This is a genomic window from Pseudomonas sp. fls2-241-R2A-110 (assembly GCF_030209165.1).
Lineage (GTDB): Bacteria > Pseudomonadota > Gammaproteobacteria > Pseudomonadales > Pseudomonadaceae > Aquipseudomonas.
Map to the genome: position 1 here is coordinate 282655 of NZ_JARVSN010000010.1, position 56635 is coordinate 339289.

At 60.4% G+C, this 56635-nt stretch carries 53 protein-coding genes and 1 pseudogene (2 of these 54 running past the window's edge); 20 read left to right on the plus strand and 34 right to left on the minus strand.

Features of this window, described 5'->3' with window-relative positions; genetic code table 11:
* The 6 genes from QRN31_RS09510 to exbB all read right to left on the minus strand — a co-directional run.
* Positions 1-1302: the 5' portion of an aminoacyl-tRNA deacylase and HDOD domain-containing protein gene (locus QRN31_RS09510; RefSeq protein ID WP_285431659.1), read on the minus strand. The gene continues 99 nt to the left of window position 1, outside the view; 1302 of the gene's 1401 nt are visible here — the first part of the coding sequence; its start codon is at positions 1300-1302; the stop codon falls past the left edge of the window.
* A 78-nt stretch (positions 1303-1380) separates the two neighbouring features.
* Entirely contained in the window at positions 1381-3456 is a 2076-nt protein-coding gene (gene recG / locus QRN31_RS09515; protein ID WP_285431660.1) for an ATP-dependent DNA helicase RecG, read from the minus strand.
* A 6-nt stretch (positions 3457-3462) separates the two neighbouring features.
* The gene (locus QRN31_RS09520) at positions 3463-4392 is read right to left on the minus strand and encodes a hydrogen peroxide-inducible genes activator (RefSeq protein WP_090177974.1); all 930 of its coding nucleotides are present in this window, start codon (positions 4390-4392) and stop codon (positions 3463-3465) included.
* 269 nt (positions 4393-4661) lie between these two features.
* Positions 4662-5411, minus strand: a complete 750-nt coding sequence (locus QRN31_RS09525) for an energy transducer TonB family protein (protein WP_285431661.1) — start codon at positions 5409-5411, stop codon at positions 4662-4664.
* A complete protein-coding gene (gene exbD / locus QRN31_RS09530) occupies positions 5408-5836 on the minus strand; it encodes a TonB system transport protein ExbD (RefSeq protein ID WP_285431662.1) in 429 nt (142 codons plus the stop codon). Before exbD ends, QRN31_RS09525 begins: the two co-directional genes overlap by 4 nt.
* A 6-nt stretch (positions 5837-5842) precedes the next feature.
* Positions 5843-6814, minus strand: a complete 972-nt coding sequence (exbB, locus tag QRN31_RS09535) for a tonB-system energizer ExbB (protein ID WP_285431663.1) — start codon at positions 6812-6814, stop codon at positions 5843-5845.
* Positions 6815-7003: 189 nt separating this feature from the next.
* On the opposite strand from exbB, the gene QRN31_RS09540 reads away from it, so the two are divergent.
* A complete protein-coding gene (locus tag QRN31_RS09540) occupies positions 7004-7864 on the plus strand; it encodes an SDR family oxidoreductase (RefSeq protein WP_285431664.1) in 861 nt (286 codons plus the stop codon).
* Positions 7865-8003: 139 nt separating this feature from the next.
* Here QRN31_RS09540 and QRN31_RS09545 read toward each other — a convergent pair whose 3' ends face one another.
* From QRN31_RS09545 to QRN31_RS09570, 6 genes are all read right to left on the minus strand, one after another.
* Positions 8004-8744, minus strand: coding sequence for a hypothetical protein (locus QRN31_RS09545; protein WP_285431665.1), 741 nt, complete (start codon positions 8742-8744; stop codon positions 8004-8006).
* Between the two features lie 72 nt (positions 8745-8816).
* Positions 8817-9197, minus strand: a complete 381-nt coding sequence (ridA, locus tag QRN31_RS09550) for a deaminase RidA (RefSeq protein ID WP_003229509.1) — start codon at positions 9195-9197, stop codon at positions 8817-8819.
* A 25-nt stretch (positions 9198-9222) separates the two neighbouring features.
* Positions 9223-11328: a bifunctional GTP diphosphokinase/guanosine-3',5'-bis pyrophosphate 3'-pyrophosphohydrolase gene (gene spoT, locus QRN31_RS09555; RefSeq protein ID WP_090177991.1), complete on the minus strand. Its 2106-nt coding sequence runs from the start codon at positions 11326-11328 to the stop codon at positions 9223-9225.
* A 56-nt stretch (positions 11329-11384) separates the two neighbouring features.
* A complete protein-coding gene (gene rpoZ / locus QRN31_RS09560; RefSeq protein ID WP_007894670.1) occupies positions 11385-11648 on the minus strand; it encodes a DNA-directed RNA polymerase subunit omega in 264 nt (87 codons plus the stop codon).
* 168 nt (positions 11649-11816) lie between these two features.
* Complete coding sequence (gene gmk, locus QRN31_RS09565; protein ID WP_208670868.1) at positions 11817-12437, minus strand: guanylate kinase; 621 nt, start codon at positions 12435-12437, stop codon at positions 11817-11819.
* Positions 12438-12448: 11 nt separating this feature from the next.
* Positions 12449-13312, minus strand: a complete 864-nt coding sequence (locus QRN31_RS09570) for a YicC/YloC family endoribonuclease (RefSeq protein WP_285431666.1) — start codon at positions 13310-13312, stop codon at positions 12449-12451.
* Positions 13313-13593: 281 nt separating this feature from the next.
* On the opposite strand from QRN31_RS09570, the gene rph reads away from it, so the two are divergent.
* Both rph and QRN31_RS09580 read left to right on the plus strand, forming a co-directional pair.
* Positions 13594-14316, plus strand: a complete 723-nt coding sequence (gene rph, locus QRN31_RS09575; protein ID WP_285431668.1) for a ribonuclease PH — start codon at positions 13594-13596, stop codon at positions 14314-14316.
* A gap of 27 nt (positions 14317-14343) precedes the next feature.
* The gene (locus QRN31_RS09580; RefSeq protein ID WP_090178001.1) at positions 14344-14712 is read left to right on the plus strand and encodes a DUF4870 domain-containing protein; all 369 of its coding nucleotides are present in this window, start codon (positions 14344-14346) and stop codon (positions 14710-14712) included.
* Positions 14713-14888: 176 nt separating this feature from the next.
* Here the strand turns inward: QRN31_RS09580 and crc are convergent, their stop codons facing one another.
* Entirely contained in the window at positions 14889-15668 is a 780-nt protein-coding gene (crc, locus tag QRN31_RS09585) for a catabolite repression control protein Crc (protein ID WP_007934608.1), read from the minus strand.
* A gap of 82 nt (positions 15669-15750) precedes the next feature.
* Between crc and pyrE the strand changes: the two genes are divergently transcribed.
* Complete coding sequence (gene pyrE, locus QRN31_RS09590; RefSeq protein WP_222589024.1) at positions 15751-16395, plus strand: orotate phosphoribosyltransferase; 645 nt, start codon at positions 15751-15753, stop codon at positions 16393-16395.
* A 55-nt stretch (positions 16396-16450) separates the two neighbouring features.
* Here the strand turns inward: pyrE and QRN31_RS31435 are convergent, their stop codons facing one another.
* The 5 genes and pseudogenes from QRN31_RS31435 to coaBC all read right to left on the minus strand — a co-directional run bounded on the left by QRN31_RS31435 (position 16451) and on the right by coaBC (position 21107).
* The gene (locus tag QRN31_RS31435) at positions 16451-16654 is read right to left on the minus strand and encodes a zinc ribbon-containing protein (protein WP_259154033.1); all 204 of its coding nucleotides are present in this window, start codon (positions 16652-16654) and stop codon (positions 16451-16453) included.
* A 191-nt stretch (positions 16655-16845) separates the two neighbouring features.
* Positions 16846-17751 carry an acetylglutamate kinase gene (gene argB / locus QRN31_RS09595; protein ID WP_045059191.1) on the minus strand — a complete coding sequence of 302 codons (906 nt, stop codon included), beginning with the start codon at positions 17749-17751 and terminating at the stop codon, positions 16846-16848.
* A 25-nt stretch (positions 17752-17776) separates the two neighbouring features.
* Positions 17777-19150, minus strand: a pseudogene (locus tag QRN31_RS09600) (phosphomannomutase/phosphoglucomutase); the annotation flags it as partial.
* A 287-nt stretch (positions 19151-19437) separates the two neighbouring features.
* A complete protein-coding gene (gene dut / locus QRN31_RS09605) occupies positions 19438-19893 on the minus strand; it encodes a dUTP diphosphatase (RefSeq protein ID WP_059403885.1) in 456 nt (151 codons plus the stop codon).
* A gap of 5 nt (positions 19894-19898) precedes the next feature.
* On the minus strand, positions 19899-21107 hold the full coding sequence (coaBC, locus tag QRN31_RS09610; RefSeq protein WP_090178016.1) for a bifunctional phosphopantothenoylcysteine decarboxylase/phosphopantothenate--cysteine ligase CoaBC: 1209 nt from the start codon (positions 21105-21107) through the stop codon (positions 19899-19901).
* 136 nt (positions 21108-21243) lie between these two features.
* On the opposite strand from coaBC, the gene radC reads away from it, so the two are divergent.
* Complete coding sequence (gene radC / locus QRN31_RS09615; protein WP_285431672.1) at positions 21244-21918, plus strand: RadC family protein; 675 nt, start codon at positions 21244-21246, stop codon at positions 21916-21918.
* A gap of 136 nt (positions 21919-22054) precedes the next feature.
* On the opposite strand, the gene QRN31_RS09620 is transcribed toward radC, so the two are convergent.
* Complete coding sequence (locus QRN31_RS09620; protein WP_285431673.1) at positions 22055-23641, minus strand: ABC transporter substrate-binding protein; 1587 nt, start codon at positions 23639-23641, stop codon at positions 22055-22057.
* 447 nt (positions 23642-24088) lie between these two features.
* Here QRN31_RS09620 and rpmB point away from each other — a divergent pair, with 447 nt between their 5' ends.
* Positions 24089-24322: a 50S ribosomal protein L28 gene (gene rpmB / locus QRN31_RS09625; RefSeq protein WP_003176907.1), complete on the plus strand. Its 234-nt coding sequence runs from the start codon at positions 24089-24091 to the stop codon at positions 24320-24322.
* A gap of 11 nt (positions 24323-24333) precedes the next feature.
* Positions 24334-24489, plus strand: a complete 156-nt coding sequence (gene rpmG / locus QRN31_RS09630) for a 50S ribosomal protein L33 (protein ID WP_007894709.1) — start codon at positions 24334-24336, stop codon at positions 24487-24489.
* Positions 24490-24676: 187 nt separating this feature from the next.
* On the opposite strand, the gene QRN31_RS09635 is transcribed toward rpmG, so the two are convergent.
* Complete coding sequence (locus tag QRN31_RS09635; protein ID WP_259154030.1) at positions 24677-25039, minus strand: cupin domain-containing protein; 363 nt, start codon at positions 25037-25039, stop codon at positions 24677-24679.
* A 237-nt stretch (positions 25040-25276) separates the two neighbouring features.
* Here QRN31_RS09635 and QRN31_RS09640 point away from each other — a divergent pair, with 237 nt between their 5' ends.
* Together QRN31_RS09640 and QRN31_RS09645 are read left to right on the plus strand one after the other, a co-directional pair.
* Positions 25277-26770 carry an aldehyde dehydrogenase gene (locus QRN31_RS09640; protein WP_285431676.1) on the plus strand — a complete coding sequence of 498 codons (1494 nt, stop codon included), beginning with the start codon at positions 25277-25279 and terminating at the stop codon, positions 26768-26770.
* A 179-nt stretch (positions 26771-26949) separates the two neighbouring features.
* Positions 26950-28095 (plus strand): MFS transporter, encoded by a 1146-nt coding sequence (locus QRN31_RS09645; RefSeq protein WP_285431677.1) that lies wholly within the window; start codon positions 26950-26952, stop codon positions 28093-28095.
* Between the two features lie 31 nt (positions 28096-28126).
* On the opposite strand, the gene QRN31_RS09650 is transcribed toward QRN31_RS09645, so the two are convergent.
* Together QRN31_RS09650 and QRN31_RS09655 are read right to left on the minus strand one after the other, a co-directional pair.
* Positions 28127-29695, minus strand: coding sequence for a phospholipase D family protein (locus QRN31_RS09650; protein ID WP_285431678.1), 1569 nt, complete (start codon positions 29693-29695; stop codon positions 28127-28129).
* Between the two features lie 72 nt (positions 29696-29767).
* A complete protein-coding gene (locus QRN31_RS09655) occupies positions 29768-31189 on the minus strand; it encodes an aminotransferase-like domain-containing protein (protein WP_285431680.1) in 1422 nt (473 codons plus the stop codon).
* A gap of 179 nt (positions 31190-31368) precedes the next feature.
* On the opposite strand from QRN31_RS09655, the gene QRN31_RS09660 reads away from it, so the two are divergent.
* Positions 31369-31614 carry a DUF1127 domain-containing protein gene (locus QRN31_RS09660; RefSeq protein WP_285431682.1) on the plus strand — a complete coding sequence of 82 codons (246 nt, stop codon included), beginning with the start codon at positions 31369-31371 and terminating at the stop codon, positions 31612-31614.
* Positions 31615-31757: 143 nt separating this feature from the next.
* Here QRN31_RS09660 and QRN31_RS09665 read toward each other — a convergent pair whose 3' ends face one another.
* Positions 31758-33071, minus strand: coding sequence for an NAD(P)/FAD-dependent oxidoreductase (locus QRN31_RS09665; protein ID WP_285431683.1), 1314 nt, complete (start codon positions 33069-33071; stop codon positions 31758-31760).
* 147 nt (positions 33072-33218) lie between these two features.
* Between QRN31_RS09665 and QRN31_RS09670 the strand changes: the two genes are divergently transcribed.
* Entirely contained in the window at positions 33219-33572 is a 354-nt protein-coding gene (locus QRN31_RS09670) for a YkgJ family cysteine cluster protein (RefSeq protein WP_064680422.1), read from the plus strand.
* A gap of 116 nt (positions 33573-33688) precedes the next feature.
* Here QRN31_RS09670 and QRN31_RS09675 read toward each other — a convergent pair whose 3' ends face one another.
* Entirely contained in the window at positions 33689-34177 is a 489-nt protein-coding gene (locus tag QRN31_RS09675) for an Lrp/AsnC ligand binding domain-containing protein (protein WP_003177284.1), read from the minus strand.
* A 157-nt stretch (positions 34178-34334) separates the two neighbouring features.
* On the opposite strand from QRN31_RS09675, the gene dadA reads away from it, so the two are divergent.
* From dadA to QRN31_RS09705, 6 genes are all read left to right on the plus strand, one after another.
* Entirely contained in the window at positions 34335-35639 is a 1305-nt protein-coding gene (gene dadA / locus QRN31_RS09680; protein ID WP_285431685.1) for a D-amino acid dehydrogenase, read from the plus strand.
* Positions 35611-35964, plus strand: a complete 354-nt coding sequence (locus QRN31_RS09685; RefSeq protein WP_285431687.1) for a RidA family protein — start codon at positions 35611-35613, stop codon at positions 35962-35964. The genes dadA and QRN31_RS09685 overlap by 29 nt, the downstream gene beginning before the upstream one ends.
* A gap of 96 nt (positions 35965-36060) precedes the next feature.
* Positions 36061-37134, plus strand: coding sequence for an alanine racemase (gene alr / locus QRN31_RS09690; RefSeq protein WP_285431689.1), 1074 nt, complete (start codon positions 36061-36063; stop codon positions 37132-37134).
* A gap of 128 nt (positions 37135-37262) precedes the next feature.
* Complete coding sequence (locus QRN31_RS09695) at positions 37263-37811, plus strand: cupin domain-containing protein (protein ID WP_007947433.1); 549 nt, start codon at positions 37263-37265, stop codon at positions 37809-37811.
* A gap of 182 nt (positions 37812-37993) precedes the next feature.
* Positions 37994-38407, plus strand: coding sequence for a c-type cytochrome (locus QRN31_RS09700; protein WP_315903125.1), 414 nt, complete (start codon positions 37994-37996; stop codon positions 38405-38407).
* A 135-nt stretch (positions 38408-38542) separates the two neighbouring features.
* Complete coding sequence (locus QRN31_RS09705; protein ID WP_285431690.1) at positions 38543-40465, plus strand: acetyl-CoA hydrolase/transferase C-terminal domain-containing protein; 1923 nt, start codon at positions 38543-38545, stop codon at positions 40463-40465.
* Between the two features lie 68 nt (positions 40466-40533).
* Here QRN31_RS09705 and QRN31_RS09710 read toward each other — a convergent pair whose 3' ends face one another.
* Both QRN31_RS09710 and rep read right to left on the minus strand, forming a co-directional pair.
* Positions 40534-41106, minus strand: a complete 573-nt coding sequence (locus QRN31_RS09710) for a xanthine phosphoribosyltransferase (RefSeq protein WP_020799401.1) — start codon at positions 41104-41106, stop codon at positions 40534-40536.
* Positions 41107-41162: 56 nt separating this feature from the next.
* The gene (gene rep, locus QRN31_RS09715) at positions 41163-43172 is read right to left on the minus strand and encodes a DNA helicase Rep (protein ID WP_090178058.1); all 2010 of its coding nucleotides are present in this window, start codon (positions 43170-43172) and stop codon (positions 41163-41165) included.
* A 262-nt stretch (positions 43173-43434) separates the two neighbouring features.
* Between rep and QRN31_RS09720 the strand changes: the two genes are divergently transcribed.
* Positions 43435-45108 carry a putative bifunctional diguanylate cyclase/phosphodiesterase gene (locus QRN31_RS09720; RefSeq protein ID WP_285431694.1) on the plus strand — a complete coding sequence of 558 codons (1674 nt, stop codon included), beginning with the start codon at positions 43435-43437 and terminating at the stop codon, positions 45106-45108.
* Between the two features lie 123 nt (positions 45109-45231).
* Here QRN31_RS09720 and QRN31_RS09725 read toward each other — a convergent pair whose 3' ends face one another.
* The gene (locus tag QRN31_RS09725; protein WP_285431695.1) at positions 45232-46626 is read right to left on the minus strand and encodes a NorM family multidrug efflux MATE transporter; all 1395 of its coding nucleotides are present in this window, start codon (positions 46624-46626) and stop codon (positions 45232-45234) included.
* Between the two features lie 178 nt (positions 46627-46804).
* Between QRN31_RS09725 and QRN31_RS09730 the strand changes: the two genes are divergently transcribed.
* Positions 46805-47725: a LysR substrate-binding domain-containing protein gene (locus QRN31_RS09730; protein WP_285431696.1), complete on the plus strand. Its 921-nt coding sequence runs from the start codon at positions 46805-46807 to the stop codon at positions 47723-47725.
* 179 nt (positions 47726-47904) lie between these two features.
* Positions 47905-49881: a methyl-accepting chemotaxis protein gene (locus QRN31_RS09735; RefSeq protein WP_285431697.1), complete on the plus strand. Its 1977-nt coding sequence runs from the start codon at positions 47905-47907 to the stop codon at positions 49879-49881.
* A 138-nt stretch (positions 49882-50019) separates the two neighbouring features.
* On the opposite strand, the gene QRN31_RS09740 is transcribed toward QRN31_RS09735, so the two are convergent.
* The 7 genes in view from QRN31_RS09740 to QRN31_RS09770 are tightly spaced (at most 56 nt apart) and all read right to left on the minus strand, a layout consistent with a single transcriptional unit that may run on beyond the window.
* Positions 50020-51435 (minus strand): vWA domain-containing protein, encoded by a 1416-nt coding sequence (locus QRN31_RS09740; RefSeq protein WP_285431698.1) that lies wholly within the window; start codon positions 51433-51435, stop codon positions 50020-50022.
* 56 nt (positions 51436-51491) lie between these two features.
* Positions 51492-51998 carry a hypothetical protein gene (locus QRN31_RS09745; protein WP_285431700.1) on the minus strand — a complete coding sequence of 169 codons (507 nt, stop codon included), beginning with the start codon at positions 51996-51998 and terminating at the stop codon, positions 51492-51494.
* Between the two features lie 4 nt (positions 51999-52002).
* The gene (locus QRN31_RS09750) at positions 52003-52737 is read right to left on the minus strand and encodes a hypothetical protein (protein ID WP_285431702.1); all 735 of its coding nucleotides are present in this window, start codon (positions 52735-52737) and stop codon (positions 52003-52005) included.
* A gap of 46 nt (positions 52738-52783) precedes the next feature.
* The gene (locus QRN31_RS09755; RefSeq protein ID WP_285431704.1) at positions 52784-54328 is read right to left on the minus strand and encodes an SUMF1/EgtB/PvdO family nonheme iron enzyme; all 1545 of its coding nucleotides are present in this window, start codon (positions 54326-54328) and stop codon (positions 52784-52786) included.
* Positions 54318-55541 (minus strand): ABC transporter permease, encoded by a 1224-nt coding sequence (locus QRN31_RS09760; RefSeq protein ID WP_285431705.1) that lies wholly within the window; start codon positions 55539-55541, stop codon positions 54318-54320. The genes QRN31_RS09755 and QRN31_RS09760 overlap by 11 nt, the downstream gene beginning before the upstream one ends.
* Positions 55525-56247: an ABC transporter ATP-binding protein gene (locus QRN31_RS09765; RefSeq protein WP_285431707.1), complete on the minus strand. Its 723-nt coding sequence runs from the start codon at positions 56245-56247 to the stop codon at positions 55525-55527. The genes QRN31_RS09760 and QRN31_RS09765 overlap by 17 nt, the downstream gene beginning before the upstream one ends.
* A gap of 10 nt (positions 56248-56257) precedes the next feature.
* A protein-coding gene (locus tag QRN31_RS09770; RefSeq protein WP_285431760.1) for a vWA domain-containing protein crosses the window boundary here: on the minus strand, positions 56258-56635 show its final stretch. The gene runs 1614 nt beyond the window's last position; only the last 378 of its 1992 coding nucleotides appear in the window; its start codon lies beyond the right edge, outside the window; it ends in the stop codon at positions 56258-56260.

The window sequence follows — 56635 nt, forward strand, 5'->3', positions numbered from 1 at the left end:
GCGCTCCAGCAATGCGTCAGGGATGTCCTCGTCGGGCCCCGAGCCAATCCCGCGACTACGCAACAAGCGCACGGCCAGGCACACGAGGTTTGGGTATTCGGCGTAGTCACCGTCGTAGCCCGGGTCATGCTGGAAGCGCAGCGCGGCAGCCAGCTCTTCGGGCATGTCCCAGTAGCGCATCAGCCAGGAGCCGATCTGTTCGCGGCTGATGCCGAGCAGGTGTTGCTCGACATAGCTGTGGCACAGATGCGGGTTGACTTCCAGGTGGCGGCAGATCAGCGAGAAGTGCGGCGGGAAGACGTGCGCCAGCAGCAAGTAGCCGAAGTTGTGCAACAGGCCGGCGAGGTAGGTCAGGCCGGCTTCCGGGCGCTGGGCGCGGGGCATGGCGCGGGTCAGGCCTTCGATGACGGCGGCGGTGTAGATCGATTGCTGCCAGTACGGCGTGGTTTGTTGCGGGTGGTCTTTGGGCAGACTCAGGGTTTTTCCCAAGGCCAGGCCCAGCGCGAGGTTGATCACCAGGTCGAAACCCAGCACGCGCACGATGGCGTCTTCCACTGAACGAATCTTGCCCGGCGAGGCGTAGTACGGCGATGCGGCCCAGCTGACGACTTGGGCGGCCAGCGCTGGGTCGGTTTCAACGACGCCGGTGATGTCGTCGATGGTGGCGTTGGGGTCGACGCGCAGTTTGATGATTTTCTGCGCGGTCTCGGCCAGCGGCGGAATTTCGATGGTGGCTTCCAGGCGTTGCTGGATACGTCGCGCGGTGAACGCCTGGACGGCCTGGGTGATTTCCTCGCGGTCATCGTCGGGGCGGTCGAGGTTGGGGCGGATGCGGGTCAGGTTCTCGCCGAAGTTGGCGGCGCTGGCCTTGGTCAGCATGCTCTTGAAGTCTTCGCTGGTGATTTCCAGCAGTACGCCTGGTTCGCCCGAGTTGATCAGCAGCTTCGGTTCGCGCAGCAGGCTTTCTTCGTACAGGCATGGCGAGCTGGTCAGCGCCGGCAGGCCGGGCAGCAGGCTCAGGTTGTGTTTGCCGAGCATTTTGACCAGGCGTTCGGTGGGCACGGCAGTGAGGCGTCGGCCCGTCAGTTCGGCGAGGCGATTAAGGTCCAGCAATTGGCTTTGTGGGAACAGCACCATCAAGGCGCCGACCGCGTCGTCCACCAGCACCGCCTGCACTTTACGCGCGGGGTTCAGACCGTGGTGGTCGAGAACTTCTTCGTAGGCAATGCCCATTTTGCCCAGCAGCAGCCGAATAACAGACGGAGCGTGCAGGGGTTCCGGGGCGAGGGCAGCTTCAGTCATGGTCTGTATCCGTATTCAAACAATTGCAGGAGTATAACCAGCTTGTTTAAAAGCATCGTCCACAAACTGCGACGGTGCTCACACTTGGCCGTATTGCTGCCCATGACGCAGCCAGCGGTCGAGCAACGGGCTGACGTGATCCGGCCAGCGCTCCAGCAATGCTTGGGCGGCGTCGCGTACGGCGGGTAGCAAATCAGCGTCGCGCATCAGGTCAGCGACCTTGAATTGCAGCAGGCCGGTCTGGCGCGTGCCGAGCATTTCGCCGGGGCCGCGCAGTTCGAGGTCTTTTTCGGCGATGACAAAACCATCGTTGGTTTCACGCATGATGCCCAGGCGTTGACGACCGATCTGCGACAGCGGCGGATGGTAGAGCAGCACGCAATGGCTGGCGGCGCTGCCTCGACCGACACGGCCGCGTAACTGGTGCAACTGCGCAAGACCCAGGCGTTCGGGGTTTTCAATGATCATCAGGCTGGCGTTCGGTACGTCGACGCCGACTTCGATCACCGTGGTGGCGACCAGCAGTTGCAAGTTGCCGGCCTTGAATTCAGCCATGACAGCGGCTTTTTCGGCGGGCTTCATACGCCCGTGGATCAAGCCGACCTTCAGCTCGCCGAGAGCGGCGGTGAGGTCTTCGTAAGTGGTTTCCGCCGCTTGGCAGGTCAGCTCTTCCGACTCTTCGATCAGCGTGCACACCCAATAGGCCTGGCGCCCTTCGGCACACGCACCGCGCACGCGTTCGATGACTTCCACGCGCCGTGTATCGGTGACCAACACGGTGTTGACCGGGGTTCGGCCGGGCGGCAGTTCGTCGAGGATCGAGGTGTCTAGGTCGGCGTAGGCGCTCATGGCCAGCGTCCGTGGGATCGGCGTGGCGGTCATGATCAGCTGGTGCGGACACATCCGCCCGCCAACGCCTTTCTGTCGCAACGCCAGACGCTGCTGCACGCCGAAGCGGTGTTGTTCGTCGATGATCGCCAGTGCGAGGTTCTTGAACTGCACTTCTTCCTGGAACAGCGCGTGCGTGCCGACCACCATCGGTGCGCCGTTGGCGATCTGTTCCAGCGCGGCCACGCGATTCTTGCCCTTGAGCTTGCCGGCCAGCCACGCGACTTCGATGCCCAGCGGTTCGAGCCAGCGCTTGAAGGTGATGAAGTGCTGTTCGGCGAGAATTTCGGTGGGCGCCATCAGCGCCACTTGGTAACCCGCCTCGAGCGCCTGAAGCGCGGCGAGGGCGGCGACCACGGTTTTGCCCGCGCCGACGTCGCCCTGAATCAGGCGCAGCATTGGTTCGTGCTGGCTGAGGTCGTAGGCGATTTCGTTACCGACCCGTTGCTGGGCGCCGGTTGGCGTAAAGCCCAGGTTGGCGAGGTATTGCGCCGGCAGCCTGGTGGCTTTCGGCATCGCTGGCGCGCGCAGAGAGCGCATGCTTTCGCGCAGGCGTTGTTGGGACAGTTGATGGGTCAGCAGTTCTTCGAACGCCAAACGGTGCTGCGCCCAGTGATGACCGAGGGCGAGTTCATCGACGTCGGCATCGGCGGGCGGGTGATGCAGGTAGCGGATCGCATCGGCCAGTGGCGCGAGTTGATAGTCGCGGGCCAGTTCTGTAGGCAACCAGTCGGGCAGGCTGGTGGGGCCGAGCAGCGTCAGGGTTTGCATGCACAGTTGGCGCAAGCGTTGTTGGGTCAGGCCTTCGGTGAGCGGGTAGACCGGGGTCAGGGTCTCATCCACTGGAGGCGGTTCGTCGCCGCTGATGGCACGGTATTCCGGGTGGTAGATTTCCAGCCCTGACGCGCCGGGCCGTGCTTCGCCGTAGCAGCGAATCCGCGTGCCACGCTTGAGGCCTTCTTTCTGGGCGTTGCTGAAATGGTAGAAGCGCAGGCTGAGCCCGCCGGTGCCGTCCTGCAAGCGAACGACGAGACTGCGGCGCCGGCCCATGACCACGTCGGCGCCGCTGACGGTGCCTTCGATCACGGCGTCTTGCCCCGGTCGCAAATGGCCGATCGGGACCACGCGAGTGCGGTCCTGATAGCGCAGGGGCAGGTGAAACAGCACGTCCTGGAGATTCTCCAGGCCGACCTTGGCCAGTTTCTCGGCCATGGCCTCGCCGACACCCTTGAGTGCCGTCACCGACACTTGCGACAACTCGGTCATCGCGACTTAAGCCGCAACCACCGGCGCGGACGGCTTGGCCACCGAGCACAGGCGAATGGAGTCAGCGAGGATTTCAATCGCTTTCGGTCGCGGGAAGCTCGCGCGCCAGGCGATGGCCACGGTGCGGAACGGCACCGGCGGCGACAGTGGGCGCACTTCAATCACGCCCGGGGCGTAGTGGTGGCTGTCCACGGCCGACAGCGGCAGGATCGAAATGCCGAGGCCGGACGCAACCATGTGGCGGATGGTTTCCAGCGAGCTGGATTCCACTGTGGTGTGCTTGGCGCCGTCGTTGCCTTTGGCCAGGGTCGGGCAGGCTTCGAGCACTTGATCGCGGAAGCAGTGGCCTTCGCCGAGCAGTAGCAGGCTCTTGTCGTTGAGCAGGGCGGCGTCAATGGATTCTTTTTGCGTCCACGGGTGCTGGGCCGGCATCAGGACGTAGAACGGCTCGTCGTAGAGTTGCAGGGTCAGGACGTCGGCTTCGTTGAACGGCAAGGCGATGATGATCGCGTCGAGCTCGCCGTTGCGCAGTTTGTCGCGCAGCACGTGGGTGAAGTTTTCTTCGATGTACAACGGCATCTGCGGGGCGACCCGGTGCAGCTGCGGAATCAGGTGCGGGAACAGGTACGGACCAACGGTGTAGATCGCGCCAACTTTCAGCGGAGCGGTCAGTTGATTCTTGCCGGCCTGGGCCAGTTCGCGGATGCCTTGGGCTTGTTCCAGGACTTTCTGTGCCTGCGCCACGATACCTTCGCCGACCGGGGTCAGGCGCACGGCACTCTTGCTGCGCTCGAAAATCAGCACACCGAGTTCGTCTTCAAGCTTTTTCACGCCCACCGACAGGGTCGGTTGACTGACGTGGCAACGCTCGGCCGCATGGCCAAAGTGCTGCTCTTGGGCGAGGGTAACGATGTAGCGTAATTCTGTGAGGGTCATAGCAAGCGTCCATGAAGTTGCGGGCCAAGCATACCGGCTGCAATCGATAGACGCACGTTATCAGACTGGGTGTGGTGAGTGACACTGGGTAATGCCGGTTTGCCGCTGGCAGGTATGAATAAGGCACCTTTCGGTGCCTTTATTGGCTTTGCACACAACCCCTGTGGGAGCGAGCCTGCTCGCGATGAAGTCATCACATTCAACATCATCGTTGACTGTTAGACCGCTATCGCGAGCAGGCTCACTCCCACATTGGGTTCGTGTTGCGTTTAGCGGCGGCGTTTTTCCAGCGAATAAACAAACGGTGCAACGATTTCGATCGGGCCGTTTTTCAGCATGTCGGCCGGGGGCTTGGGCAGCGGCTGTGCGCGTCGGATCATTTCCAGGGTGGCCCGGTCCAGATCGGCATTGCCAGAGAGGCCCACCAGTTCGAATGACACCACATTACCTTCACCATCCACCACGAAGCGCAGACGGTTCACACCTTCCTTGCCCCGCGACTGTGCGCTGGCTGGATACTTTTTGTACTTGCCCAAGTGCGCAAGCAAAGTGCCTTCCCAACTGGCTTTGGCGGCCTGTTGCGCTGGCGATGGACCGGGTGCCGGTTGGGCGGATTTCTCTGTCGGCGCCTGGGTCGGTTGCGCGTCGCTAGGCTTTTCCTCGGACGGTTTCTCCTTCGGCGGCTCCGGCTTTTTCTCTACAGGCTTGGGCGGTTGCGGCTTGGGCTTGGGTTTGACCGGTTTTGGCACAGCGATCTCGGCCTTCGGCACTTCAGCCAGTTTCGGGATCGGCAGTTCTTCCACTGGAGCCGGTGGCTGTGGCGGCGTGATGACCTTCGGCGGTGCCGGCGGTGGCGGCGCGGGAACCGGTGCCAGCTCGACCATCATCGCCTGCGGAGGCAGCTCGACGGGTGGTCGCGCAGTCCAGTTCATCGCCAGCGCAATGGCCAGCGCATGGACGCCCAGCACCACGGCCAGGCTCGCGCTATAACGCGTCAGCTTATGGCGCGTCGTGATCATTTCTTGGCTGCCGTCTCGAGTCCGACCAGGCCCACCTTCAGGTAGCCGGCAGAGCGCAGGTTGTCCATCACGCTCATGAGGTCGCCATAATCCACGCCTTTATCGGCCTGGAAGAAGATCGTCGTGTCTTTCTTGCCCTGGGTCCTGGCGTCGAGGGTGGCGCCGAGTGCTTCGGCCTTCACTTCTTCTTCGCCGAGGTACAGGCGCTGGTCCGCCTTGACGCTGAGGAACACCGGTTTCTCTGGCCGCGGCGCCGGTTTGGCGCTCGACGCTGGCAGGTCGACCTTGATGTCCACGGTGGCCAATGGCGCCGCCACCATGAAGATGATCAGCAGCACCAGCATCACGTCGATAAACGGGGTGACGTTGATTTCGTGGTTCTCGGCCAGATCGTCGTCTGCGCCTTCTTTCAAATGCAAGCCCATGGCGGATTACCCTACTTTGACCATGTGGGGTTGCGTGGTGCGCTCGGCGGTCGGCAGGTGATCGAGGTCACGGCTGACCAGCAGCAGGACTTCAGCCGAGGCATCGGACACTTGCGCCTTGTAACCGGCAATCGAGCGGGCGAAGACGTTGTAGATCACTACCGCAGGAATCGCCGCGACCAGGCCCAACGCAGTGGCCAGCAGGGCTTCGGCGATGCCGGGGGCGACGACGGCGAGGTTGGTGGTCTGGGTTTTGGCAATGCCGATGAAGCTGTTCATGATGCCCCACACGGTACCGAACAGACCCACGAATGGCGCGGTAGAACCGATGGTGGCGAGGACGCCGGTGCCGCTGCTCATGTTGCGACCGCAGGCTGCAACCAGACGCTCGAGACGGAAGGCAACACGTTCCTTGATACCCTCTTTCTCGCGGCTGTTGACCGACAGGCGCATCTCTTCGAGGGCGTCATGTACCAGCAGGTTGGCGAGGGTGCCAGGCTTGGTGGCGGTCGCACTGGCTTCTCTAAGGGTGGTGGCTTTTTTCAGGTGGACGATTTCGCTGCGCAGACGACGCTTGGCGCCTACCAGCTCGAAACCCTTGGCGATCCAGATGGTCCAGGTGATGATCGACGCGATGGCCAGGCCGATCATCACGATTTTCACGATGATGTCGGCGTTCTGGTACATGCCCCATGGCGACAGGTCGTGGGCCATGCCCAGGCTGTTGTCGGCTTCAAGGACTTCAGGAGCGTCCTGGGCGACTACTGCCTGCGCCGGGTCGGTCGCGGCAGGCGTTACAGTCGGGGCGGCGTGATCGGCGGGCGCTGGAGCTGCGGCACTGGTGGCCGGGGTCGCAGGCGCTTGTACGTCAGCGAATGCGGCGACGGGCGCCAGCATCAGGCTGAGCAGCAGGGCGGCCGCAACGCTCCAGGCGCGAGGTCGTTTGGTTGGCGAAGCGGAGAATTGATTGCGTGTCATGCTGGCCGGACCTGAGAGAGAAAATAGGGTAAATGTTCTTCCAGGCCTCGTGAGGCCGAGAACAAAAGTGGCGGGTATTATTGCAATTAATTCTTGTTAACAAAAGTGAAAGCGTCTCTTTTTTCTTTCATCGCTAGCCGCTCGTCCATTGCTGGCGCTAGTCTGTGGCTTTCCAAGAGGAGTTTCTTGATGTCCGCGCCTTCTGTTTTGATTGCCGGCTGTGGTGATGTCGGCAGTCGTCTGGCCACGCAATTGCTGGCCTCCGGGTGGGAGGTTCATGGCTTGAGGCGTGACATCTCACGTCTGCCCGAGGGGGTCATTGGCGTTGCCGGCGACTTGTTCAATAAGGACTGTCCCGAGACTTGGCCCATTGGTGCGGTGGATTACCTCGTGTATTGCGCGGCCGCTACGGATCACGATGAAGCCGGTTACCGCGCCGCTTATGTCGAAGGTTTGCAACATGTGCTGGAGTGGCTGGACGACTATGGTCAGGTGCCCAATCGTCTGCTGTTTGTTTCCAGCAGCAGTGTGTATGGCCAGCAGGATGGCGAGTGGGTGGACGAGACTTCGCCGGCTGAGGCGGGGACCGGCTATTCCGGTCGCTTGATGCTGGAGGCCGAGCAAATTGCGCTCAACAGCGGCATCCCGGCCAGCATCGTGCGCTTGACCGGCATTTACGGCCCTGGCCGCGAATGGCTGCTGACCCAGGTTCGGCGCGGTTATCGCGTGGCCGTTGATCCGCCGCTGTACGGCAATCGCATTCACGCCGATGACGCGGCGGGACTCATGGCGTTTCTGCTTGAGGCGGATCGACGCGGCGTGGCGCTGGATGATGTCTATATCGGTGTCGACGATGCGCCTGCGCCACTGGCGGAAGTGGTGGGCTGGTTGCGCGAATATCTGGGTGTCACCGAATGGGCTGAAGATGCAAGCGTGCGCCGTACTGGCAGCAAGCAGTGCAGTAACGCACGGGCGAAGGCCTTGGGGTGGGCTCCGAAGTATCCGAGTTATCGCGAAGGCTACGCTGCGATTCTCGAAGGGCGCTGCTGACTTCCATACACCCTAAAACAACTGTGGGAGCGGGCTTGCCCGCGATGGCGTCAGACCAGTCACTATCAACGGTGGCTGATGCATCGCTATCGCGGGCAAGCCCGCTCCCACAGGGTTATCTATTGGCTTCAGGGCCGGGTTACTGCTTTTCCAGCAACCACTTGCGCTCGCCGGGTGTGAACTGAGGCATTTCATCTGCCTGTGCGGTATTCACAGCCTGCAGAATTTCCAGCTCCTTGCCCTTGCGCGCAAAGATCCAGGTATTGCCCTGGCCACTGAGTTGCAGCCACATGTTGTCGTTGCCGCCGCTCATCGAGGCGCAGTCGCCCGCCAGGCACAAGGCGTAACGATCGGCCCCCGGAAGACCGGCAACCTGGCCATCGGCCTGGAATTGCACGGAGCTGCCTTCGCCCGGACCGCTGACGATTTTCCAGCTGCCGCCCATGTAGGCGGTGTACAGCGCACGTTCGAAGCTGGCGCCAATCGGTGCGCCGTCCGGCACCTGAATCAGCGCACGTTCAAAGACCTGCTCCGGTTCGTTGTCGTTGGCGGCCTGGTTCAGTCGCTTGCCGTCTCGCTTGAGCTCGCTCGCGGAGCTGCCATAAAAGTCGACTTTCCATCCGCCGGACTCTTCACCCAGCAGCTTGCCTTCGACATTTTCAAAACCGTTGGTGTAGCGAGCCTGAGCGGCCTTGGTGTTGACGTTCCACTCAAGGTTCGGACCATAGGCCTGGAGCGCTTCACGCAGGGGACCGCCTTTGGCCGCAGCGTCGATTGCGGCCTGATTGATCCAGGTGCCGCTGATATCACGATCGGCCGGATTGCTGGCACAGCCGCCCAAGAACAGGGCAACCAGCGAGAGAGCTAGCGCTTTGCGCATTTTGGAATCCTTTCAGAACCCTTTTTTTACAAGATCGGTAGGCGCAACCTCAAAAGGCTGCGCCGTACGCATTTACTCGATGACCAGAATGGCATCCATCTCGACCTGCGAACCCTTTGGCAGGGCTGCTACGCCGATGGCGGCGCGGGCAGGGTAAGGTTGGTCGAAGTATTTGCCCATGATCTCGTTGACCTTGGCGAAGTGGCTCAGGTCGGTGAGGAAGATGTTCAGTTTGACGATGTCCTTGAACGAACCGCCAGCCGCTTCGGCGACCGCTTTGAGGTTCTCGAACACCTGGACGGTCTGGGCTTCGAAGCCTTCAACCAGTTCCATGGTTTTTGGGTCCAGAGGAATCTGGCCCGACATGTAAACGGTGTTGCCAGCCTTGATCGCCTGGGAGTAAGTACCGATAGCGGCCGGGGCCTTGTCGCTGGTGATAACAGTCTTGGTCATGAATGACTCCTTGTAATAGGTTGGCTTACGCGCGCATGCGGGTGATGCGAATCACCCCGGTCAGTGCGCGCAGTTTCTTGATCACGCGGGCCAGGTGCACGCGGTCGTGCACGCTGACTACCAGTTGGACCACGCTGATACGACCATCGCGTTCGTCCATGCTGATTTTTTCGATATTGCCGTCGGCCGCGTTGACGCTGCTGGCCAACAGGGCGATCAGGCCACGCTGGTGCTCCAGCTCGACGCGCAGCTCGACGTTGAATTCGCCGGTGACATCCTTGGCCCACGAGAGCTGGATGCATTTTTCCGGGTTGTGGCGGATTTCGCTGATGTTGCGGCAGTTGTCTAGGTGCACAACCATGCCTTTGCCTGCCGACAGGTGACCGACAATCGGGTCGCCCGGGATCGGCGTGCAGCACTTGGCGTAGCTGAGCACCAAACCTTCGGTGCCGCGAATCGCCAGCGGGCCCTCCGGGCTTGGCAACTGTTCGCCTTCGCCGAGCAGGCGGCGGGCGACCACATAAGCCATGCGATTGCCCAGGCCGATGTCTTCGAGCAGGTCTTCGATCAGTTCCAGGCGGTATTCGGTGAGCATCGCCTTGACGCGCTCGGCCGGGACTTTCTCCAGCGAGCTGTCGAAGCCATTCAGCACCTTGTTCAACAGGCGTTCGCCCAGGCTGATGGATTCGGAACGGCGTTGCAGTTTCAGCGCGTGGCGGATGTGCGTGCGCGCCTTGCCGGTGACCACAAAGTTGAGCCACGCCGGGTTCGGCCGTGCGCCAGGTGCGCTGACGATCTCGACCGTGGAGCCGCTTTGCAGCGGTTCGGACAGCGGTGCGAGACGACGGTTGATCCGACAGGCGATGCAGCTGTTGCCCACGTCGGTGTGCACCGCGTAAGCGAAGTCGACCGCCGTGGAGCCTTTTGGCAGCTCCATGATCCGGCCTTTGGGGGTGAACACGTAGACCTCGTCCGGGAACAGGTCGATCTTCACGCTCTCGATGAATTCCAGCGAGTTGCCGGCGCGTTGCTGCATTTCCAGCACGCCCTTGACCCACTGCCGGGCGCGAGCGTGAGTGCCTTTGGGCTGCTCGTCACCACTGGATTTATACAGCCAATGGGCAGCGATGCCGTTGTTGGCCATCTCTTCCATTTCACGGGTGCGGATCTGGATCTCGATCGGAACACCGTGCATGCCGAACAGCGTGGTGTGCAGCGACTGGTAGCCGTTGGCCTTGGGGATGGCGATGTAATCCTTGAAACGCCCCGGCAACGGTTTGTACAAATTATGCACAGCACCCAGCACGCGATAGCAGGTATCGACCTTGTCGACGATGATCCGGAACGCATAAACGTCCATGATCTCGTTGAAGGCCCGACGCTTGCCGCGCATTTTCTTGTAGATGCCGTAGAGGTGTTTCTGACGACCGCTGACCTCGCCCTGAATGCCATCGATGGCCAAGCAGTGGCTGAGGGATTCCTCGATCTTGTTGACGATTTCCTTGCGGTTGCCCCGGGCGCGTTTGACCGCCTGGTTGATCCGCGCGGAACGCATCGGGTGCATGGCCTTGAAGCCGAGGTCTTCGAATTCTATGCGGATGGCGTGCATGCCCAGCCGGTTGGCGATGGGCGCATAGATTTCCAGGGTTTCCTTGGCGATCCGTCGGCGTTTTTCGCCAGACAGGACTTCCAGCGTGCGCATGTTGTGCAGGCGGTCAGCCAGCTTGACCAGGATCACGCGAATGTCGCGGGCCATGGCCATGGCCATTTTCTGGAAGTTTTCGGCTTGAGCTTCGGCTTTGGTCTCGAAGTTCATCTGGGTCAGTTTGCTGACCCCATCGACCAGTTCGGCCACGGTTTCACCGAACTGCGCTTGCAGCGCTTCTTTGGCAATACCGGTGTCTTCGATCACGTCATGCAGCATTGCAGCCATCAAACTCTGATGGTCCATGTGCATGTCGGCAAGAATGTTCGCCACCGCAAGAGGATGCGTGACGTACGCCTCACCGCTGCGGCGGCGTTGGCCGTCGTGGGCTTGTTCGGCGTAGAAGTACGCTCGGCGGACCAGATTGACCTGGTCCTTGCCGAGGTAGGTCGATAAGCGATCGGCGAGGGCGTCTATGCTCGGCATGATGAATCCTGCCGTTCGCTGTGACCCCGCGCCGTGCTACGTCGACCAGGCATGGCTTAGACGGCCTCGTTGGACTCGTCCTCGAACGCTGCGAACAGCGGTTCGTCTTCGACGATTTCAGCATTGGCGATGAACTCGTAGCTCATCAGGCCTTCAGCGATTTCACGCAGCGCTACAACGGTAGGCTTGTCGTTTTCCCACTGAACCAGGGGCTCTTTGCCGCCGGTGGCCAATTGACGGGCACGCTTGGTAGACAGCATGACCAGCTCAAAGCGGTTTTCCACGTGGTTTAGGCAATCTTCAACGGTTACGCGGGCCATGGTATTCCTCGGAGCGAATGCAATATGCGCGCTGCCCGGTTGGGCGAGCGGACTCAACAGTTTAAAAAATCACCAGCGTTTAGGGAAGCGCTGATTTTTTGACCAAGCCCTTCAACGCGCTGCAAGTGCCAATGTAAAGCCCTTGCAGCGGTTTTGGGAAGTGCTGTTTCAGCCCAGCAATTCAGCCAGCAACATGCCGAAACGCACCTGTTGGCGCTTCTGTTGCAATTGATTGGCGCGGAAAATCGCCTTCAGGTCATCCAGTGCGTGGGAGAAATCGTCATTGATGATCAGGTAGTCGTACTCGACATAGTGGCTCATTTCGTTGACGGCTTCACGCATCCGGCCAGCAATGATCTCGTCGCTGTCCTGGCCGCGGTTGGTCAGGCGCTGGTGCAAGGCTTGCAGCGATGGCGGCAGAATGAAGATCGAACGCGCCTGAGGCATCAGCTTGCGCACTTGCTCGGCGCCTTGCCAGTCGATTTCCAGAATCAGGTCGTGGCCTTCGTCCAGCGTCTGCTGCAGATGGCTTTGCGAGGTGCCGTAGAAGTTGCCAAATACTTCGGCGCGCTCCAGGAAATCGCCGTGCTCGCCCATCTTCACAAACGCTTCGCGGCTCACGAAGTGGTAGTTCACACCGTCCACTTCACCCGGACGCATGGCGCGGGTGGTGTGGGAAATCGATACGCGGATCTCCGGATTGGTGTCGGTCAGGGCCTTGACCAGGCTGCTCTTGCCCGCGCCCGAAGGGGCGGAAATGATGTACAGGGTGCCGGTGCTGTGGGTCATGTCTGTTTGCCTTACTCAATATTCTGCACTTGTTCGCGCATCTGCTCGATCAACACTTTGAGGTTGACCGCCGCTTGGGTGCTGCGCGGGTCGAAGGCTTTGGAGCCCAGTGTGTTGGCTTCGCGGTTGAGTTCCTGCATCAGGAAGTCCAGGCGCCGACCGGCAGCGCCACCGGACTTGAGCACCCGGCGAACTTCGATGATGTGAGTGCTCAGGCGATCCAGTTCTTCGGCGACGTCGCTTTTTTGCGCGAGCATGACCATTTCCTGTTCAAGCCGCTGCGGGTCCATCTCGGCCTTCATGTCGGCAAAGCGGTCGAGGACTTTCTGGCGTTGGGTCGCGAGCATTTGCGGCACCAGTTCACGCAAGGTGACAACGTCTGCTTCGATGGCGGTCAGTCGATCGCTGATCAGCCGTGCCAGCTCCGCGCCTTCGCGCTCGCGGCCGGCCTTGAGTTCTTTCAAACCTTCGTTGAACAGTGCCAGTGCCTCGGCGTTCAAGGCTTGCGGGTCGGTCGCATCGCCTACCAGCACGCCAGGCCAGGCCAGGACTTCCAGTGGATTGAGCGCGGCCGGGTTCTTGATCAGGCCGGCGATAGTCTCGGCGGCGGCGACCAATTGGGCGGCGCGCTCGCGGTCCACTTGCAGTGGCTTGTCAGTGTTTTCTTCAGTGAAGCGCAGGGTGCATTCAAGTTTGCCTCGGGATATACCCTGGCGCAGCGCTTCGCGTACGGCGCCCTCGAGGTCGCGAAACGACTCCGGCAGACGCAAGTGCGGCTCCAGGTAGCGACTGTTGACCGAGCGCAGTTCCCAGCTCAGCGTGCCTTGGGCGCCGGCTTTTTCGACACGGGCGAAGGCGGTCATGCTGTGCACCATGGAGGTACCTCGCAATGCAGGTTCATGCGTTACCAAAGGTTTCGCAGACCTGATCTAAATGAATTTAAGCCCAGAGGCAGCAAAGGCGCAGGATTGTAGCGCAGTGGGGCGGATGCGCCCAAACACACGGCGTGACAAAGGGCTGCAGGCCGTCGGTAAAGCGGTGTCCTAAGCTCTGATCAGGGCCTTCAATCGTCGGGCAGATTTTTTAGACGTGCCCAGTCTTCGCCGGCGGCTCTATAATGCTCGGCAGTTTTCCGTCCCCAGTACAGGTATTCCCTATGAAACGTCCAAGTGGTCGCGCTGCCGATCAGCTCCGCTCGATCCGCATTACCCGCAACTACACCAAACACGCCGAGGGTTCTGTGCTGGTCGAGTTCGGTGATACCAAAGTCATCTGCACCGTCAGTGTTGAAAATGGCGTGCCGCGTTTCCTCAAAGGCCACGGCCAGGGCTGGTTGACCGCCGAATACGGCATGCTGCCGCGCGCCACCGGCGAGCGTAACCAGCGTGAAGCCAGTCGCGGCAAGCAAGGCGGCCGTACCCTGGAAATCCAGCGTCTGATCGGTCGTTCCCTGCGCGCTTCCCTGGACATGTCCAAGCTGGGCGACGTCACCCTTTACGTCGACTGTGACGTGATTCAGGCAGACGGCGGCACCCGCACCGCGTCCATCACCGGCGCCATGGTTGCGCTGGTCGATGCCTTGAAAGTGATCAAGAAGCGTGGCGGCCTGAAAGGCGGCGACCCGCTCAAGCAAATGATCGCTGCCGTTTCGGTTGGCATGTACCAGGGCGAGCCGGTCCTCGACCTCGATTATCTGGAAGACTCGGCTGCCGAGACCGACCTGAACGTGGTGATGACCAGCACCGGCGGCTTCATCGAAGTCCAGGGCACTGCCGAAGGCGCACCGTTCCAGCCGGAAGAGCTGAACGCTATGCTGGAGCTGGCGAAGAAAGGCATGACCGAGATCTTCGAACTGCAAAAGGCCGCACTGGCCGACTGATCGGATGTTCCACGCAAGGAGGACACCATGAGTGACGAGCAGCAGCTGCTTCCCATCCCGAGCAAAGATGTTCGGCAGTGGGCGATGTTTTGTCACCTGTCCGCCTTGCTGGGGATCTGGATTCCATTTGGCACGTTGATCGGCCCGCTGATTCTCTGGCAGATGAAGCGCGAGATGGACCCGTTTGTCGATGCACAGGGCAAGGAGGCGCTGAACTTTCAGATCACCGTCGCCATTGCCTCCGCCATCTGCTTCCTGCTGATGGTGGTGATCATCGGGTTCTTCCTGTTTGGTCTGGTGGCGATTGGCGCGTTGGTGCTGACGATCATCGCAGGCGTGAAAGCCAATGAAGGGGTGCCGTATCGGTATCCGTTCACCTGGCGATTGATCAAATAATAGCCAGCAAAGATTCCCTGTGGGAGCGGGCTTGCCCGCGATAGCGATCTGGCAGGCAGCACATCTGTTGACTGTGACGGCCTCATCGCGGGCAAGCCCGCTCCCACAGGAAGCAAATCATTGCGCACAAAAAAGCCGACAGCGATGTCGGCTTTTTTGTGTCTGCGAAACGACGCTTAGATCGTCAGCGTCCAGTCGTAGTCCACGATCAGCGGCGCGTGCTGCGAGAACCGCGGCTGACGTGGCAGGCGTGCGCTGCGAACAAAACGGCGCAAGCCTGGGGTCAGCAGCTGATAGTCGAAACGCCAGCCGAGATTGAGCATTTCTGCCTGTTCGTTGTCCGGCCACCAGCTGTACTGGTCGCCTTCACGGCTGACTTCGCGCAGGGCATCGACATAACCCATGTTGCCGACAATCTCGTCCATCCAGGCGCGTTCAGGTGCCAGGAAGCCCGGGGATTGCTGGCTGTCGCGCCAGTTCTTGATATCCAGCTTCTGTTGCGCCACGTACAGCGAGCCACAGTAAATGTACTCGCGACGTTTGCGCCGCTGTTTATCCAGATAACGGGCGAAGTCGTCCATTAGCTTGAACTTCTGGTTCAAGTCTTCATCGCCATTCTGCCCCGAAGGGAGCAGCAAGGTCGCGATGCTGACCTTATCGAAATCGGCTTGCAGGTAGCGCCCGTAGCGGTCGGCCGTCTCGAACCCGAGACCGCTGATGACTGCCTTCGGTTGCAACCGCGAATACAAAGCCACGCCACCCTGGGCGGGAACTTCGGCTTCGCAGGCATAAAGGAAGTAGCCATCCAGTTGGAAGGCTGGATCGTCCAGTTCAAAGGCGGAGGCGCGGGTGTCCTGCAGGCAGATGACGTCGGCATTCTGTGCTTGCAGCCAACTGAGCAACCCTCGCTCCACTGCAGCCTGAATACCATTGACGTTCACACTGATGATCCGCATAAATGGCCCCAAAAATCGCGTGCGTGTATGATACACGGCGTCAACCTAATTAGCTAAATCCGTGGTATTTGGGGTTTTTTTCATGCAAGCGTATCAGCGCGATTTCATTCGTTTTGCCATCGATCGCGGCGTTTTGCGCTTCGGTGAGTTCACCCTGAAGTCCGGACGCACCAGTCCTTACTTCTTCAATGCCGGCCTGTTCAACACAGGAAAGGCCCTTGCACAGCTGGGTCGTTTCTACGCGGCGGCCATCGTCGAAAGTGGTATTTCGTTCGATGTTCTGTTTGGCCCGGCGTACAAAGGCATTCCGTTGGCGGCGACCACTGCGGTGGCGTTGGCCGAGCATCATGACCGTGATTTGCCTTGGTGCTTCAACCGCAAAGAGGCCAAGGCCCACGGCGAAGGCGGCAGCCTGGTTGGCGCGCCATTGACCGGCGATGTGCTGATCATCGACGACGTGATTACTGCCGGCACCGCGATCCGTGAAGTGATGCAGATCATCGCTTCCCAGGATGGCGCCAAGGCGGCGGGCGTGCTGATCGCCTTGAACCGTCAAGAGCGTGGCAATGGCGAGCTGTCCGCGATCCAGGAAGTGGAGCGCGACTTTGGCATTCCGGTGATCAGTATTGTGTCGCTGAACCAGGTGCTGGAATTCCTGGCGGATGATCCGCAGCTCAAGCAGCACCTGCCTGCCGTAGAAGCTTACCGAGCACAGTTCGGCGTCTAAAGAAAAGGCCCTGTGAGAACAGGGCCTTTTTTCATTGGAAAAACGAAACTTCGCTTTACCTGTTTGGATATGGGTCTTTCACCGCGTCGCCCTGACCGGTCAGAACTTTCCATCCGTTTCGCGTGTGCGTTGATTTAAGGCGCTGAGGGCAGGGTGGAATCGAGGTCTTTGCCTGATTCGAATACCGATGCCCGCAGTCCACACATTCAAAGGTGCCTGCTGAAACATCACTGCCGTAAGGAACGTAATCTTTTTGCATGGGTAACTCTCCTGTGGATACAGGGAAGATCCTATGCGGATTGATGCTGGCACGATGTCGGAAGTTTCGCTGAGTCTGGTAGGAGGTTTCCGGCCCGCATAAAAAAGACCGCAGACTTCGCCAGCGCCTACAGAATATTCGTACTTCTGTGTAGGTGCCGGCGAAGACTGCGGTCTTTTGTCGTTCTTGAATCAGGGACGCTTGCGATTACTGATCAAAGTACCCACGCCGGTATCGGTGAAGATCTCCAGCAGAATCGCATTTGGCACCCGACCATCGATGATCAGCGAGCTGCCCACGCCGCCCTGTACCGCTTCCAGTGCGCAACGGATCTTCGGCAGCATGCCGCCGTAGATCGTGCCGTCGGCGATCAGTTCGTCGACCTGTTGGGTGGTCAGGCCGGTGAGGACCGTGCCCGACTTGTCCATCAGGCCGGCGATGTTGGTCAGCAGCATCAGCTTCTCGGCCTTCAGCGCTTCGGCGACCTTACCGGCTACCAGATCAGCGTTGATGTTGTACGACTCGCCATTGGCGCCGACGCCGATCGGCGCGATCACCGGGATGAAGTCACCTTTGACCAGCAGGTTCAGCAGGTCGGTGTTGATGCCGACCACTTCGCCGACCTGGCCGATGTCGATGATTTCCGGTTGGGTCATCTCCGGCGTCTGGCGAGTCACGGTGAGCTTTTTCGCACGAATCAGCTCGGCATCTTTACCGGTCAGGCCGATAGCGCTGCCGCCATGACGGTTGATCAGGTTGACGATGTCCTTGTTGACCTGACCGCCAAGGACCATTTCCACCACGTCCATGGTCTGCGCGTCAGTCACACGCATGCCATCGATGAAGTGGCTCTCGATCGACAGACGCTTGAGCAGATCGCCGATTTGCGGGCCGCCGCCATGAACCACCACCGGGTTGATGCCCACGGCTTTCATCAGCACGATGTCGCGGGCGAAGCCGGTTTTCAGCTCCTCGCTTTCCATCGCGTTGCCGCCGTATTTGATCACCAGCGTCTTGCCGACATAGCGGCGAATGTATGGCAGCGCTTCGGACAGGACCTTGGCGGTGTTGGCGGCGGCTTCGCGTTCGAGGGTCATTCAGGGCTCCGGGTGTTTCGTCAAATCAGAACGGTAGTTGGAGATCAGGTGCAACACGCTTCAACTGGACTTTGAATACGTCCTTGATGCGCTGCAGTTCAGCCTCGTCATCGGCCTCGAAACGCAGCACCAGCACCGGCGTGGTGTTGGATGCGCGCACCAGGCCCCAGCCTTTGGCGTAGTCGACTCGCACGCCGTCAATGGTGGTCAGGTCGGCGCCTTCGCCCCACGTCGCATCGTGCAATGCATCAATGATGCTGAATTTGCTCTCTTCGGTCACATGGATATTGATTTCCGGCGTAGAAATATCGTTCGGGAAGGTCGCAAACAGCTCTTCCGCGGTGGATTTTTCCTTGCTGAGGATCTCCAGCAGACGCGCGGCGCTGTAAATGCCGTCGTCAAAACCGAACCAGCGCTCCTTGAAGAAGATGTGCCCGCTCATTTCGCCGGCCAACAGGGCGCCGGTTTGCTTCATTTTCTTTTTGATCAACGAGTGCCCAGTCTTCCACATAAGCGGACGACCACCGTATTCCTTGATCAGTGGTGTCAGGCGGCGGGTGCATTTGACGTCGAAGATGATTTCCGCGTTGGCGTTGCGCGCCAGTACGTCGCGAGCAAACAGCATCAGCAAGCGGTCCGGGTAGACGATGCTGCCAGTGTTGGTCACAACACCCACGCGGTCGCCGTCGCCATCGAAAGCCAGGCCCAGGTCGGCGTTGGTTTCCTTGACCTTGGCGATCAGGTCGACGAGGTTTTCAGGCTTGCCCGGGTCCGGGTGGTGATTGGGGAAGTTGCCGTCGACGTCGCAGAACAGCGGGATGACTTCGCAGTTCAGCGCTTCGATCAGCTGCGGGGCGATCACGCCGGCCGCGCCGTTGCCACAGTCGACCACCACTTTGAGGCGGCGAGCGAGTTTGATGTCCTGGACGATTTCAGTGTTGTAGCGATCGAGAATCTCGACCTGGGTGATGCTGCCCTTGCCGCTGCTCAAGTTGTTGGTCTTGAGGCGGTCATGCAGGGCCTGGATCTGTTCGTTGGCCAGGGTATCGCCAGCGATCACGATCTTGAAGCCGTTGTAGTTCGACGGGTTGTGGCTGCCGGTGAGCATCACGCCCGATTTGCCGGCCAACACGTTGGCGGCGTAATACAGCGCAGGCGTTGGCACCAGGCCGACGTCGCTGACATGGCAACCACTTTCCGCCAGGCCCTTGATCAGCTGCTCGACCAGCTCAGGGCCGGACAGGCGTCCGTCGCGGCCGACTGAAACGTTCGGTTCGTCTTGGGCCAGGCTCTGGGCGCCGATGGCGCGACCGAGCCAATAAGCGGTTTCAGCGTTCAAGAACTCCGGGACGGTGCCGCGAATGTCGTAGGCGCGGAAAATGCTGTCCGGAAACTTGGGTGGGACTTGGGCTGGGTTGCTCATCTGTAGGAATGCTCCATCTCGAAAGTGACTGGACAGGCCTGCGAAAAATGCGTCGGCCGGCTCAAACTGAAGGGTATGACGGCGTTTTCCACTGAGAGTTCGTGGTGTGTAAAGGCCATGCCACCTGCATTTACGAGGTAGTGACCGATCAATGCCTTGATTTTGGGCGGTAAACCTTCCAGATGAACTTTGTGAGAATGTTGTCCTGGTAGACCGAAGACAAGGTTCAGGCCGGGCAGGGCGCCCAGCCTGAGCACTTGGGATCAATGGCTGCCGGAATGCCCGAAACCGCCCGCGCCACGTTCGGTTTCAACGAACTCTTCGACCATTTCGAAGTGCGCTTGAACCACGGGCACAAGTACCAGTTGGGCCAGGCGCTCGCCCACCACCATGTTGAAGTCGGTCTGGCCACGGTTCCAGCACGACACCATCAGCGGGCCCTGGTAGTCGGAGTCGATCAAGCCGACCAGGTTGCCCAGCACGATGCCGTGCTTATGGCCCAGGCCGGAGCGCGGCAGAATCAGCGCCGCCAAACCGGGATCGCCAATGTAAACGGACAGGCCTGTCGGGATCAGCACGGTTTCGCCCGGCTTGATCACGGTGTCTTTTTCCAGCATGGCGCGCAGGTCCAGGCCGGCGGAGCCTGGAGTGGCGTATTGCGGCAACGGAAATTCGGTACCGATGCGAGGGTCGAGGATCTTGGCTTGCAAAGCGTGCATGTAAATTAAACCTGGTTCAGACGTTCGGCGATAAAAGTGATCAGCTGGCGAGCAATCTTGCTCTTGCTGGTCTGGGCGAAGAGTGTGGCGTGAAGCTCACGGTCGATCACGCTGCAGGCGTTTTCTTCACTGTTGAAGCCAATGCTCGGGTTGGCGACGTCGTTGGCGACGATCAAATCGAGGTTCTTGTCTTTCAACTTGCGGGCAGCGTAGTCGAGCAGGTGTTCGGTTTCGGCGGCGAAACCGACACTGAACGGGCGGTCGGGGCGCGTGGCGATGGTGGCCAGGATGTCCGGGTTACGCACCATCTGTAGCAACAAGCCGTCGCCGTTCGTAGGGTCTTTCTTGAGTTTCTGTGGGGCGACGACTTCCGGGCGGTAGTCCGCGACCGCTGCCGAGGCGATGAACAGGTCGCAAGGGATCGCGGCTTCACAGGCAGCGAGCATGTCACGAGCGCTGACCACGTCGATGCGGGTGACGCGGTCCGGGGTCGGCAGGTGCACGGGGCCGGTGATCAATGTCACACGGGCGCCAGCTTCCACAGCGGCTTCGGCCAGGGCAAAACCCATTTTCCCGGAGCTGTGGTTGGTGATGTAGCGCACCGGGTCAATGTTTTCCTGGGTCGGGCCGGCGGTGATCAGCACGTGTTTGCCGGTCAATGCCTGACGCTTGAAGCAGTCCGCCGCGCATTGGGCAAGTTCGACGGCTTCGAGCATGCGGCCCAGGCCTACATCGCCACAGGCCTGGCTACCAGAGGCCGGGCCGAAAGCCTTGATGTCGCGGCTCTCGAGGGTTTTCAGGTTGGCCTGGGTCGCCGGGTCGCGCCACATGGCCTGGTTCATCGCCGGGGCAATGGCGACCACGGCGTCGGTGGCCAGCACCAGCGTGGTCAGCAGGTCGTCGGCGATGCCTTGGGCCAGGCGGGCAATCAGGTCCGCGGTGGCAGGGGCGATCAGCACCATGTCGGCCCATTTGGCCAGCTCGATGTGGCCCATTGCGGCTTCAGCTGCCGGGTCCAGCAGGTCGAGGTGAACCGGGTGGCCGGACAGCGCCTGCATGGTCAACGGAGTGATGAACTCGCTGCCGCCACGGGTCATGACCACGCGCACTTCAGCGCCCTGGTCGATCAGGCGGCGAACCAGGTCGGCGCTCTTGTAGGCAGCGATGCCGCCGCCGACGCCCAGAACGATGCGTTTCCGATACAGCCGCTGCATAGGTCTGCCTTTCATTTCGATGGTGGCTGCATGGCGATACCCCCTCCCCAGGGATGAAATCGCCCGCAAAAAAGATGGGCTACGATATCACAGCGACCGCTATGGAACAGCGGCGCCCACATTCCAGGGAGGTGCTATGAGTATTCGTGATTGGCCGGCGGCCGAGCGGCCGCGGGAGAGGTTGCTTGAGTTGGGCTCCGGGAGCCTTTCGGACGCCGAGCTGCTGGCGATTTTTTTACGAACCGGCGTATCGGGTAAAAGCGCGGTGGATCTGGCGCGACATCTGTTGAATCAGTTTGGCAGCCTGCGCTCATTACTTGAGGCCGATCAAGCTGCATTCAGCAGTCAGTTGGGACTGGGGCCTGCGAAATTTGCGCAGTTGCAAGCGGCCCAGGAAATGGGCCGGCGGCATCTGGCCGAGCGCGCACGGCAAAAATCGGCGCTGGAAAACCCACAGGCCGTTCGTGATTACCTGAAATCAATGCTGCGCCACGAGCCCCACGAGGTGTTTGGCTGTCTGTTTCTGGATTCCAGGCATCAAGTCCTGACCTTTGAAGTGTTGTTTCGCGGCTCCATCGACAACACCAGCGTGTATCCCAGGCAAGTGGTCAAGCGCGCCCTGGCCCACAACGCCGCCGCGCTGATCCTCTGCCACAACCATCCGTCAGGTAATACCAACCCCAGTCAAGCCGACCGAACACTGACCAAGCGCCTGCAAGAGGCGTTGGAGTTGATTGATGTGCGGGTGCTTGACCATTTCATCATCGGGGACGGGGAGCCGCTGTCGATGGCTGAGTACGGGTGGATGTGACTGGGTGCCGGAATTAATTGAGTCCATGTGGGAGCGAGCTTGCTCGCGATAGCGTCCCTTCAGTCACTGAATAGGATGACTGACACGATGCCATCGCGAGCAAGCTCGCTCCCACAGGGATTGGTGGTGGCGCGGATTACTTGAGGTTGACCTTGGAGTAGTCCTGGCGACCAAACGGGCTCACCGCATAACCCTCGACATCCTTGCGCGTTAGCGCGAAGGCTGTCGGGTGAGCCAGCGGCAGCCACAGCGCCTGCTGTTGGATCTGCGCCTGCGCCTGTTCGTAGAGTTTGGTGCGCACACCTTGCTCGCCGGTGGTCTTGCCAGCGCTGATCAGCTTGTCCAGGTCCTGGTTGCAGTAGCGCGCGAAATTGGTGCCTGACTTGACCGCGGCGCAGGAAAACTGCGGCGTCAGGAAGTTGTCCGGGTCGCCGTTATCGCCGGCCCAGCCCATGAACAGCAAGTCGTGCTCGCCGGCCTTGGCGCGGCGAATCAGCTCGCCCCACTCGATCACGCGGATCTCCGCCTGAATGCCGATTTCCGCGAGGTCGGACTGCAGCAATTGGGCGCCCAGGCTCGGGTTCGGATTCAGCAAGCTGCCCGACGGGCGGGTCCAGATGGTGGTCTGGAAGCCGTCCTTGAGTCCGGCCTTGGCCATCAATGCCTTGGCTTTCTCGACGTCATGGGGATAGCCCGGCAAACCTTTGGCGTAGCTCCAGGTGTTGGGCGGGTACGGGCCGTTGGCGGGCTCGGCGGTGTCTTCGAAAACGGCTTTGACGTAGTTGGCCTTGTCGAACGCGAGGTTGATGGCCTGGCGCACTTCAGGTTTATCGAGCGGCGGATGTTGGCTGTTGATGCCGACGAACGCGGTCATGAAGGCGTCGGTCTTTTCGACTTTCAACGTCGGCTCTTTCAGCGCGGCCTGTACGTCCAGAGGCTTGGGTGACAAGGCGATCTGGCATTCGTTGCGGCGCAGCTTCTGCAGCCGCACGTTGGCATCCGGGGTAATGGCGAAGATCAGCGGATCCACCGAAGGCTTGCCACGGAAGTAGTCCGGGTTGGCCTTGTAGCGAATCGAAGCGTCTTTCTGGAACCGCGTGAACACGAATGGACCGCTGCCGATCGGCTGGCTGTTAAATTTCTCCGGGGTGCCGGCCTTGAGCAGCTTGTCAGCGTATTCAGCTGAATAGATCGAAGCAAAGCCCATGCTCAGGGTTGCGAGGAAGGTCGAGTCCGGGTGGTCGAGGGTGAAGCGTATGGTCAGTGGGTCCAGTGCATCGATCTTCTTGATCAACGCTGGCAACTGCATCGACTGGGCGTGTGGAAAGCCACTTTGAGCCACTTGGTGCCAAGGGTGTGCCGGGTCGAGCATGCGGTCGAAACTGAACTTCACGTCTTCGGCGGTCAACTCACGCGTCGGGCTGAAATATTCAGTGCGGTGGAATTTCACCTGCGGGTGCAGTTTGAATACGTAGGTCAGGCCGTCTGGCGTGACTTCCCAGCTGTCTGCGAGGCTGGCGACCACTTTGCCGCTGGCGGTGTCGAAGTCCACCAGGCGATTCATCAGCACATCGGCCGAGGCATTGGTGGTGGTCAGCGAGTTGTACTGCACCACGTCAAACCCTTCAGGGCTGGCCTCGGTGCAGACGGTCAGGGCAGCGGCATGGGCCAGCGGGCTCAATAGAAGCGGGGCAAGCAGCAGCGGTAGGGCAGCGAGGCGCATGGTCGGATTCCTTTACAGATCGAAGGCCCATCTGCAAGTGCAGTCTGGAAAAGGCTTACCCTAGAGGGCTCTTTTGCAAATGACTATCCCCTTTTTCATTTTAAGGGGAGTATGTGCGATTGTTTTCGGTGCGTGCGGACCGAGGAAAACCCTGGATTGGCCTGTTGGCCGATTCTCTGCGACGAGCGGTCTTTGTCGACGATAGCCTTTATCCAAGGCGCTTGAAGCCAGAAAAACCGGGTTTTTATAAAGTCCGTGCACACGGAAAGTTGTTGCTCTCTAGTCTTTCTGGTATAAAGCAGCGCTCTTTTCTAGGGGCCCGGTTCCTTCACTTGTAGGTGTAGCCGGTAAGACCTCTAAAGAAACGCGGCGCCTGGCGCCAAATGACTGAGAGATTAAGCGGCCAACCCATGCCGGGTTGGGCATGTGGTTTTAGAGGGCTGAGGCATGTCGAGAGTATGTCAAGTTACCGGTAAGGGTCCGGTGACTGGGAATAACATTTCCCACGCAAACAACAAAACCCGTCGTCGTTTCCTGCCGAACCTGCAGCATCACCGCTTCTGGGTTGAAGAAGAGAAACGTTTCGTGCGTCTGCGCGTATCTGCCAAAGGCATGCGTATCATCGACAAGCGCGGCATCACTGTCGTGCTGGCCGAAATCCGCGCCGCTGGCAAGATCTAAGGGAGCTAATCATGCGTGAATTGATTCGTTTGATTTCGAGCGCCGGTACTGGTCATTTCTACACTACCGACAAGAACAAGCGCACTACTCCGGACAAAATCGAGATCAAGAAATTTGATCCGGTTGTTCGTAAGCACGTGATCTACAAAGAAGGCAAAATCAAGTAATTGATTTTTCCTCCTTACGAAAAAGGCCCGTATCGCGAGATACGGGCCTTTTTTGTTGCCTGAATTTTGTCGTGCTTGTCAGGGCCTCATCGCGAGCAAGCTCGCTCCCACAAGTTTTATGATCGACACCGATCCCCTGTGGGAGCGAGCTTGCTCGCGATGGGGCCGGCCAGGGCAACGCAAATCCTCAGGCCTTCTGTTCAAACGCCACATAGATCTTGCGGCACGTTTCCAGCACTTCCCAGGTGCCCCGGAACCCGGCCGGAATCACGAAGCGATCACCCGCGCGCACGGTTTTGCTGTTGCCGTCATTGTCGCGCAGCACTGAGACGCCCTGAACGATCTCGCAGTATTCGTGCTCGGTGAAATTCACCAGCCACTGGCCAACAGCGCCTTCCCAAACGCCTGCGTTCAACTGTCCGCAAGGGCTGTTGTAGTGGTTGTAAACCACTTGTTCCGGGTCGCCTTTGAGGATTTTTGCCTGGTCCGGTTTATAGCGTTCGGGCTCGGTTTTGGCTTGGCTGAAGTCGACGACATCCTGGATATTCATTGTTCTAATCCCCCGTGATTGCGGCGCTGTGGCTGGAAAGCCCAAAGTCTATGTTTATTAAAATGAACATCGCAAGGCCGTTTGCCGGCCTTATGTCAAATATATTGAAACATGAGGGGCGGCTGGTTTAGGGTGGCAGTTGCCTTGGGCCGAAAATGCAGGCTGGCCGGGCAGAATTCCTGAGGACGCCCGCGAAGAACGCGGGGCGCTCGTATTCAACAAGAGGAGGACACTCGAATGACCACCCTGACTCGTGCCGATTGGGAACAACGGGCTCGCGATCTGAAGATCGAAGGCCGCGCCTACATCAATGGCGAATACACCGATGCCGTCTCCAGCGAGACCTTCGAGTGCATCAGCCCGGTCGATGGCCGTCTGCTGGGCAAGATTGCCAGCTGTGACGCCGCCGACGCCCAGCGCGCTGTTGAAAACGCCCGCGCCACCTTCAATTCCGGCGTCTGGTCGCGCCTGGCGCCGACCAAACGCAAAGCCACCATGATCCGTTTCGCCGGCCTGCTGAAACAGCACGCCGAAGAGCTGGCCCTGCTTGAAACCCTGGACATGGGTAAGCCGATCAGCGACTCCCTGTACATCGACGTTCCCGGCGCGGCGCAAGCCCTGAGCTGGAGCGGTGAAGCCATCGACAAGATTTACGACGAAGTCGCCGCCACCCCGCACGATCAGTTGGGTCTGGTGACTCGCGAACCGGTCGGCGTGGTTGGCGCCATCGTGCCTTGGAACTTCCCGCTGATGATGGCTTGCTGGAAACTCGGCCCGGCGCTGTCCACCGGCAACTCGGTAATCCTCAAACCATCCGAAAAATCGCCGCTGACGGCTATTCGCATCGCGGCCCTGGCCGTTGAAGCCGGCATCCCGAAAGGCGTGCTGAACGTACTGCCGGGTTACGGTCACACCGTCGGCAAGGCCCTGGCTCTGCACAATGATGTCGACACTCTGGTGTTCACCGGTTCGACCAAGATCGCCAAGCAACTGCTGATCTACTCGGGCGAATCGAACATGAAGCGCGTCTGGCTTGAAGCCGGCGGCAAGAGCCCGAACATCGTGTTCGCCGATGCCCCGGACCTGCAAGCCGCAGCCGAAGCCGCCGCAGGCGCCATTGCCTTCAACCAGGGCGAAGTCTGCACCGCCGGTTCGCGCCTGCTGGTCGAGCGTTCGATCAAGGACACTTTCCTGCCGCTGGTGATCGAAGCGCTGAAAACCTGGAAGCCGGGTAATCCGCTGGATCCTGCGACCAACGTCGGCGCTCTGGTCGATACCCAGCAGATGAACACCGTGCTGTCCTACATCGAGTCTGGCCATGCCGACGGTGCCAAACTGGTGGCGGGCGGCAAGCGCACGCTTCAGGAAACCGGTGGCACTTACGTTGAGCCGACGATTTTCGACGGTGTGAACAACGCGATGAAAATCGCCCAGGAAGAGATTTTTGGTCCGGTACTGTCGGTGATCGCATTCGACACAGCCGAAGAAGCCATCGCGATTGCCAACGACACGCCGTATGGCCTGGCTGCAGCGGTGTGGACCAAGGACATCTCCAAGGCCCACCTGACTGCCCGTGCGCTGCGTGCCGGTAGCGTTTGGGTCAACCAGTACGACGGTGGCGACATGACTGCACCGTTCGGTGGCTTCAAACAGTCGGGCAACGGCCGTGACAAGTCGCTGCATGCGTTCGACAAGTACACCGAGCTGAAGGCGACCTGGATCAAGTTGTAATCTGTAGCGGGCCCCGAGACCGGGGCCCGGCTCAACGAAGATCCCCTGTGGGAGCGAGCTTGCTCGCGATAGCGGTCTGACAGTCGACGTCATTGTTGAATGTGAAACCGTTATCGCGAGCAAGCTCGCTCCCACAGTGTTTTGTGTTGTACATAAAAATATCCACAGGAGCGTGGAACATGCGTTGGGCGACTTATTTCGCCGTGTTGGCGTCTGTCTTGAGTGTCGGCCTGGCCCTGGGCGTCAGCATGCCACTGGTGTCGTTTCGCCTGGAAAGCTGGGGTTACGGGTCATTTGCCATTGGTGTGATGGCGGCGATGCCGGCCATTGGCGTGTTGCTGGGCGCGAAAATTTCCAGCCATCTGGCGGCGCGTCTGGGCACGGCCAATCTGATGCGCATGTGCCTGTGGGGCGGGGCGTTGTCCATTGGTTTACTGGCGCTTTTGCCAAGCTATCCGATCTGGTTGCTGTTGCGGTTGATGATCGGGGTGATCCTGACGCTGGTCTTTATCCTCGGTGAGAGCTGGATCAATCAACTGGTGGTCGAGCAATGGCGCGGGCGACTGGTGGCGTTGTACGGCAGCAGTTATGCGTTGAGCCAGCTGGCCGGGCCACTGCTGCTTGGTGTGTTGGGCACGGACCACGATTACGGATTCTGGGTCGGCGTCGGCTTGCTCACGGCCGCGCCGCTCCTGTTGCTGGGTCGCAGCGGCGCGCCCACCAGCGAAGCCTGCAGCGTGACCTTCAGCGACTTGCTGGGCTTTTGCCGTGGCTTGCCGGCGATTGCCTGGGCGGTGTCGTTGTTCGCGGCGTTTGAAGCGATGATCCTGACTTTGTTGCCGGTTTATTGCCTGCGCCAGGGCTTCACCACGGACATCGCGTTGGCGATGGTCAGCACCGTGGTGATCGGCGATGCCTTGTTGCAACTGCCGATTGGCGCGCTGGCGGATCGCTTGTCCCGTCGCGCGCTGTTCACCGGGTGCGCAGTCGTGTTGCTGGTATCGAGCCTGGCGATTCCGTTGCTCATCGATACGTTGCTGATCTGGCCGCTGTGGGTGTTGTTCGGTGCCAGTGCCGGCGGGCTGTTCACCTTGTCACTGATCCTGATCGGCGAGCGCTATCGCGACGATGCGCTGGTGCGGGCCAATGCGCATATCGCGCAGTTGTGGGGGATTGGCTGCCTGGTCGGACCGCTGGCGGCCGGGGCTGGCAGCCAATGGATCAGCGGGCATGCGTTGCCGTTGCTGATGGCGGCGGGTGCCTTGGGCCTGGTGATTCTATTGTCGCGACAAGGCGCGTTTGGCGCGGTGACTGAAGCGGCTTGAAGCTGAACGTCCAGTCAGCCAATCGTCCCTGTCAAAGCATCCGCTCCAGGCCTACGGTCGTGCTCATCCACGCCCCGAACCGCCGCCACCAGCTTCCCGGCTCGGTGGTCAGGGTGTGCAGCTTGCCGTTGTCTTCGGTGACCCAGACCACCTTGCCGTTTTCCAGTTTCGCCTGATAACTCAGGGGTGGCGCCATGCCTTGCATCGCCAGTTCGCGAACACGGGCTGCCAGCTCGGGGCTGTCCACCAGCACCCCGACTTCGGTGTTCCACAGTACCGAGCGCGGGTCGAAATTGAACGAGCCGACAAAGGATTTCTGCTGGTCGAAAATCATTGCCTTGCTGTGCAGGCTGGAATCGGAGCCACGGTAGGCCTTGCTGTGAAACACATGCGGACCGCTGCCTCCACCCGCACCCGGCTGGCGCCGCAGTTCGAACAACTGCACGCCGTGTTCCAGCAACGCCTTGCGATACGGCGCATAACCGCCATGCACAGCCGGCACGTCAGTGGCTTCCAGCGAGTTGGTCAGCAACTTCACCGACACCCCGGCGTCGGCGCGGCCTGTCAGGTACACCAGCCCCGGCTGTCCGGGGACGAAGTACGCCGAGATCATGATCAGCTCTTTACTGACACCTTTGAGCTCGGGGGCCAACTGCGTGGTCAGCAGCAAATGCGGATCGGGTTCGTCCTTGGCCAATACCTTGCTCGGCGCGTCCCATAGCGCCTGGTTCCATGCCCAGATCAGTTCCCGGCGCCAAATGTCCAGGCGCGGATGGGTGGTGAACCTCATGAGTTGCTTATAGAGCGCGTGATTCTGTTTGCGGGTTTCTTGCAGTGACTCTTCCAGCCGCGTGCGGGTGTTCTCCAGGTCCTTGGCGGTCGGTTTGCTGGAGAGAAATTCGTCGATCGGCTTGCTCAGCGCGCTGTTCCAGTATTGGTCAAAACTGTGCCCGAGCTGTTCGGCGACCGGCCCGACGCTGAGCATGTCGATGTCGGTGAAATTCAGATTTGGTTCAGCGTCGAAATACTCGTCCCCCAGATTGCGTCCGCCCACAATGGCCACGCTGTTGTCTGCCAGCCACAGCTTGTTGTGCATGCGTCGGTGTTGCTGCGAGAGGTTGAGTATTCGTCCGGCGGTGCGTGTTACGCCGGTGCTGCGGCCAAGGTGCAGCGGATTGAACAGACGTATCTGGATGTACGGATGCGCTGCCAGCGTGGCGATGACCTGGTCAAGGCCATCGCTGGTGGTGTCATCGAGCAGGATCCGTACTCGTACGCCACGGTCGGCAGCCTTCAGCAACTCCTCAACCAGCATCCGCGTGCTGATGCCGTCATGAACGATGTAGTACTGCAAATCGAGGCTGCTTTGAGCATTGCGGATCAACTCGGCGCGGGCCGTGAAGGCTTCGGTGCTGTTGGACAACAGGCGAAAGCCAGACTGCCCTTGGTGAAGCGCGGCCTGGGCCTGGATCGAGCGGCCGAATGCCGAGTCGCTGGCGGGCAACGCCTGGCTCGGTTCGCGAGGAACGTCGAGGGTCGCGCAGCCACCAAGAAACGAGGTGAGTAGCAGAAGAGCGGGCAGTGGCTGTCTGAATCTCACGTGAGATCGTTCCGAGTGGCGGCAATTATCGGCATATGGACGCTGGTTTTGCGAGAAAGGTCAGTCTGGCGTTCAGTCGTTTTGCGCCAGTAGCTGGATGGCGGCCGCGCCGACCTTGCGCACTGCGTCTTCGATCTGCGGTGTGGGCTTGGCGGCGTAGTTCATGCGCAGGCAATTGCGGTATTTGCCCGAGGCGGAAAAAATACTGCCGACGGCAATCTGTACGCCTTGATCGTGCAGGGCACGATTCAGTTTCAGGGTGTCGAAACCTTCCGGCAATTCAACCCACAGCATGAAGCTGCCTTGCGGACGGCTGGCGCGGGTGCCAGCGGGGAAGTAGCGGGTAACCCAGTCGATCATCAGGTCGCGATTGCGCTGGTATTGCGTGCGCATCCGCCGCAAATGCGGTTCGAAATGCCCGGCCTTGAGAAATTCGGCAATGGCAATCTGCGGCTGCGGCGCGGTAGAGCCGGTGCTGATGTATTTCATGTGCAGCACCCGTTCCAGATACCGGCCCGGTGCAACCCAGCCAATGCGCAAGCCCGGCGCCAGTGTCTTGGAAAAAGAGCTGCAAAGCAGGACGCGACCGTCCTCGTCGAAGGATTTGATCGTGCGCGGGCGTGGATAGCTGTAGGAGAGTTCGCCATACACATCGTCTTCGATGATCGCCACGTCGAAACGCTGTGCGAGCGTCAACAGCGCGCGTTTTCGCGACTCCGGCATGATGTAGCCCAGAGGGTTGTTGCAGTTTGGGGTCAACTGTATGGCCTTGATCGGCCATTGCTCGAGGGCCAGTTCGAGCGCATCTAGGCTGATCCCGGTGATCGGGTCGGTCGGGATTTCCAGAGCCTTCATGCCCAGGCCCTTGAGGGTCTGCATGGCGCCGTGAAAGCTCGGCGAGTCCACGGCCACGATGTCGCCGGGCTCACAAATGGAGCGAATGCTGGTGGACAGCGCTTCGTGGCAACCCGTGGTAATCACCAGATCGCTGGCAGTCAATTGGCAGCCGGAATCGAGCATCAGGCGGGCGATCTGTTCGCGCAGTTCGAGGGTGCCGTAGATGTTGTCGTAATACAGACCGGGCATGTCCTGGCGTCGACTGATTCGCGCAAGGTTGCGCAGCAGCGGTTTCATGGTCGGCGTGGTGATGTCCGGCATGCCGCGGCCCAGTTGCACAACATCCTTGCGCGGCACGGCGCGGATCAGCTCCAGCACCTGATCCCATTGCGAAATATCCACCGGGCGCTGGGCCGGGCGGCCAATCGCCGGCAACTCCGGCAGTTCGCGACCCACCGGCACGAAATAGCCGGACTTGGGTTTGGGCGTCGCCAGCCCGCTGTCTTCCAGCATGCGGTACGCCTGCTGGACCGTGCTCAGGCTGACGCCATGTTCAACACTCAATGCCCGCACCGAGGGCAGCCGGTCACCGGGGCGATAGAAGCCCTGTTCGATACGTGTGCCGAGCAATTCGGCGAGGTTGACGTAAAGGGTCATGGCGCAGTCTCGGTTTGGGTGATTCGGTTAACCAGTACAGATGGGGCAAAAATACAGGATTCAGTGGCAGAAGCACCTAATCTGTATGGAGTTAATACAGTTACGTTGAATCTGTAATGCTTTTTGCCGTCCGCGCATCATGAAAGCTCTGGCTACCCAAGTAAACAGGAGCAATCAAAATGAACGGCTTGAGCGATGTGCGGCTGACGTTACACAGTCAGGAACTGGCGGCAGGGCAATACAACGGCGCGCGCGGGGCGGTCATGCGCAACGCACCGTCCGGCCTGAGTCGCTGGGGTCTGTTCTGGCATCGCCTGCACACGCGCAAGGCGTTGCTTGAGCTGACGCCGGAGCAACTCAGGGATGTGGGATTGAGTCGCGAGCAGGCGCGGGAGGAGGGGCTCAAGCCTTTCTGGCGGATCTGAGTTTTGTGGCGCTCTTAAGGGCCTCTTCGCGGGCAAGCCCGCTCCCACAGTGGTTTTTGGTATCCGCAAATTTTGTGTTCACCACCCAACCCTGTGGGAGCGGGCTTGCCCGCGATGGCGTCCGCAAGGGCGCAACAAAACTCTCAGACCAACTCTTTAAGCCGATGCCACAACATCCCTAACGCCAACAACGGCGAACGCAAATGCTTGCCGCCGGGGAAGGTGACATGGGGAACCCGGGCGAACAGATCAAACCCTCCACTCTGCTGCCCACTGATCGCTTCACCCAACAACTTGCCCGCCAAGTGCGTGGCATTTACTCCATGGCCGGAATACGCCTGGGCGTAATACACATTCGGCTGATCCTTGAGCCGACCGATCTGCGGCAATCGATTCGCACCAATGCCGATCATCCCGCCCCATTGATAGTCGATCTTTACCTCGGCCAGTTGCGGGAAAACTTCCAGCATTTTCGGGCGCATGTAGGCGCCGATGTCCTTCGGATCGCGACCCGAATAGTGGCAAGCACCGCCGAACAGCAAGCGCCGATCCGCCGAAAGCCGGTAGTAATCCAGCGCCACCCGCTGATCGCAGACCGCCATGTTCTGCGGCAGCAGCGAGTGGGCCAGTTCCTCACTCAATGGCTCGGTGGCAATGATGTAGCTGCCCGCGGGCAGAACCTTGCCGCTGAGTTCGGGATTGAGTTCATTGAGGTAAGCGTTGCAGCCCAGCACCAGTGTCTTCGCACGCACCGAGCCTTGGGCGGTATGGACCTTGACCTCGGGGCCATACTCGATGCGGGTCACGGCCGATTGTTCGAACAGTTTCACCCCCAACTGCTGCGCGGCCGCCGCTTCGCCCAGTGCCAGGTTCAGGGGGTGCAAATGGCCGGAGCCCATGTCGATCAAGCCACCGACGTAGCGGTCGGAACCCACCACCGAGTGCATTTCATTGGCTTGCAGCAGACGGGTCTCGTAGCGGTAACCGAGGCTGCGCAGTTCTTCGGCGTCTTCGGCAAAACCTTCGAGATCGCGAGGCTTGTTCGCCAGATCGCAGTAGCCCCAGGTCAGGTCGCAGGGAATCTGAAAGCGCTCGACCCGTTGCCGGACGATGTCCACCGCTTCCAGGCCCATGAGTTTCAACTGACGCACGCCGTCCGCACCGATGACATTGGCGAACTGATCAAGGCCGTGACCGACGCCGCGAATCAACTGGCCGCCATTGCGTCCGCTGGCGCCCCAGCCGATCTTGTGCGCTTCCAGCAGCACCACGCTGAAGCCGCGTTCGGCCAGCTCCAGTGCCGTGTTCAGCCCTGAAAATCCGCCGCCGACCACGCACACATCCGCCACCAGCTCTCCTTGCAACACCGGATGATCGGGTTGCGGCAGGCTGCTGGCCGCGTAATAGGAGGCAGCGTGCCGGTGGTTTGGTGCAGGTTGCTGGGCACGGGCAGTCATGTGCGTCGTCCTGATTTTTGTGTCTAGAAAATTTGACGGAGCATAAGCCGGGCACTCCAACACGGGCAACATTGGTCGGTTGCCGCTGTCTGGATCGGGGCTTTTGCGTCAGAATCCCGGTCTATCCCGCCATTGGTTAGCGCTTCGATGAGTTGCAACAGTCAGAAAATCCGCACGTTGCGCCAACAGATTCCCTCGTTCGAGTGCGTCCCCGGCTGTCATGACTGCTGTGGCCCGGTCACCACGTCACCGGAAGAAATGTCGCGCCTGCCGCGCAAGACCCGGGCCGAGCAGGATGCGGCGATGGATGAACTCAACTGCGTACACCTGGGGCCCGACGGCTGCACGGTGTATGACGAACGGCCGCTGATTTGCCGGCTGTTCGGCACGACCAAGACGTTGCCTTGCCCCAATGGGCGCGGGCCGGTGGAGCTGATTCATCCGCGGGTGGAGAAGCAGATTCATGAGTACATGGCCAGCACCCGCCAAGTCCTGGTTTGATCGTTCCCACGCTCTGCGTGGGAATGCAGCCCGGGACGCTCTGCGTCCCAACGAGCCGAACGCGGAGCGTCCGTTGAGGCGTTCCTACGCGGAGCGTAGGAACGATCAGTGTCGGCTCAATCCGGAATCGGCAGGCTCAGGCTCTCTTTTACCTCTTCCATCACGATATAGCTCTTGGATTCGCGCACATGCGGCAGCTTGAGCAGAATGTCGCCCAGCAGCTTGCGGTACGAGGCCATCTCGGAAATCCGCGCCTTCACCAGGTAGTCGAAATCCCCTGACACCAGGTGACACTCCAGCACATGGGGCAGTTTGAGCACCGCGCGTCGGAACTCCTCGAAAGTATCGCCCGATTTGTAATCCAGACTGATCTCCACGAACACCAGAAGACTGCCCTTGAGGTGCTGCGGATTGAGCCGGGCGTTGTAGCCCATGATGATCCCTTCACGCTCCAGGCGCCGCACCCGCTCGGTACACGGCGTGGTCGAGAGCCCGACCTTTTCCCCAAGCTCGGTGAAGGAGATGCGGCCGTCCGCTTGCAGGATCCGCAGGATGTTGCGGTCGATCTTGTCCAGCTCACGTTTGGTTTGAGTGTTGGTACGCATAGGGGATGCGCCTCCGTCAAAAGGGTTTTTGCCGAGAATTCTCGCCAAATATAGGCAGTTATATAGTGAAAAGCACTGCCTAATCTTTTTTACACTGCGCACATCAATGCTCTACAACTACGAACGTCAGCGGCAAGCCGCGATGAGGGATATGAAAATGCGCGTTATGGTCTTGGGTAGCGGCGTCATCGGTACCACCAGTGCTTATTATCTGGCGCGTGCCGGATTCGAAGTGGTGGTGGTGGACCGTCAGCCAGCCGCTGCCATGGAGACCAGTTTCGCCAACGCCGGGCAGGTCTCGCCGGGTTATGCCTCGCCGTGGGCCGCGCCGGGTGTGCCGCTCAAGGCCATCAAGTGGCTGCTGCAGCGCCACGCACCGCTGGCGATCAAGGCGACTGCCGATATCGACCAATACTTGTGGATGGCGCAGATGCTGCGCAACTGCACCGCCAACCGTTATGCAGTGAACAAGGAGCGCATGGTCCGTCTGTCCGAGTACAGCCGTGACTGCCTCGACGAATTGCGCGCTGAAACCGGCATTGCCTACGAAGGCCGCAGCCTTGGGACGACCCAGCTGTTCCGCACTCAGGCCCAGCTCGATGGCGCGGCGAAAGACATCTCCGTGCTGAAAGAGTCTGGCGTACCGTTCGAACTGCTCGACCGCGCCGGCATTGCCCGCGTTGAGCCGGCGCTGGCCGGCGTCACCGACATCCTCGCCGGTGCCTTGCGTCTGCCGAACGATCAGACGGGCGACTGCCAGATGTTCACCACTCGCCTGGCCGAAATGGCCGTCAAGATGGGCGTGGAATTCCGTTTCGGCCAGGATATCCAGAAGCTCGATTTCGCCGGTGACCGCATCAACGGCGTGTGGATCGACGGCAAGCTGGAAACCGCTGACCGCTACGTGCTGGCCCTCGGCAGCTACTCGCCGCAACTGCTCAAGCCACTGGGGATCAAGGCGCCGGTGTACCCGCTCAAGGGTTACTCGCTGACCGTGCCGATCACCAACCCGGCGATGGCCCCGACGTCGACCATTCTCGACGAGACCTACAAGGTCGCGATCACCCGTTTCGACAACCGCATCCGCGTCGGCGGCATGGCTGAAATCGCCGGTTTTGACCTGTCGCTGAACCCGCGTCGGCGCGAAACCCTGGAGATGATCGTCAACGACCTCTATCCTCAGGGCGGCGATCTGGCCGAGGCCAGTTTCTGGACCGGTCTGCGCCCGACCACTCCTGATGGCACGCCAATTGTTGGCGCCACACCGTTCAAGAATCTGTTCCTGAACACCGGTCACGGCACACTCGGCTGGACCATGGCTTGTGGCTCCGGTCGCTTGCTGGCTGACCTGATGGCGAAGAAAACGCCGCAGATCAGCGCCGAAGGTCTCGATATTTCCCGTTACGGTAAAAAAACCCAGGAGTCCGCAAAACATGTCAATCCAGCGCCAGCTCACCAATGAGCGCATGAGCCAGATCGTCAGCCATAACGGCACCGTGTATCTGGCAGGGCAAGTCGGCGACGATATGAACGCCGGGATTGAACAGCAGACCCGTGAAAGCCTTGCCAACATCGAGCGTTTGCTGGATCTGGCGGGGACCGACAAGCACCATTTGCTGTCGGTGACGATTTACTTGAAAGACATTGATGCGCACTTCGAAGGCATGAATGCGGTATGGGACAAGTGGCTGCCAAAAGGCGTCGCCCCGGCCCGCGCGACTGTTGAGTCGAAGCTGTGTGAACCGGAAATTCTGGTTGAGCTGTCGGTTGTCGCCGCTCTGCCATAAGCCTGTCAGAAAGATCCCTCTTCCGGTGCTGTCGGCGGTTCACGCCGCCCGCCAGCGCCGGTTTTTATTCCAATGACCGCCTAGAAGCCTGCCGCCATGCGTCCAGCCCGTGCCCTGATCGACCTTCAAGCCCTGCGTCACAACTACCAGATCGCCCGTGAAATCACTGGGGCCAAGGCCCTCGCGGTCATCAAGGCCGATGCCTACGGCCATGGCGCGGTGCGTTGCGCCCAGGCGCTGGAAGCCGAGGCGGACGGATTCGCCGTGGCGTGTATCGAAGAGGCGTTGGAGCTGCGTGCCGCCGGTATTCGTGCGCCGGTATTGTTGCTCGAAGGTTTTTTCGAAGCCGATGAGCTGTCGCTGATCGTCGAGCATGATTTCTGGTGCGTGGTGCATTCGTTGTGGCAGCTCGAAGCCATCGAGAAAGCCACGTTGAGCAAGCCGATCACGGTCTGGCTCAAGCTCGATTCGGGCATGCACCGCGTGGGGCTGCATCCCAAGGATTATCAGGCGGCCTATCAACGGCTGCTGGCCAGCGGCAAGGTGGCGAAGATTGTGCTGATGAGCCACTTCGCCCGGGCCGATGAGCTGCACGATCAGGCTAGCGCCGAGCAAGTCGCGGTGTTTGAAGCCGCGCGTAAAGGTTTGTCGGCCGAGATCAGTCTGCGCAACTCGCCAGCAGTGCTGGGTTGGCCGCAGATTCCGAGCGATTGGGTTCGTCCCGGCATCATGCTCTACGGCGCGACGCCGTTTGAGGAAGCCAACGCCGTAGCATCGCGCCTGCAACCGGTGATGACGCTGGAATCGAAAGTGATCTGCGTGCGGGAACTGCCGGCTGGTGAGCCGATTGGTTACGGTGCCAAATTCATTACGCCCAAGCCGATGCGTGTCGGCGTGGTGGCCATGGGTTACGCCGATGGTTACCCGCGCCAGGCGCCGACCGGTACGCCGGTGTTGGTCGCCGGACAACGCAGTCAGTTGATCGGCCGGGTGTCGATGGACATGCTCTGCATCGACCTGACCGATGTGCCGCAGGCCGGTCTGGGTTCCACTGTCGAGTTGTGGGGTAAAAACATCCTCGCCAGTGATGTCGCGGCGGCTGCCGGGACGATTCCTTACCAAATCTTCTGCAACCTGCGTCGGGTGCCAATGCTCTATTGCGAGGGTTAAGGCCAAACGCTACGCACCGGAAGTCGCCTCGCTGAACAGGATTCAGGTCCAAGTGTTGTAAATACTGAACGCTCTCGCCATGATAACGCTCAATATTCAAACAACCTGAATCCCTGGAGGCGCTAGCATTGGACGTCGGTGAACGACTGCAATCCATCCGTAAGCTCAAAGGACTTTCCCAGCGTGAGCTCGCCAAGCGCGCGGGTGTGACCAACAGCACGATTTCGATGATCGAGAAGAACAGCGTCAGTCCCTCGATCAGTTCGCTGAGGAAAGTCCTGGGCGGGATTCCCATGTCCATGGTCGAGTTCTTTTCCGAAGAAATCCTGCAGGAAAAACCGACGCAGATCGTCTACAAAGCCAACGAACTGATCGATATTTCCGATGGCGCAGTGACCATGAAACTCGTCGGCCGGGCTCATCCGAGCCGGGCTATCGCATTCCTCAATGAAATCTACCCGCCTGGCGCCGACACCGGTGACGAAATGCTCACCCATGAGGGCGAGGAAACCGGGATTTTGGTAGAAGGGCGACTGGAATTGGTGGTCGGGCTCGAAACTTTTGTGCTCGAAGCCGGCGACAGCTACTACTTTGAAAGTACCAAGCCACACCGTTTCCGTAATCCGTTCGATGCGCCGGCGCGACTAATCAGCGCAGCCACGCCAGCCAATTTCTAAGAGAAGAGGCGTCCTGCCAGTATGGCGGCGGCACCCGAAGTGTTTTTCCGCCGCGTCACAAGACCCCTTCGACTTTGGGGTTGTTTCAGTGCGGCGGGCTTACCGTTATACTTGCGCCCGCCTGCGAACCGTGGCCGTGGGCGTGACTAGCCACCATTGAGGGTGAACGCGTGAATCTAATTATGAAAATGCTGGCTGCACCAGCAACCGTATTGGCCCTATGGGCTGTCAGCGCTCAAGCTGCGACGAACGACGATATTGCCAAGCGCCTTGAGCCTGTCGGCCAGGTCTGTGTGACAGGTCAAGAGTGCAAGGGGATGGAAGTGGCTGCCTCTGCTGGCGGCGGCGGTGCCAAAACCCCTGATGAAGTGATTGCAAAACATTGCAACGCTTGCCACGGCACCGGCCTGTTGGGCTCGCCGAAAATCGGCGACGCGGCGGACTGGGGCAAACGTGCCAAAGAACAAGGCGGCCTTGACGGTCTGTTGGCCAAAGCCATCACCGGTATCAATTCCATGCCGCCAAAAGGCACCTGTGCCGATTGCTCCGATCCCGAGCTGAAAGGCGCGATCGAGAAGATGTCCGGCCTGAAATAAGCCTGTATCTTCAACAAAAAGCCGCTTGCGAGCGGCTTTTTTGTGCCCGCGATTTACCCTCGCAGGCTATTCATTGCAGCAAAGACACGGCAAGCTCGGTCCAACCCCAATTCACGGAATGTAAGGGAAGATCAGATGGTGCAGCTGTGTTCTATCGAGCAAGCGGTCGATGATGTGTTGGCGCGGTTGCCAGCGCATATCCACATGGGTCTGCCACTCGGTCTGGGTAAACCCAACCATTTCGTCAATGCGCTGTTCCAGCGTGTCGCGCAATTGCCCGAGCGGCAGCTGACGATCTACACCGCCTTGTGCCTGGGCCGTCCTGCCTTGGGCGACGGTTTGCAAAAGCGCTTTCTCGAACCCTTCATCGAGCGGGTGTTTGGCGATTATCCGGAACTGGATTTCCTTGCGGGACTGCAGCGCGACAGCCTGCCGAGCAACATTCATGTGCATCAATTCTTCATGCAACCGGGCAGCCTTCTCCATAGTGCGTCGGCCCAGCAGGATTACGTCAGCAGCAACTACAGCCATGCCGCGCGGGACATCAATGCCGCCGGTTTGAACCTGGTGGCGCAATTGGTGGCCAGCCATGGCGAGCACCCCGATCGCCTCAGTCTGAGCTGCAACTCGGACATCACCCTCGACCTGTTTCCAATGATCGCCAAACGGCGGGCGGCGGGTGAGACGATCCTGCTGGTCGGTCAGGTGCACAACGACCTGCCCTATATGCCGGGGGATGCGGAAGTCGGCATCGACGCTTTCGACCTGTTGATCGACGAGAAGGACAACACCACATTGTTCTCGACGCCGAACATGCCCGTCGGATTCCAGGATCACTTCATCGGCTTGCACGCCAGCACCCTGGTGCGCGATGGCGGCACGTTGCAGATCGGCATTGGCTCCATGGGCGATGCCCTGACCGCCGCCTTGTTGGCGCGGCAGGCTGACAATGTCGGTTACAAGGCCTTGCTGGCAGATATCAATCTCAGCCAGTGGGCGCAATTGATTGATCGCGAAGGCGGTGTCGAGCCCTTCGCCAAAGGCCTCTACGGTTGCAGCGAAATGTTCGTCAACGGTTTGCTGGTGCTGGCCGATGCAGGGATCGTGCGGCGCAAGGTCTACCCGGACGTGCCGACCCAGCAACAGGCGAATGCCGGCACCCTGGACGAAGCCGCGCAAAGCGACGGCATCTCGGTGCACGGCGGGTTCTTCCTCGGGCCACGCAGTTTCTACGAGCGCTTGCGCGAACTGCCGCAAAACAAGCGGCTCGAATTCAACATGACCCGCATCAGCTACATCAACGAGCTCTACGGTCAGGAAGAACTCAAACGCTTGCAGCGCCTCGATGCGCGTTTCATCAACACCGCGTTTACCATGACGTTGCTCGGTGCCGGCGTGGCCGATCAATTGGAAGACGGTCGGGTGCTCAGCGGCGTTGGCGGACAATACAATTTCGTCGCCCAGGGCCATGCGCTGGAAGGCGCGCGTTCAGTGTTGATCCTGCGCAGCTGGCGCGAGGCGGGGGGCGAAGTCAGTTCGAACATCGTCTGGGAATATGGCCACTGCACGATCCCGCGGCATTTGCGTGACATCGTTGTCACCGAATACGGCATCGCCGATTTGCGCGGCAAGACTGACGCGGCGGTGATCGAGGCGTTACTCAACATCAGCGACTCTCGCTTCCAGCCGGGATTGATCGAGCAGGCACAGAGCGTTGGCAAGTTGCCGAAGAATTTCCGTATCGATCCGCGTTTTGCCGACAACAGTCCGCAGCGTTTGCAGGCGATCCAGGCACAGCATCCGAACTTGTTTCCGGAGTATCCGCTGGGGTGCGATTTCACTGAGGTGGAGCGGGATCTGTTGCGGGCGCTGAACTGGCTGAAGAGCAAATTCAAGCTGACGGAGATTCTGGAGCTTGGCAAGGCCGCGCTGGATGCGCCAGAACCTTCATCGTTTCCCGAGCATCTGGAGCGGATGGAGCTGACGAAGCCGGAAGGTTTGAAAGAGGATTTGTTTCAGCGACTGTTGCTCACCGGCCTGAAGGCCACCACGCAATAACGGCCAGCACAAAACAACTTTGGGAGCCAGCCTGCTGGCTCCCACAGGGGAAATGCGTTTGCTGCTGGTTATTCGATGAAGGTGACGACGCCGCCGGCCAGCGACTGAACGCGAGCCAGGGATTCAACCCGATAACCCTGCGCATCCAGTTCCGCACGCCCGCCCTGGAACGACTTCTCGATCACGATCCCCAAGCCCGCCACGGTCGCGCCGGCCTGTTTGATGATCGAGATCAGCGCTTGCGAGGCCTTACCGTTGGCCAGGAAGTCATCGATGATCAGCACGCGGTCGCTGCTGGTCAGGTGGCGCGGGGAGATCGCCACGGTGCTTTCGGTCTGCTTGGTGAACGAGTAGACGGTCGCCGACAGCAGGTTTTCGGTCAGGGTCAGGGACTGATGCTTGCGCGCAAAAATCACCGGGACGCCCAGGTTCAGACCGGTCATGATCGCCGGGGCAATGCCCGAGGCTTCGATGGTGACGATCTTGGTGATCCCCGAGTCCTTGAACAGCGTGGCGAATTCGTCGCCGATCAGCTTCATCAGGGCCGGATCAATCTGGTGGTTCAGAAAAGCGTCGACTTTCAGGACCTGGTCGGAAAGCACGATGCCTTCTTCGCGAATTTTCTTGTGCAGTGCTTCCATGAAGCTTTCCTCTAAGGACGGCTGAGCGTCTAAGGCTGGTTAAAAAGTAGTCGATTCTAGCGCTTTAACATCGCGCGTATATCCGCCAATGCGGTATTGCCGCGAACGGCCTTGACCTCGACGGGCGTGTCGTCGGTGCCTTCCCAGGCCAGGTCGTCCGGCGGCAACTCATCGAGGAAGCGGCTCGGCGCGCAATCGATGATCTCGCCGTATTGTTTGCGCTTGGCGGCGAAGGTGAAGGCCAGGGTCTGACGCGCCCGGGTAATCCCGACGTAGGCCAGCCGGCGTTCTTCTTCGATGGTGTCGGCTTCGATGCTGGAACGGTGCGGGAGGATTTCCTCTTCCATGCCCATGATGAACACGTACGGGAATTCCAGTCCTTTGGACGCGTGCAAGGTCATCATCTGCACACCTTCGGCACCGTCTTCCTCTTCCTGCTGACGTTCCAGCATGTCGCGCAGCACCAGTTTGCCGATGGCGTCCTCGACGGTCATCTCGCCTTCTTCGTCTTTCTCCAGCGTGTTCTTCAACGCTTCGATCAGGAACCAGACGTTGCCCATGCGGTAATCGGCGGCCTTGTCGCTGGAGCTGTTGGTTCGCAGCCAGTTCTCGTAGTCGATGTCCATGACCATGCTGCGCAGCGCCGAGATCGGGTCTTCGCCGGCGCACTGTTCGCGCACCTTGTCCATGAAGCGCTTGAAGCGCGACAGGCGATCGGTGAAGCGCGCATCCAGGTGTTCGCCCAGGCCGATTTCGTCGGTGGCGGCGTACATCGAGATCTTGCGTTCAGTGGCGTAGTTGCCCAGCTTCTCCAGCGTGGTCGAACCAATCTCCCGGCGCGGAACGTTGATCACCCGCAGGAAGGCGTTGTCGTCATCCGGGTTCACGATCAGGCGGAAGTAGGCCATCAGGTCTTTCACTTCCTGGCGGCCGAAAAAGCTGTTGCCACCGGACAGTCGATACGGAATCTGGTGGTGTTGCAGCTTCAGCTCGATCAGCTTGGCCTGGTAGTTACCGCGATACAGGATCGCGAAATCGCTGTACGGCCGGTCCGTGCGCAAGTGCAGGGTCAGCAGTTCCACGGCCACGCGCTCGGCTTCGGCGTCTTCGTTGCGGCAGCGGATCACGCGGATTTCGTCGCCGTGGCCCATTTCGCTCCACAGCTGCTTTTCGAATTCGTGCGGGTTGTTGGAGATCAGCACGTTGGCGCACCGCAGGATGCGGCTGGTGGAGCGATAGTTCTGCTCCAGCATCACCACTTTCAGGGACGGATAGTCGTCCTTGAGCAGCATCAGGTTTTCCGGCCGCGCCCCGCGCCAGGCGTAGATCGACTGGTCATCGTCGCCCACCACGGTGAACTGGTTGCGCGTGCCGATCAGCAACTTCACCAGCAAATACTGGCTGGCGTTGGTGTCCTGGTATTCGTCCACCAGCAGGTAGCGGACTTTGTTCTGCCACTTTTCGAGGATGTCGGCGTGTTCCTGGAACAGCTTCACCGGCAGCAGGATCAGGTCGTCGAAGTCCACTGCGTTGAACGCCTTGAGCGTGCGCTGATAGTGGGTGTAGACGATGGCGGCGGTCTGCTCCTTGGGGTTGCGTGCGTTTTCCAGGGCTTCGGCCGGCAGGATCAGGTCGTTTTTCCACGAGCCGATCATGTTCTTGATCTCGTCGACGCCGTCGTCGCCGGCGTATTCCTTCTGCATGATGTCAGTCATGAGGGCTTTGACGTCGGTCTCGTCGAAGATCGAGAAGCCCGGTTTGTAGCCCAGCCGCACGTGTTCCTTGCGGATGATGTTCAGGCCCAGGTTGTGGAAGGTGCACACGGTCAGGCCACGGCCTTCGCCGCCCTTGAGCAGGGTGCCGACCCGTTCCTTCATCTCGCGCGCGGCCTTGTTGGTGAAGGTCATGGCGACGATGTACTGGGCGCGGATGCCGCAGTTCTGGACCAAGTGCGCAATTTTGCGCGTGATCACGCTGGTCTTGCCGGAGCCTGCACCGGCGAGCACCAAAAGAGGGCCGCCGACGTAGCTCACGGCTTCTTGCTGCCGGGGATTGAGTCGGGACATGCGTAGTCAGGGAGTCATTTGTGAAATGGGCCGGCATTTTAACAGGCTCAGCGAATTGTGCTGCTCTCTCCGACTTGTGACGTACTGCGCTATCTCTATTTGCCGGTTTTGATACTTTCAAGCAGGATGCGCGGTGAATTTGCGGCTAATGTTCGTATTCCAGACACAAATCCTCGCTTGAAAACTGATGTCATTTGGTCATTGGTTGGCGGCGCGGCATAATGCCTGCCGCCTACATCTTTGCAGAGTCTAGGGAGCTAGCTTGTCTACGCCTGTCGAACCCTTGCGTTTGCTGCTACTGGCCGAAGAGCCAGCGTGGGCAGCGTTGTTGCGCGAGTGTCTGGCTCCGATGGGGAGCTCGGCCGTGCTCATCAGCGCTCCGAGTTGGGACTCGGTCAGCAGTCTGTTCGATGACAACCGCGGTGCGGTGTTGTTGACGATTCCTGCCCTTCAGCCTGCGCCCGGCCGTTGTAACCTGCCGACGGTGTTGCTGCTCGAGCACGAGCCGACGTCGCCGCCCGATGGTGTGAGCGACTGGCTGGTGCGCGATCATCTCGATCCCGGCATGTTGCGTCGTTGCCTGCGCCACGTGCGTGAGCGCGGTGTGCTGGAAAACACCTTGCAGCGTCTGGCCGAGCAAGACCCGCTTACCGGCATCGCCAACCGTCAGGGTTTCCAGACCTTGCTGGCAGCGCGTCTGGCGGAAAACGACGGCCGGGGCCTGGCCCTCGGTCACCTGGATCTCGACAACTTCCGTCACGCCAACGATGCCCTCGGCCACCAGGCCGGCGACCGGTTGATCCTGCAAGTGGTCGCGCGCCTGAAAAGTCAGCTTGAGGCCAGCGATCAACTGGCACGACTGGGCAGCGACGAATTCGCTCTGCTGATCGACACCCGTCGTGCGCCGCAACGCGCCGAATGGATGGCCGAACGCATCACCGAAGCCCTGGCCGAACCTTATTGGGTCGATGGCGAAAGCCTGTTGATCGGTTCCAGCCTGGGCATCGCCCATGCCCGGGCCCAGGCGGGTGCCGATCCTCTTATGTGGCACGCGCACATCGCCATGCAGCAAGCCAAAAGCACTCAGGGCTGCACTTTTCACATCTTCAATGAACGCATCAACCGCAACGCCCGCAGCATGGCCGATCTCGAAAGCGAGCTGCGCCGGGCCTTGCGTCGTGACGAACTGGAGCTGCATTACCAGCCACGCCTGAACCTTGAGGACGGCAAAATCGTCGGCCTTGAAGCCCTGGTGCGCTGGCGCCATGCCGAGCGTGGTTTGCTGGCGCCCAGCGAATTCGTGCCGCTGGCCGAGCAAAGCGGTTTGATCGTGCCACTCGGTTACTGGGTGATTTCCCGTGCCCTGCGGGACATGCAGGCGCTGCGCGAGCGCGGTTTGCCGGCGCTGCACATGGCGATCAACCTGTCGTTCCGGCAGTTTCAGGACAGCCAATTGTTGTCGACCCTGAGCCGGCTGATTGCCGAGCGCGGCGTCGAGGCGCAATGGCTGGAGTTCGAGCTGACCGAAACCGCGGTGATGCGCCGCAGTGATCTGGTGAAGCAGACCATGGATGCGCTCGGGCGACTGGGCGTGCGCTTTTCTCTGGATGACTTCGGCACCGGGTTCTCGTCGTTCGTGCACCTCAACAGCCTGCCGATTGCCTTGCTCAAGGTCGACAAGAGCTTCGTCGGCGGCATGGAGGAGCGCGAAGAGAATCGCAAACTGGTGCACGCGATGATCAACCTGGCGCACAACCTCAATCTTGAAGTGGTCGCTGAGGGCGTGGAAACGACAGAACAACTGGATTTGTTGCGTGGGTTTGGTTGCGATCAGGTGCAGGGTTATCTGATCAGCAAGCCGTTGCCGCTGATGGAACTGGTTGAGTATTTGACGTTTGACAGCGACCAGCAGCCAGCGCTGGGCATCGTGAGCTAACCCTATACAACTGTGGGAGCGGGCTTGCCCGCGATAGCGATGTGTCAGTTGTTAACTATGTTGACTGACACACCGCTATCGTCGGAGCGCCGCCCGGAGCAGGCTCACTCCTAAAGGGGGATCTCACTCGGTCTGGGCGATCTCGAAACGCTGCGACGCAGGCTCGCGTCGAATCATTCCTTTCATCTTCCACTCGAACGCCAGCGTCAGACTCACCGCCGAGCACGCCAGGCCAAGCGCCAACCCCCACCAGACGCCCGTTGGCCCCCCGTTCAAATTGAACGCCATCCACCATGCCGCCGGTGCCCCGATCAGCCAATAGCAGCCGAGCCCGACCAGGAAGGTGGTCTTGGCGTCCTTGAGCCCGCGAATGCAGCCCATGGCGATGGTTTGCGTACCGTCGAACAGCTCGAACCATGCGGCGACCGCCAGCAGGCTCACAGCCAGGTTGATCACGTCGCGAAACGCCGGGTCGTTGTGGTCCAGGAACAGGCCGATCAACTGATTGGGCAAGAACCAGAACACCATCGCGAACCCGAGCATCGACACGGCCCCGAACGCAATCCCGACCCGACCCGCCAGCCGCGCATCCAGCAACTGTCCGGCACCGTAATGCTGACCGATGCGCATGGTGATCGCGTAGGAAATCCCCGCCGGTACCATGAACGCCACGGAAACAATCTGCAGGGCGATCTGGTGCGCGGCCAGTTGCGTGCTGCCCATGGTGCCCATGCACAGCGCCGCAAACGCAAACAACCCGACTTCCACCGCGTAGGTGCCACCGATGGGCAGGCCGAGGCGCCACAGCTCTTTCAAGTACTGACGGTTAGGCCGCGACAGGCCCTGGCGCAGCGGATAAGCGTCGTAGGCTGGATGCCGACGGATGTGCAGCGCCAGCGCCACGGCCATCAGGTTGGCGACAATGGCCGTGACCAGGCCGATGCCCATCAGGCCCAGTTTTGGCAGGCCGAACATCCCGGTGATCAACGCATAGTTGAGCAGGAAGTTGGCCACGGTGCCGCCCAGGCTAATGACCATCACCGGCGTCGCCCGGCCGATGGCGCTGGTGAAACCACGCAGGGCCATGAAGCTCAGATAGCCGGGCAGGGCGAACGGCAGGATCAGCAGGAACTGGCCGGCGGCGTGGACGTTGGTTTCGGTCTGGCCAAACAGCAGCAGCACCGGTTTGAGGTTCCACAGCAGCAACCCGGCCACCAGCGCCATCAGCCAGGCCAGCCACAACCCGGCCTGGGTCAGTCGCGCAGCACCGACGATATCGCCGGCGCCCTGACGGATCGCCACCAGGGTGCCGACTGCGGCAATCACGCCGATGCAGAAGATCGACACAAACGAATACGTCGCCGCACCCAGGCCGCCACCGGCCAGCGCTTCGGGACTCAGGCGCGCCATCATCAAGGTGTCGGTGAGGACCATCAACATGTGCGCCAACTGCGAGGCAATCAACGGCCCCGCCAGCCGCAGGATGGCCCAGAGTTCGGTACGTGCTGGATGCTGCATGGTCATCACGCTCGATTATTGAAGAGAAAAAGGAAACCCCAAGGAAAACAGGAGAACGCCGATTCTCGGCGCTTCACGGGGATTGCACAAAGGGATAAAAAGGATGGGTGGCATGAGTCAAACTCATGCTGGCAGGTTTCTGCTAACGTTGCGCAACCGCGCCTTAGGAGCTTTCCCGATGTCCCGTCGTCTTCCACCCTTGTATGCCCTGCGCGCATTTGAAGCGGCGGCGCGGCATAGCTCGTTTACCCGTGCGGCGGAAGAATTGTCGATCACCCAAAGCGCGGTCAGTCGGCATATTCGTACGCTCGAAGAGCATTTCGCCTGTCGTCTGTTTCACCGCAGCGGACGCAACCTGCAATTGACCGAGTCGGCGCGCCTGATCCTCCCCGGCATTCGTGAAGGTTTTACCGCCCTGGAACGTGCCTGCAATACCTTGCGCGCCGAAGACGACATCCTGCGCATGAAAGCCCCGTCGACGTTGACCATGCGCTGGCTGCTGGCGCGGCTCAGCCGTTTTCGGCACTTGCAGCCGGGCAACGAAGTGCAACTGACCAGCGCCTGGATGGACATCGACTCGGTGGACTTCAATCAAGAACCGTTCGACTGCGCCGTGATCCTCAGCAACGGGCATTTCCCGCCGGACTGGGAGGCGACGCTGTTGTTTCCCGAGGAGCTGATTCCTGTAGGCGCGCCGAATTTGCTGAAGGATCAGCCGTGGGACGTCGAGCGTCTGGCCAGCACCGAACTGCTGCACCCGACGCCGGACCGCCGCGACTGGCGCACGTGGCTGGTGCGCATGGGCGTGGATGATCAGGTGTCACTCAAGGGCGGGCAGGTCTTCGACACTCTGGAGCTGGGCATGATCGCGGCAGCCCGGGGTTATGGCGTGTCCATGGGCGATTTGCTGATGGTGGCGGAGGATGTCGCGCAGGGTCGTTTGAGTTTGCCGTGGCCGACCGCCGTGGCCAGTGGTGAGAATTATTACCTGGTCTGGCCGAAAACCCGCCCGGGAGGTGAACGTTTGCGCCGCCTCAGCGATTTCCTGCTCGGGGAGGTTCGGGCCATGGATTTACCCGATGTCGAACACCTTTGCTGAATCGATAGAGCCCCTGCGGTAGAGGCCTTGAGCCATATCCTCGCTTTTTACTCAAGTATTCAAGTTTGCCGCCGAGAATCTGCACATGGAACCTTCGTGCAGGTTTATCGCAATTCCCTTTGAATATTGCCGAGTGTGCATCGTGATCAGGATGTCTGGTCGCTCGGCCAGGAGCTGTCATGTCTCAACCCCGTGCCCGGATCGCCTCACAACTTGGTCTTGCGCTTGCCGTGATTCTGGCGATTGTCATCACTGGCAGTACCGTATTCGCCCTGCGTTCGCTGGACAGCGCCAACCTCGCCACCCGCGAGGAGCACCTGGCCAGCGAAGCCCGGTTGCTGGCCGACCAATTGAGCACCTTTCACGGCACGTTGCGTGAAAGCACCCAGCGCCTGGCCGGCCTGTTCGAGAAACGCTTCAGTGCGGGTCTGAGCGTGCACCCGGATGAGCCGGTGGCCGTGGCGGGCGCGCAGACGCCGGGCTTGCACTTGGGCAGCGAAGTGTTGAACAACAACTTCAAGGAAGTCGACGAGTTCAAGCAAATGACGGCGGGCGTCGCGACGGTGTTCGTGCGCAGTGGCGAAGACTTTGTCCGGGTCAGTACCTCCCTGACCAAGCAGGATGGCAACCGGGCCATCGGCACCTTGCTCGATCACGCGAATCCGGCCTATGCGCGCTTGATGGCGGGGCAGAGCTACGTCGGTCGCGCCTTGCTCTTCGATCGCTCCTACATGACCCAGTACACCCCTGTGCGCGACAGCAGCGGCAAGGTGATCGCCGTGTTGTTCGTAGGGTTCGACTACACCGATGCGCAGAACGCGCAGTTCGAAAACCTCAAACGCTTCCGCATCGGCCAGACGGGCTCGCTGGCGCTGCTGGATGAGCAGAACAAGTGGCTGGTGCCGATTGCAGGCGTGCAAGCGCTCGATAAAGCGGTCCCGGCCATCACCAGCCTGGCGAAAACCCCGGGCAAGGGCGATTTCTGGAGCGACAAGTCCGAAGACTTCTACAGCGTGGCCGTGCCGTTCGACGGCGGCCCATGGTCGGTGGTGGCGAGCATGCCGCAAACCGAAATCAGCGCGGTGACCTGGAGCGTTGGTATTCAATTGGCGATCGGCAGTTTGCTGGCGATGTTGATTGCCGTGGGTTCGGCAGTCTGGTTACTGCGCAGCAAACTCGCGCCGCTGGGTGATCTGGTGCGCCAGGCTGAAGCGCTGGGCGCTGGTGATCTGAGCGTGCGCCTGAACGTGTCGAGCAATGACGAGATTGGTCAACTGGCCCGCGCCTTCAACCAGATGAGCCAAGCGCTGTCGACAATGGTCGAGCACATCCGCAAGGCCTCGGGCGAGGTCAACAGTCGTGCCCAAGCGTTGTCCGGCCTGTCCGGTGGTGCCTATGAAGGGATGGAGCAGCAGTCCGGCGAAATCACCAGCATGGCCGGCGCCGTGGAAGAGTTCAGCGCAACTTCGCTGAACATCGCCGACAACATGGGCAGCACCCAACGCCTGGCCCAGGAAAACGCACAACAAACCCAGATCGGTCGCACGTCGATGGACGAAGCGTCCTCATCTCTGGAGCAAATTGCTGGCGCACTGAACAGCACCGCTACCGTGATCAACACCCTCGGTCAGCGCTCCCAGGAAATCGGCGGCATCGTCGGCGTGATTACCTCGATCGCCGAACAAACCAACCTGCTGGCGTTGAACGCGGCCATCGAAGCGGCCCGTGCCGGCGAGCAGGGTCGCGGCTTTGCGGTGGTGGCCGATGAGGTGCGCAACCTGGCGTCGCGCACCCGCCAGGCCACCGATGAAATTTCCGGGATGATTCAAAGCATCCAGCAGGAAACCGGCAACGCGATCAGCACCATGGAGCAAGGCAACCTGTTAATGCAGGAAGGCCTGTCGCGTAACGCCAACGTGGCCTCGGCCCTGGCGCGCATCGACGAACAGAGCCGCTCGGCCGGCGAGCAATTTGCGGCGATCACCACGGCGACTCAGGAACAGAGCAGCACCGCGACCTTGCTCAGCAGCAACCTGCAAAGCATTGCGCTGGCCAACAGCGAGCAGCGTGAAGTGGTGTCGAACCTGGCCGTTACCGCCAAAGAGCTGGAGAAGCTGGCAGCGGACTTGCGCCAAGAGGTTGACCGGTTTCGTTGAGTAGCGGCTGAAATCGCCTTCGCGAGCAAGCTCGCTCCCACAGGGTTGTGTGTCGTTCCGTCCTTTTGTGAACGACACAAATCCTGTGGGAGCGAGCTTGCTCGCGATCAGGTTTACCTCAATACCTAAACCGAGTGACTAATCACACTTGGCATTGCTCGACACTTCCTTGCTCGCCTGTTTCAACTGCTTGCCCAACTCCGCCGCGTTGGTGCTGTTGTAAACCCGGCCGCCGGTGTTTTCAGCGATGCAACGTGACGGGCCACCGGCACCGATTTTCACCACGTTGACCCGCAGGCGTGGTTGTTCCCTGGCGATGCGACGGGATACCGCGCAGGCGTCTTTATCGCAACCGTCCTCGCCGTCGACGAACATCACGATCACTGCATCGTTATTGCGCCCGTCGACCTTGCTGGCGGCGTAGGCCAGGCTGTCGGCCAGTGGTGTGCCATCGTTGGGAACCAGACCGCGAATCCCGTTGATCAGCCGCGGCCGGTCGCCAAGCTTGAACACGCCCTGGTCCGGTGTTCTTTCGCAACCGGCGAAGGTGATCAGGCGCGTGTCGATTTTCGGGTCCAGCCCATTGATCATGCCGGCCAGCGATTCCTTGGCGACGTCCATGCGGCTGGGCTTGGCGAAGATCTGCATGGTGCGGTTCGGGTCCAGGTACTTGTTCATCTCATTGCCGAAGAACCAGTCCTCGTCGGCTTTCACCGACTTGATGTTCAAATCCATCGAGCCCGAAGTGTCGAGTACCACCACAAATTGCGGGGGCACGGCATCCGGCGCTTTTTTACGGCACGCGTAGTTGTCCAGCGTCGGGGCTGGAGGTGGCGGCGGTGGTGGCGGCGCGACCGGTTTTGGTGGTGGGACCGGCTTGGGCGGCGGCACTGGTTTCGGTTCGGGCACCGGTTCTGGTTCCGGAGCAGGCTCCGGTTCCACGACAGGCTCGGGAACCGGTTCAACCGGTTTCTCCACAGGTTTCTCCACTGGCGTCACCACCGGCGCTACCGGTGGAACCACGACAACCGGTTCTCGGTGCAGGAACCACCAGAGCCACAGCGCCAGAAGCAGCAACAGCAGCGCAAGCAAGGCCGCCGCGATCCACCAGCCACGGCGCGAAGGCGGTACGACCGGCACCACCGGCGGCACGATCGGTTTGGGCGGACGCTGGTTCCAGCGCACCACCAGCGGCTCGCCATTGAGGCTGTACAGCTTGTCCAGTTCAGGCGTGCCGAGCAGGCTGCGCAGGTCTTGCGCTTCCGTTGCTTGACCGCGTCTTTGCAGTTCGTCCGCCAGCTGCTCGAGGGACGTCTGACGCACTTCATAGGTTTCCAGCAAGCGTCGTCGCGCGTCCTCGTTGAGGTCGGCATAGGGCGTGGGTTGGCCACCCAGTTCGGTCCACCATTCCAGCACGTCACCGCTGCCCATGCGCGGAATGGCGAAGAGGCTGGCGACGGTCGGCGGAAAATGTTTCTGGATGAGGGCAACTTTGGCTTGCAGTGCACTCATCCCCTCCGGTGTGGCTTGCGCATCCCTGATGACCCGCTGCATGACGACGATTCCTGAAAAAGGTGCCAGCCTCCCTCGGGAGGCGGCGGGGTGAAAAGTTACTCTTCGTAACCGAGGCTGAATTGCAGTTGGTTGACCTTTTTCTGCAAGACCTTCAGCTGCTCCTTCTTGGCGGCCAGCGTCGCGGGCGAGGCCTTGGTCACGGGCGCTGCCTGCGAGGCCTTGAGCTGCTGCTCAAGCCCGGCGATCTGCTTCTGCACCTGGCTTTCATTGGCATGCCGGGTCTTTAGCGAGGACAGCAACTGACTCAGCGACTGGTTCAGCGCCGCCTGGGATTTCTGCTGGCTGGCCAGGTCGGTCTTGGTGCTGAGTTGCTGGGCCTGAATGTTCTCGTAGACCTGGCGGAACATGGCGTTTTCCTGGCGAGAGGCAGACAGGGCCTGTTCTTTCTGCTTGACCTGATCGCTGTAGCCACCGGAGTAGTCGCAGTTCATTTTGGTCAGCATGCTGCTGTCGCGATTGGTCGCATCGCATTCGCCGGGCTTGGTCGCGCAACCGCTCAAAGCCAGGACGGCGGTGAGGACCGCCAGTGGTCGTAACGTCATGTGCTTAGCCCAAGGTGATCGCGGAGCGCTGGGAGTACAGACCGTCGACTTCCTTTTGCAGGGTGGCGACTTTCTGGTTCATTTTCTTAATGTTCATGTCCACCTGCTTGATCTCGGCGCCGGTGGCACCTTGTGCACGCTCGGCGTCTGCCACCTTGGTGTACTCGGTGACTTTGACGCGCATGTTGCCGAGGTCTTTACGCAGGCGCGCGATGTTGGAATCGATCTCGGCGATTTGCGCCTGGGCCTGGCTCTTGTCGACTTTCTTGTTGGCGATGTCCTTTTTGATCTGGGCAATCTTCGCCTGATCGTCATTGATCACTTGCTGAGCGGTCGCGGTACGGGCGATCACGTTCTGGGTGTCTTGTTCGACGTCGCTGTTCATTTTAGCCAAGCGGGTTGAGGTGTCGGCGTATTCGCTGCGACGCTGATCCAGGTAGTAGTTCGCGCCCATGGCTACGCCACACGCGGTAATACCGGCGGCGATGGCGCACACACCCTTGTTGTTGCTGTTGGACAGTGCGCAAGCGAGGATGCCGACACCGGCACCGACGGCGCAGGCCTGGTAGCCGGACTTGCTGAAGAACTCAGCGTCCTGGCCCTGGGTCAGGCGGGGGTCGGTTCCGTCGCTGTCGCCGAGCATGGAGCTACCGGTGTTGGCGCACCCCGTCAGCAGCAGGCTGCCGGCGACAACGAAAGCGATCTGTAGCTTGAAGCGAGTCCAAAGGCTGCGCGACATGGTGAGACTCCTTGGTGACGGTGTTGACTGTTTTTGTTGAGGTGAGTTACTGAGTGACGGTCTTGCAGCTGGTCAGCCAGGCGTCCGTGTCGATCTTCTGTTTTTGCAGGAAGGTCTTCTGATTGGCCCAGTGGGTGCGCAAGTAGGGTTTGAGCTCTTGCAGCTGTTTGTTGCGGGTGATGATTTCTTCCATCACCGGGACCTGCGCTTCAAGCAGCGGCTGGCCGTACAAGGTCGCTGATTCCACCAGGCTGCTGGCGTAGTAACGGCTGAGCTTGTGCAGGCGATCTTTTTGCTCGTCGAGCTTGCCTTTGCGCATGTCGCAGCTGGCGTCTTTTTCCGCCGCTTCGCAATTGAGCTTGTAGTTTTTTTGCAGGAAGTCCAAGTACTGGCCGTCGTCGAGCATCTTGGTGCACAAGAACGCACCCAGGTTGAGGCTGGCGCGGATCGCCTGATCGCGGGTTTCTTCCTGCTGCTGGTTGCTGGCGCGCAATTGGTTTTCCAGGGCCTGGAGTTTTTCCTTGAGCGCCTTGTCTTCCACGCCTGAGGCCAGCGAGTTCAGGGATTGCACCGTGCCTTTGTCGGCCGATTCGGTTTCCTTGCTGCCGGTGCCAAGTTTCTTCCAACTGCTTTCGATGCTGGCGACACGTTCGCGCGAAGTCAGGGTTGGCGAGACCAGCACCAGGCGCAGGCCGGTGGTTTTGTTTTTCACTTGGCCTTCGGCGTTGTAATACGGCTCTTCCTTGCGCAGCGCGGTGCGCAGGTCGGCCTGGGCGGTCAGGTAGTTGCCACCGCGCACCACATAGCCGCCGGCCTGACCGTGCTGGCGGTCGAGTTTGTTCAGGCGAAACGGCTCGAACATCATCTCGTCGACGTTGCCGAGCATGTCGTGCAAGCCCAACGGATTGGGCTTTTGCAGGCCCGACAACTGCAGTTTGCCGTTGGACGATTGCGCCCCGGCAAACCACTCGTAGGCATTGATGCCGTCGGGCATCGGGTAACGCGTATCACGGAATTCCGCCGCGCCGACTTCCAGGCCGCCGCGCGCCGCGAACTCCCACTCGACTTCCGTCGGCAGGCGCAGGAAGCCCAGCGAGCCGTCTTCTTTCGGCAGTTTGTCGGCGGCGTTTTTACGCAGCCACAGGTTGTACTTGTCTGCCGCCTCGACGGCTTCCACCCAGCTTACGGCCACTTGCGGCAGGCGCATCTTGGTCGCAGCGGTGGGGCAGGTTTGTTCGGTCAGCGCAGCGTATTGCAACTGACTCATCTCGTACTTGGCCATCAAGTAGTAGCGGGATTTGTCGTTCTTGGCGCCGGTGAAGCTGCCGGCAATGAAAGTTGGCCGGGTCTGTTCGACGTAGCCGTATTCCGCGCCGTCCTGACCGATGTTGATCGGGTAGTCGTCAAGCGGTCCGGCCACCGGAATGAACACCTTGCGAAACACCATCGAGCCTTCGCACGGCATCGGCAGCACGACATCGTTGGCCTCGGGCATCGGGTTGTAATACTTCTCTTCCCAGCCCGCTGCCGAGGCGTCGAGCAGGTAGCCGAGGCTCAGGGGTAACAGCAAGCCAAAACGTTTATAGCTCACGCAGACTCTCCGCAGGTTGGATGTTGATCGCTCGCACGGCGCCGATCACGGCCACCAGTGCAGCGACCACAAAGGTCAGGAGCAGGGCGGCAAGGCCATGCCAGATTGTGATGTGGCAAACGAAACTGCCGGTGGCCTGGCTGCTGCCGAGCAGGGAATCGAACAAATGACTGCCGACGGCATAAAACCCCAATCCGCCAAGGTACCCGGCCAGGCTCAGCAGCAGGGCCTGCATGACCACGAAACCGCCGACTGCCCTGCGTTTGAAACCCAGCAGGCGCAGGACCGCGAGACTTTTGCGTTTGCGGTCGATGTTGGCCAGAAACGCCCCGACCATCGACGCTACACAACCGATCAACGCCGCCAGGGCAATCACCCCGAAGATCAGCCCCAGTACATGGTTGATGGCTTTGACGTTGTCGATATCGGCCAGCCGACTCGAGGTTTCGATGTTTTGTTCATTGAGCCAGCGCTCCAGCGGCGCAACCTGATCGATGTCGCGAGCATACAGGCGGGCCCGGGCATACAGCGGTTGCAAATCGCCAAGAGGCTTACCGGTATCGACATTGAACTCGCGAACTTGATAGCCATCACGAAAGCGCTCCAGGCTCAGCAGCAGCGGCGGGGCGACAAACCCGGCGGCGCGACCGAAGCGAGCACCGTCGAGCACCGCCAGCACCGTCAACGTCATCTCGCCGCGCTCATTGACCCCGTCGAGCCGGCGCAGCACGCGCATTTGCACACTGTCGCCGGCCTTGGCCTGCAAGCGTTGCGCGGCGCGCTCACTGAGGATCACCTGGTTGCCGGTGGGATTGAGTTGCGGCAGGTTGAGCTGCGGATCGCCGGGTTCGGTGGCGATGATTTCCGCGCCTTCGACAAAGCGCTGCAGGCCGATCAACAAGTCCGCCTGGGTGTTGAGCGAACGGGTCTGGCCGAGGGCAAAACCGGTCTCGGGACGCTGGCGCACACGTTCGATCCAGGCGCTGTCGTAATTGCCGTTGCTGAGCATTTTCACTTCAAGGTTGCGCGGGTCGCGCAGCAGTTCGTCCTGCAACTGGCTGACCACGCCGTGCTTGAGACCGAACAGCAACAGCAACGGCGCGATCACCGCCACCAGGGAGGCGGCGATGCACAGCGACACCTTGCGGTCGTGCCAGAGGTCTTGCAGGGCCAGTGAGCCCAGCAGGCGCAGTCGTTCAGTCCATCGGTTCAAACGATGTCTCTCCCTCACGGCTGATCGCGCCGAGGCGCGGCAAGCCGAAATCCTTCAGCAAGGCCCAGTCATGGGACACGACGAGCGCACTCAGGCCCATGCTCGACACCAGGCTCAGCAGCAATTCGAACAAACGCCGGGCGCTGTGCGGATCGAGCGCAGCGGTGGGTTCGTCGGCCAACAGCAGCAGCGGTTCATGGGCAATCGCTCGCACGCAGGCCACGCGCTGGCGTTCGCCGATGGACAGCGCCTGAGGGTGTTTATCCAGCAACCCTTGCAAGCGCAACACCTCAACTGCGTGGTCAATGTGCGCGCTCTTCGCCGGCATGCCGAGCAAGCGGCGCGGCAGGCTGATGTTGTCGCGCACACTGAGGAACGGCAACAAGCCGCCGCTCTGCAAAATGAACCCCAAATGCCGCGAGCGCACAGCGGCCAAGGCCTGCTGGTCGTCGCAGGCCAGCAGTTGCGCGATGTCTTGAACCGGTGTGGCTTGCGCGCCCGTCCGCGCCGGGCCCAGTCGAAAGCGTTCCAGCTCGACCGGCGCCAGCAACAGGCCGATGGCTTCGAGCAGCGTGCTTTTGCCGCTGCCGCTCTCGCCGGTGATGGCGAGGATTTCCCCGGCCCCGACCTGCAAGTGCGGCAAGCGCACGAGATGGGCGAGCGCGCCTTCACCACGGCGCACCAGCAGGTTCTTGATATCGAGCATCAGCGTCTCGTTAAGGCATCATTTCCAGTGGCACCGGATACACGTTGTCCCGCGCATCACTGTCCTTGGCTAAAGCCACCCAACGGTCGACGTCAGCGTTGTAACGCTGGTAGTGCCGCAGTTTGGTATTGAGCGTGCGGATGAATTTCTCCTGCGCCAGGCCGTCCCAGCTCTTCCAGGTTTCTTCATCCAGGTTCAGCACTTCGCTCTGATAGGGCAGGTCTTCGAGGTACTCGCCGAGCACGCCCATGTCCGCCAGTTTGGCGTTGCTGATCTGCTTGAGCTGATTGGGATCGGCGCCCATGGTCGCGGCAACCGAACGCAGGCGATCGAACATTTCCGTCGGCGAAATCAGGCCTTCGTTGGCCGCGTCGAGAATTTTCTTCAT

Coding starts and splice junctions, on each gene's coding strand:
- recG (WP_285431660.1), bottom strand. CDS start 3,456: ATGACCGAGTTGTCGCAAGTGTCGGTGACGGCACTCAAGGGTGTCGGC.
- QRN31_RS09520 (WP_090177974.1), bottom strand. CDS start 4,392: ATGACCCTCACAGAATTACGCTACATCGTTACCCTCGCCCAAGAGCAG.
- QRN31_RS09525 (WP_285431661.1), bottom strand. CDS start 5,411: ATGATCACGACGCGCCATAAGCTGACGCGTTATAGCGCGAGCCTGGCC.
- exbD (WP_285431662.1), bottom strand. CDS start 5,836: ATGGGCTTGCATTTGAAAGAAGGCGCAGACGACGATCTGGCCGAGAAC.
- exbB (WP_285431663.1), bottom strand. CDS start 6,814: ATGACACGCAATCAATTCTCCGCTTCGCCAACCAAACGACCTCGCGCC.
- QRN31_RS09540 (WP_285431664.1), top strand. CDS start 7,004: ATGTCCGCGCCTTCTGTTTTGATTGCCGGCTGTGGTGATGTCGGCAGT.
- QRN31_RS09545 (WP_285431665.1), bottom strand. CDS start 8,744: ATGCGCAAAGCGCTAGCTCTCTCGCTGGTTGCCCTGTTCTTGGGCGGC.
- ridA (WP_003229509.1), bottom strand. CDS start 9,197: ATGACCAAGACTGTTATCACCAGCGACAAGGCCCCGGCCGCTATCGGT.
- spoT (WP_090177991.1), bottom strand. CDS start 11,328: ATGCCGAGCATAGACGCCCTCGCCGATCGCTTATCGACCTACCTCGGC.
- rpoZ (WP_007894670.1), bottom strand. CDS start 11,648: ATGGCCCGCGTAACCGTTGAAGATTGCCTAAACCACGTGGAAAACCGC.
- gmk (WP_208670868.1), bottom strand. CDS start 12,437: ATGACCCACAGCACCGGCACCCTGTACATCATTTCCGCCCCTTCGGGC.
- QRN31_RS09570 (WP_285431666.1), bottom strand. CDS start 13,312: ATGGTGCACAGCATGACCGCCTTCGCCCGTGTCGAAAAAGCCGGCGCC.
- rph (WP_285431668.1), top strand. CDS start 13,594: ATGAAACGTCCAAGTGGTCGCGCTGCCGATCAGCTCCGCTCGATCCGC.
- QRN31_RS09580 (WP_090178001.1), top strand. CDS start 14,344: ATGAGTGACGAGCAGCAGCTGCTTCCCATCCCGAGCAAAGATGTTCGG.
- crc (WP_007934608.1), bottom strand. CDS start 15,668: ATGCGGATCATCAGTGTGAACGTCAATGGTATTCAGGCTGCAGTGGAG.
- pyrE (WP_222589024.1), top strand. CDS start 15,751: ATGCAAGCGTATCAGCGCGATTTCATTCGTTTTGCCATCGATCGCGGC.
- QRN31_RS31435 (WP_259154033.1), bottom strand. CDS start 16,654: ATGCAAAAAGATTACGTTCCTTACGGCAGTGATGTTTCAGCAGGCACC.
- argB (WP_045059191.1), bottom strand. CDS start 17,751: ATGACCCTCGAACGCGAAGCCGCCGCCAACACCGCCAAGGTCCTGTCC.
- dut (WP_059403885.1), bottom strand. CDS start 19,893: ATGCACGCTTTGCAAGCCAAGATCCTCGACCCTCGCATCGGTACCGAA.
- coaBC (WP_090178016.1), bottom strand. CDS start 21,107: ATGCAGCGGCTGTATCGGAAACGCATCGTTCTGGGCGTCGGCGGCGGC.
- radC (WP_285431672.1), top strand. CDS start 21,244: ATGAGTATTCGTGATTGGCCGGCGGCCGAGCGGCCGCGGGAGAGGTTG.
- QRN31_RS09620 (WP_285431673.1), bottom strand. CDS start 23,641: ATGCGCCTCGCTGCCCTACCGCTGCTGCTTGCCCCGCTTCTATTGAGC.
- rpmB (WP_003176907.1), top strand. CDS start 24,089: ATGTCGAGAGTATGTCAAGTTACCGGTAAGGGTCCGGTGACTGGGAAT.
- rpmG (WP_007894709.1), top strand. CDS start 24,334: ATGCGTGAATTGATTCGTTTGATTTCGAGCGCCGGTACTGGTCATTTC.
- QRN31_RS09635 (WP_259154030.1), bottom strand. CDS start 25,039: ATGAATATCCAGGATGTCGTCGACTTCAGCCAAGCCAAAACCGAGCCC.
- QRN31_RS09640 (WP_285431676.1), top strand. CDS start 25,277: ATGACCACCCTGACTCGTGCCGATTGGGAACAACGGGCTCGCGATCTG.
- QRN31_RS09645 (WP_285431677.1), top strand. CDS start 26,950: ATGCGTTGGGCGACTTATTTCGCCGTGTTGGCGTCTGTCTTGAGTGTC.
- QRN31_RS09655 (WP_285431680.1), bottom strand. CDS start 31,189: ATGACCCTTTACGTCAACCTCGCCGAATTGCTCGGCACACGTATCGAA.
- QRN31_RS09660 (WP_285431682.1), top strand. CDS start 31,369: ATGAACGGCTTGAGCGATGTGCGGCTGACGTTACACAGTCAGGAACTG.
- QRN31_RS09665 (WP_285431683.1), bottom strand. CDS start 33,071: ATGACTGCCCGTGCCCAGCAACCTGCACCAAACCACCGGCACGCTGCC.
- QRN31_RS09670 (WP_064680422.1), top strand. CDS start 33,219: ATGAGTTGCAACAGTCAGAAAATCCGCACGTTGCGCCAACAGATTCCC.
- QRN31_RS09675 (WP_003177284.1), bottom strand. CDS start 34,177: ATGCGTACCAACACTCAAACCAAACGTGAGCTGGACAAGATCGACCGC.
- dadA (WP_285431685.1), top strand. CDS start 34,335: ATGCGCGTTATGGTCTTGGGTAGCGGCGTCATCGGTACCACCAGTGCT.
- QRN31_RS09685 (WP_285431687.1), top strand. CDS start 35,611: ATGTCAATCCAGCGCCAGCTCACCAATGAGCGCATGAGCCAGATCGTC.
- alr (WP_285431689.1), top strand. CDS start 36,061: ATGCGTCCAGCCCGTGCCCTGATCGACCTTCAAGCCCTGCGTCACAAC.
- QRN31_RS09700 (WP_315903125.1), top strand. CDS start 37,994: ATGAAAATGCTGGCTGCACCAGCAACCGTATTGGCCCTATGGGCTGTC.
- QRN31_RS09705 (WP_285431690.1), top strand. CDS start 38,543: ATGGTGCAGCTGTGTTCTATCGAGCAAGCGGTCGATGATGTGTTGGCG.
- QRN31_RS09710 (WP_020799401.1), bottom strand. CDS start 41,106: ATGGAAGCACTGCACAAGAAAATTCGCGAAGAAGGCATCGTGCTTTCC.
- rep (WP_090178058.1), bottom strand. CDS start 43,172: ATGTCCCGACTCAATCCCCGGCAGCAAGAAGCCGTGAGCTACGTCGGC.
- QRN31_RS09725 (WP_285431695.1), bottom strand. CDS start 46,626: ATGCAGCATCCAGCACGTACCGAACTCTGGGCCATCCTGCGGCTGGCG.
- QRN31_RS09730 (WP_285431696.1), top strand. CDS start 46,805: ATGTCCCGTCGTCTTCCACCCTTGTATGCCCTGCGCGCATTTGAAGCG.
- QRN31_RS09735 (WP_285431697.1), top strand. CDS start 47,905: ATGTCTCAACCCCGTGCCCGGATCGCCTCACAACTTGGTCTTGCGCTT.
- QRN31_RS09740 (WP_285431698.1), bottom strand. CDS start 51,435: ATGCAGCGGGTCATCAGGGATGCGCAAGCCACACCGGAGGGGATGAGT.
- QRN31_RS09745 (WP_285431700.1), bottom strand. CDS start 51,998: ATGACGTTACGACCACTGGCGGTCCTCACCGCCGTCCTGGCTTTGAGC.
- QRN31_RS09750 (WP_285431702.1), bottom strand. CDS start 52,737: ATGTCGCGCAGCCTTTGGACTCGCTTCAAGCTACAGATCGCTTTCGTT.
- QRN31_RS09765 (WP_285431707.1), bottom strand. CDS start 56,247: ATGCTCGATATCAAGAACCTGCTGGTGCGCCGTGGTGAAGGCGCGCTC.